This window comes from Microvirga arvi, assembly GCF_016892765.1.
In the GTDB taxonomy this organism is placed as follows: Bacteria; Pseudomonadota; Alphaproteobacteria; order Rhizobiales; family Beijerinckiaceae; genus Microvirga; species Microvirga arvi.
In genome coordinates, this window is record NZ_JAFEMD010000040.1 from 1 (window position 1) to 45720 (window position 45720).

General features: G+C 57.4%; 48 protein-coding genes. 31 read left to right on the plus strand and 17 right to left on the minus strand.

The annotated features are described in order from the left end of the window. Positions 1-46 precede the first annotated feature (46 nt). The 3 genes from ILT44_RS21035 to ILT44_RS21045 all read right to left on the minus strand — a co-directional run bounded on the left by ILT44_RS21035 (position 47) and on the right by ILT44_RS21045 (position 2604). Positions 47-340 carry a nucleotide-binding protein gene (locus ILT44_RS21035; RefSeq protein WP_204241578.1) on the minus strand — a complete coding sequence of 98 codons (294 nt, stop codon included), beginning with the start codon at positions 338-340 and terminating at the stop codon, positions 47-49. Positions 341-739: 399 nt separating this feature from the next. After that, positions 740-961 carry a hypothetical protein gene (locus tag ILT44_RS21040; protein ID WP_204241579.1) on the minus strand — a complete coding sequence of 74 codons (222 nt, stop codon included), beginning with the start codon at positions 959-961 and terminating at the stop codon, positions 740-742. Beyond that, positions 952-2604, minus strand: a complete 1653-nt coding sequence (locus ILT44_RS21045; RefSeq protein ID WP_204241580.1) for a patatin-like phospholipase family protein — start codon at positions 2602-2604, stop codon at positions 952-954. The genes ILT44_RS21040 and ILT44_RS21045 overlap by 10 nt, the downstream gene beginning before the upstream one ends. A gap of 235 nt (positions 2605-2839) precedes the next feature. On the opposite strand from ILT44_RS21045, the gene ILT44_RS21050 reads away from it, so the two are divergent. Continuing rightward, positions 2840-4030 (plus strand): flagellar biosynthesis protein FlhF, encoded by a 1191-nt coding sequence (locus ILT44_RS21050; protein ID WP_204241581.1) that lies wholly within the window; start codon positions 2840-2842, stop codon positions 4028-4030. A 304-nt stretch (positions 4031-4334) separates the two neighbouring features. Here the strand turns inward: ILT44_RS21050 and ILT44_RS21055 are convergent, their stop codons facing one another. Continuing rightward, positions 4335-4937: a hypothetical protein gene (locus ILT44_RS21055; RefSeq protein ID WP_204241582.1), complete on the minus strand. Its 603-nt coding sequence runs from the start codon at positions 4935-4937 to the stop codon at positions 4335-4337. A gap of 316 nt (positions 4938-5253) precedes the next feature. Here ILT44_RS21055 and ILT44_RS21060 point away from each other — a divergent pair, with 316 nt between their 5' ends. Together ILT44_RS21060 and ILT44_RS21065 are read left to right on the plus strand one after the other, a co-directional pair. Next, entirely contained in the window at positions 5254-5646 is a 393-nt protein-coding gene (locus tag ILT44_RS21060; protein ID WP_204241583.1) for a hypothetical protein, read from the plus strand. Positions 5647-5769: 123 nt separating this feature from the next. Continuing rightward, complete coding sequence (locus ILT44_RS21065) at positions 5770-6255, plus strand: hypothetical protein (protein ID WP_204241584.1); 486 nt, start codon at positions 5770-5772, stop codon at positions 6253-6255. 79 nt (positions 6256-6334) lie between these two features. Here ILT44_RS21065 and ILT44_RS21070 read toward each other — a convergent pair whose 3' ends face one another. The 4 genes from ILT44_RS21070 to ILT44_RS21085 form a co-directional block, all read right to left on the minus strand. Beyond that, complete coding sequence (locus ILT44_RS21070) at positions 6335-6688, minus strand: DUF6915 family protein (RefSeq protein ID WP_204241585.1); 354 nt, start codon at positions 6686-6688, stop codon at positions 6335-6337. 2 nt (positions 6689-6690) lie between these two features. Continuing rightward, the gene (locus tag ILT44_RS21075) at positions 6691-7146 is read right to left on the minus strand and encodes a DUF6878 family protein (RefSeq protein WP_204241586.1); all 456 of its coding nucleotides are present in this window, start codon (positions 7144-7146) and stop codon (positions 6691-6693) included. Between the two features lie 402 nt (positions 7147-7548). Then, positions 7549-8127, minus strand: a complete 579-nt coding sequence (locus ILT44_RS21080; protein ID WP_204241587.1) for a hypothetical protein — start codon at positions 8125-8127, stop codon at positions 7549-7551. A gap of 174 nt (positions 8128-8301) precedes the next feature. Beyond that, positions 8302-8709 carry a hypothetical protein gene (locus ILT44_RS21085; protein ID WP_204241588.1) on the minus strand — a complete coding sequence of 136 codons (408 nt, stop codon included), beginning with the start codon at positions 8707-8709 and terminating at the stop codon, positions 8302-8304. A gap of 1262 nt (positions 8710-9971) precedes the next feature. On the opposite strand from ILT44_RS21085, the gene ILT44_RS21090 reads away from it, so the two are divergent. From ILT44_RS21090 to ILT44_RS21105, 4 genes are all read left to right on the plus strand, one after another. Beyond that, positions 9972-10457 (plus strand): hypothetical protein, encoded by a 486-nt coding sequence (locus ILT44_RS21090; protein WP_204241589.1) that lies wholly within the window; start codon positions 9972-9974, stop codon positions 10455-10457. A gap of 125 nt (positions 10458-10582) precedes the next feature. Beyond that, a complete protein-coding gene (locus ILT44_RS21095) occupies positions 10583-11161 on the plus strand; it encodes a hypothetical protein (RefSeq protein ID WP_204241590.1) in 579 nt (192 codons plus the stop codon). A 1633-nt stretch (positions 11162-12794) separates the two neighbouring features. Further along, positions 12795-13265, plus strand: a complete 471-nt coding sequence (locus ILT44_RS21100; protein ID WP_204241591.1) for a hypothetical protein — start codon at positions 12795-12797, stop codon at positions 13263-13265. A gap of 66 nt (positions 13266-13331) precedes the next feature. Then, entirely contained in the window at positions 13332-13802 is a 471-nt protein-coding gene (locus ILT44_RS21105; protein WP_204241592.1) for a hypothetical protein, read from the plus strand. 149 nt (positions 13803-13951) lie between these two features. Here ILT44_RS21105 and repC (ILT44_RS21110) read toward each other — a convergent pair whose 3' ends face one another. After that, positions 13952-15106, minus strand: a complete 1155-nt coding sequence (gene repC / locus ILT44_RS21110; RefSeq protein ID WP_204241593.1) for a plasmid replication protein RepC — start codon at positions 15104-15106, stop codon at positions 13952-13954. Positions 15107-15363: 257 nt separating this feature from the next. Between repC (ILT44_RS21110) and ILT44_RS21115 the strand changes: the two genes are divergently transcribed. The 5 genes from ILT44_RS21115 (at position 15364) to ILT44_RS21135 (ending at position 18127) form a co-directional block, all read left to right on the plus strand. Beyond that, on the plus strand, positions 15364-15519 hold the full coding sequence (locus tag ILT44_RS21115) for a hypothetical protein (RefSeq protein WP_204241594.1): 156 nt from the start codon (positions 15364-15366) through the stop codon (positions 15517-15519). Between the two features lie 1000 nt (positions 15520-16519). Continuing rightward, entirely contained in the window at positions 16520-16867 is a 348-nt protein-coding gene (locus ILT44_RS21120; RefSeq protein ID WP_204241595.1) for a hypothetical protein, read from the plus strand. A 273-nt stretch (positions 16868-17140) separates the two neighbouring features. Further along, on the plus strand, positions 17141-17416 hold the full coding sequence (locus tag ILT44_RS21125) for a hypothetical protein (protein ID WP_204241596.1): 276 nt from the start codon (positions 17141-17143) through the stop codon (positions 17414-17416). A gap of 184 nt (positions 17417-17600) precedes the next feature. Continuing rightward, positions 17601-17807 (plus strand): hypothetical protein, encoded by a 207-nt coding sequence (locus ILT44_RS21130; protein ID WP_204241597.1) that lies wholly within the window; start codon positions 17601-17603, stop codon positions 17805-17807. Positions 17808-17929: 122 nt separating this feature from the next. Beyond that, complete coding sequence (locus ILT44_RS21135) at positions 17930-18127, plus strand: KGG domain-containing protein (RefSeq protein ID WP_204241623.1); 198 nt, start codon at positions 17930-17932, stop codon at positions 18125-18127. Between the two features lie 119 nt (positions 18128-18246). On the opposite strand, the gene ILT44_RS21140 is transcribed toward ILT44_RS21135, so the two are convergent. Continuing rightward, on the minus strand, positions 18247-18498 hold the full coding sequence (locus ILT44_RS21140; RefSeq protein WP_239468422.1) for a WGR domain-containing protein: 252 nt from the start codon (positions 18496-18498) through the stop codon (positions 18247-18249). Positions 18499-18653: 155 nt separating this feature from the next. Then, positions 18654-19808 (minus strand): plasmid replication protein RepC, encoded by a 1155-nt coding sequence (repC, locus tag ILT44_RS21145; RefSeq protein WP_204241599.1) that lies wholly within the window; start codon positions 19806-19808, stop codon positions 18654-18656. A gap of 1149 nt (positions 19809-20957) precedes the next feature. Between repC (ILT44_RS21145) and ILT44_RS21150 the strand changes: the two genes are divergently transcribed. The 5 genes from ILT44_RS21150 to ILT44_RS21170 all read left to right on the plus strand — a co-directional run bounded on the left by ILT44_RS21150 (position 20958) and on the right by ILT44_RS21170 (position 22750). After that, positions 20958-21167, plus strand: a complete 210-nt coding sequence (locus tag ILT44_RS21150; RefSeq protein WP_190848008.1) for a cold-shock protein — start codon at positions 20958-20960, stop codon at positions 21165-21167. A gap of 139 nt (positions 21168-21306) precedes the next feature. Beyond that, positions 21307-21543, plus strand: coding sequence for a hypothetical protein (locus ILT44_RS21155; RefSeq protein ID WP_204241600.1), 237 nt, complete (start codon positions 21307-21309; stop codon positions 21541-21543). Positions 21544-21590: 47 nt separating this feature from the next. Then, positions 21591-21776: a hypothetical protein gene (locus tag ILT44_RS21160; RefSeq protein WP_204241601.1), complete on the plus strand. Its 186-nt coding sequence runs from the start codon at positions 21591-21593 to the stop codon at positions 21774-21776. 99 nt (positions 21777-21875) lie between these two features. Continuing rightward, complete coding sequence (locus ILT44_RS21165; protein WP_036349065.1) at positions 21876-22079, plus strand: hypothetical protein; 204 nt, start codon at positions 21876-21878, stop codon at positions 22077-22079. A 365-nt stretch (positions 22080-22444) separates the two neighbouring features. After that, positions 22445-22750 (plus strand): hypothetical protein, encoded by a 306-nt coding sequence (locus ILT44_RS21170; protein ID WP_204241602.1) that lies wholly within the window; start codon positions 22445-22447, stop codon positions 22748-22750. 136 nt (positions 22751-22886) lie between these two features. Here the strand turns inward: ILT44_RS21170 and ILT44_RS21175 are convergent, their stop codons facing one another. Continuing rightward, a complete protein-coding gene (locus ILT44_RS21175; protein WP_204241603.1) occupies positions 22887-23498 on the minus strand; it encodes a hypothetical protein in 612 nt (203 codons plus the stop codon). A 579-nt stretch (positions 23499-24077) separates the two neighbouring features. Between ILT44_RS21175 and ILT44_RS21180 the strand changes: the two genes are divergently transcribed. The 5 genes from ILT44_RS21180 (at position 24078) to ILT44_RS21200 (ending at position 28832) form a co-directional block, all read left to right on the plus strand. Next, positions 24078-25121 carry an SIS domain-containing protein gene (locus tag ILT44_RS21180; protein ID WP_204241604.1) on the plus strand — a complete coding sequence of 348 codons (1044 nt, stop codon included), beginning with the start codon at positions 24078-24080 and terminating at the stop codon, positions 25119-25121. Between the two features lies 1 nt (position 25122). After that, complete coding sequence (locus tag ILT44_RS21185; protein ID WP_204241605.1) at positions 25123-25953, plus strand: PfkB family carbohydrate kinase; 831 nt, start codon at positions 25123-25125, stop codon at positions 25951-25953. 128 nt (positions 25954-26081) lie between these two features. Further along, positions 26082-27161, plus strand: coding sequence for an ABC transporter ATP-binding protein (locus ILT44_RS21190; protein ID WP_204241606.1), 1080 nt, complete (start codon positions 26082-26084; stop codon positions 27159-27161). Then, positions 27158-28024 (plus strand): ABC transporter permease, encoded by an 867-nt coding sequence (locus ILT44_RS21195; protein ID WP_204241607.1) that lies wholly within the window; start codon positions 27158-27160, stop codon positions 28022-28024. Before ILT44_RS21190 ends, ILT44_RS21195 begins: the two co-directional genes overlap by 4 nt. 4 nt (positions 28025-28028) lie before the next feature. Continuing rightward, positions 28029-28832 (plus strand): ABC transporter permease, encoded by an 804-nt coding sequence (locus ILT44_RS21200; protein ID WP_204241608.1) that lies wholly within the window; start codon positions 28029-28031, stop codon positions 28830-28832. 48 nt (positions 28833-28880) lie between these two features. Here the strand turns inward: ILT44_RS21200 and ILT44_RS21205 are convergent, their stop codons facing one another. Beyond that, entirely contained in the window at positions 28881-29717 is an 837-nt protein-coding gene (locus ILT44_RS21205) for a sugar phosphate isomerase/epimerase family protein (protein ID WP_204241609.1), read from the minus strand. 284 nt (positions 29718-30001) lie between these two features. Between ILT44_RS21205 and ILT44_RS21210 the strand changes: the two genes are divergently transcribed. From ILT44_RS21210 to ILT44_RS21220, 3 genes are all read left to right on the plus strand, one after another. Further along, positions 30002-31033, plus strand: coding sequence for an ABC transporter substrate-binding protein (locus ILT44_RS21210; RefSeq protein ID WP_204241610.1), 1032 nt, complete (start codon positions 30002-30004; stop codon positions 31031-31033). Between the two features lie 80 nt (positions 31034-31113). Next, positions 31114-32439 (plus strand): NAD(P)/FAD-dependent oxidoreductase, encoded by a 1326-nt coding sequence (locus tag ILT44_RS21215; RefSeq protein WP_204241611.1) that lies wholly within the window; start codon positions 31114-31116, stop codon positions 32437-32439. A gap of 125 nt (positions 32440-32564) precedes the next feature. After that, positions 32565-33656, plus strand: a complete 1092-nt coding sequence (locus ILT44_RS21220; protein WP_204241612.1) for a LacI family DNA-binding transcriptional regulator — start codon at positions 32565-32567, stop codon at positions 33654-33656. Between the two features lie 350 nt (positions 33657-34006). Here the strand turns inward: ILT44_RS21220 and ILT44_RS21225 are convergent, their stop codons facing one another. The 4 genes from ILT44_RS21225 to ILT44_RS21240 all read right to left on the minus strand — a co-directional run bounded on the left by ILT44_RS21225 (position 34007) and on the right by ILT44_RS21240 (position 39173). Further along, on the minus strand, positions 34007-35497 hold the full coding sequence (locus ILT44_RS21225; protein WP_204241613.1) for an NAD-dependent succinate-semialdehyde dehydrogenase: 1491 nt from the start codon (positions 35495-35497) through the stop codon (positions 34007-34009). Positions 35498-35618: 121 nt separating this feature from the next. Beyond that, complete coding sequence (gabT, locus tag ILT44_RS21230; RefSeq protein ID WP_204241614.1) at positions 35619-36896, minus strand: 4-aminobutyrate--2-oxoglutarate transaminase; 1278 nt, start codon at positions 36894-36896, stop codon at positions 35619-35621. Positions 36897-36954: 58 nt separating this feature from the next. Beyond that, the gene (locus ILT44_RS21235) at positions 36955-37881 is read right to left on the minus strand and encodes a LysR substrate-binding domain-containing protein (protein ID WP_204241615.1); all 927 of its coding nucleotides are present in this window, start codon (positions 37879-37881) and stop codon (positions 36955-36957) included. A gap of 254 nt (positions 37882-38135) precedes the next feature. Beyond that, positions 38136-39173, minus strand: coding sequence for a LacI family DNA-binding transcriptional regulator (locus tag ILT44_RS21240; protein WP_204241616.1), 1038 nt, complete (start codon positions 39171-39173; stop codon positions 38136-38138). A 277-nt stretch (positions 39174-39450) separates the two neighbouring features. Here ILT44_RS21240 and ILT44_RS21245 point away from each other — a divergent pair, with 277 nt between their 5' ends. The 6 genes from ILT44_RS21245 (at position 39451) to gloA (ending at position 45350) form a co-directional block, all read left to right on the plus strand. Continuing rightward, positions 39451-40791 (plus strand): NAD(P)/FAD-dependent oxidoreductase, encoded by a 1341-nt coding sequence (locus ILT44_RS21245; RefSeq protein ID WP_239468423.1) that lies wholly within the window; start codon positions 39451-39453, stop codon positions 40789-40791. Between the two features lie 50 nt (positions 40792-40841). Beyond that, on the plus strand, positions 40842-41969 hold the full coding sequence (locus ILT44_RS21250) for an ABC transporter ATP-binding protein (RefSeq protein WP_204241618.1): 1128 nt from the start codon (positions 40842-40844) through the stop codon (positions 41967-41969). A gap of 94 nt (positions 41970-42063) precedes the next feature. Next, positions 42064-43116, plus strand: a complete 1053-nt coding sequence (locus ILT44_RS21255; protein ID WP_204241619.1) for an ABC transporter substrate-binding protein — start codon at positions 42064-42066, stop codon at positions 43114-43116. 29 nt (positions 43117-43145) lie between these two features. Continuing rightward, positions 43146-43976, plus strand: coding sequence for an ABC transporter permease (locus ILT44_RS21260; protein WP_204241620.1), 831 nt, complete (start codon positions 43146-43148; stop codon positions 43974-43976). Next, the gene (locus ILT44_RS21265) at positions 43973-44887 is read left to right on the plus strand and encodes an ABC transporter permease (RefSeq protein WP_204241621.1); all 915 of its coding nucleotides are present in this window, start codon (positions 43973-43975) and stop codon (positions 44885-44887) included. The genes ILT44_RS21260 and ILT44_RS21265 overlap by 4 nt, the downstream gene beginning before the upstream one ends. A 25-nt stretch (positions 44888-44912) precedes the next feature. Beyond that, entirely contained in the window at positions 44913-45350 is a 438-nt protein-coding gene (gloA, locus tag ILT44_RS21270; protein WP_307826611.1) for a lactoylglutathione lyase, read from the plus strand. Positions 45351-45720: the final 370 nt, after the last annotated feature.

Sequence of the window (45720 nt, forward strand, 5' to 3'; positions counted from 1 at the left end):
GACATCTATTCCTCCTTTGCCAAGGAGGGGTCAGGTCTTCGTTTCGTCAGGGGGGCAGTTTCTCAGTTCGGCCGACAGCGTTCGGCGGCGTGTCGATCAGAACCCATTCAGCCCCGGCGCGCCGCGCCTTCGCCAGAGTGGCCGCGAGATGCTTGGTGCCAACATGAAGTCCAAGGTCCCGTGAGCCCCGAACCCGGTGCCACAGGGTCAGGGATCCCTGCGGATCCGCGTCAATCAGGAGTGTCGGCCGCGCATTTTCGGCCATATAGCTCCCCAGATGCGCGGCAAGGGTGCTCTTTCCGGAACCTCCCTTGCGGGACGCGAAAACCACGACATTCATGCCATTTCCCCCAAGTATCGATCAGGCACTGCATCGTCGCGCAGGTATGGTTAACGGAGCCTTATCGCTCGGCGGACAACAAAACGCCCTCACCGAGGGGTCGTTGCAGACCTCCGGCTGAGGGCGGTTGGAGCCCCAGCCAAGGAAATCGGGTGGATCCTCAGCCAGGGCTGATGCGGTTCAAGGAGGCTGAAACCACACGAGCGGACCTTGGCCGTTCAACCGTGGCAATTTTATGGGCCGCGCTCCGACGATATCCTCGTCGTAACTTTGGATGCGCGCTGAGCTGATATTGTGCCAGATAAGTTTGTGCTGCCATCCTGCAGAGCGACAGCAGACTGCTTGTCAAAAGAATGCTTCTTCAAAACGTTACATTATATAGATATCTGATGGGACCCCTTACCGCTTCAGAGCACTCGCCTTCAGCTTCGGATCCGTAATCCGGGAAAGATTGCGGTCATGCTCCTCGACAATCCGCTGCGCCTTGGCCGTGAGCGTCCGGCTGCTTGCAGCCGCTTTCGCCCGCACCCGTTCAACGAAGCTCGGGTCAAGCGTGTTGCGCTGGCTTGTGGCGCCTGCGGATCTGGCGGCGGATGCGCCACGAAGGATTTTCACGCCCATGAATAACCAAGCCTTGCTAGCCGCTTAAGCGGCTCTTCAAATATGGTGTTAATTCCCTCAGAGAGCAAGTTGATGACGCTCTCCAGGTCCGGGGCCTCCGCAGCCACCTGCTCCTCCCCCTCCACGACAACGACAAAGGCAGGCTCATCCTGCCCGGCCGTGAGCACCGGAACGCACAGCGACCATGCGAGTTCCGGCCAGATCAGGCGTCGGCGCTGCCGGTTCGCCGGACCTGGAAGGATTTCCGTCCCCTCCGCATCGTAAAGCAACCCGGCCACCTGGACGATTTCTGTAAAGGTGGGCTCCCGTCCCAACCAGGTTCGGCCGGCAAGCGAACCTTCCATCGGCAACAGCATCGCCTCATCGGTATGCTCCTCATAGCCGATCCCGTGCCGGAGCCTGAGGGAGCGATACAACCCGGCTTCTTTGATGGCGAGGGCGATCCGGATACGTCCCGTCAAAGTACCCGAGGCGAAAATGCTTTCCTGCTCCTCCAGCACGGCACGGGTGAGCACATACACATCCCGGGCGGCCTCCCGCAGAACACCTGGCCCCTCCAGAAGCCGCTGCACAATGCGGGCTCGGGCGTAATCGGTAGCTTCTGCGACCGCCTTGAGCGCGGCATCCGCGCCGATATCGAAGTCCAACACCTTCAGTTGGGTTTCCATCGGCACCACTTCGAGCCGGCCGACCGCCCGCTTGTTCAGAACGGAGGAGCCGAAGATGGCGGTTTTCACGGCAGCTCCAAGCCATCCGGTCGGAGAAACCGGAGCGTTCGAGGTTGTGTCGATGATCTCGACGGCAATCGTCAGGGCGTCGGGGTCGAGAGCGCGCTCCTCGTCGAAGGGCCAAGCCGGTAGATTGGACACGAGGCCACCGTCCAGAAAGACCGACGACCCGAACTCAAATGGGCGGAAAATCACAGGGAGGCAAATTGAGGCCGCCACAGCATCGGCAACCAGGGTATCCGGCGTTTGTTCGGGTGAGAACAGCCTGAGCTGACGTGCATTCAGGTCCGTTGCGACAATCTTCAAGGTCGGCCGGCCATCAACGCCGAAATCGGAGAAGAGAACATCCCGACTCGGTTCAGTGGGAAAGAGTCGCTCCTGCAACAGCTTCCGCAAGGCGTCCCGAAAGATATGAACACTCGACAGACCGCTGAGCAGCCAGAGGCCTCCAATCACAACGACCGAAATCCAGACTGCCACTGTGAGCGCTGCAGCCCATCGGCCGTAATCATGGGCGACACACAAAGAGCCAAACAGGGCGAGAAGCAGCAAGCCAACTGATGCAATCCGGCGGCGACCGGAGAAGGCTATTGCAGCAGAACGTAGAGTAGCAATCCGCGCCCATCCTCCCCGGCCGAAAATGTCGGTTGCTGTTCGGAACTTTGGGCCAAGTAACGGGAGCAGTGTTGTACCACGGAGGGGATCTGCCATGTCATCGGCATGCAGTCCGGTCGCTCTCAAGGCTGCAACGATAGCACCTGCGGAGGTTCCTGCGAGCCCAGTGATATTCGCCCCATACTCCTCAAGCGCCTTCAGAGCGCCGATGTGGACAAGCCCTTTTGCGCCTCCCCCTTCGAAGGCGACGAACACGCGATCAACTGTCCTGTCTTCGGCAGGCTCGTCCTCCTCGATCATCGATCTATCGCCTCAGCCTCGGGACAGGGCGCCTCAATAGGTTTGAACGGCCTGTAGCTAGCAGGAGGCGGTAAAGACATCCCTTCGAACAAACAGGCATAGGCTTGGAAATTCTCCGGCAAGGGATTATGTGCTCTCGCATTCTCTCAATTGCTTTCCGATCAAAGGTTGCCTCCAGGGCGCAAGATCCGTTCTCAGTCGGAAAGCTGGTTACAATTAGCATAGGACAAGATACATGCCCGGCATCGCACGTCAGTTCGAGCCGCAGATCACCCGTACCGGTGGCGCCCCCTCCAAGTACCGTTTCACGGCCCGATGCTCCACGTGTCCCAAGTCAGACATCTACGAAGCCAGCAAGCCTGCCGGTGATGAGTTCGTTAAAGGCTACTTCAAGGACCGCGGCTGGCTTCTCGGACGCGACCGAGCCTATGATCTGTGTCCGGCTTGCCTGGCAAAACCCCGGGAGGCTCAGCGGCCTCGGCCGTCCAACGACGCAAGGCCCCAGGGGTCGCCAGCGGCTGCCAGCCTTCCCAGCCGCCAAAGCGCCCCAGCGGACAAGCGGCCCCGAGATACAGCCGATATCCTGGCCCGCCACCTGGGCAAGCCTGAGGCGCTCGCCGCGGAGGTCTTCCGCCCCAAGCCGGTGCAGACCCCTCGCCCCTCTGCTCCGGAGGCGTCCACGCAGACCGGGTCAGCCCCCGCCCTGTCACGCGAGGTGGAACAGGCCCTGACGGGCATGGCCGCAGAGTTAAAAGGCCTGCGCTCGACCATGGAAGGCATGGCAGAGCAGGTGAGCAAGCTGGTGGCTCTAGGCGGTCAGCAGATCGAAGCGATTGCACGTCTAGCCCCCCTGATGGTTCAATCAGCAGAGGGGATCTCTGGCGGCCTTCGGGATGTTGTCAGCGCAATCCGAACGATCCCAACCGCATCTCTGCCTGTGGGGGAGACGGCTCGCGTTGAAGAACTGCTCACGCGAGAGACTGCCTCTGTCGAACAGCAGGACGTGGAAATCAGCTCCGAACCAGAGCCTCTGGTGGCGTTCCGGGCGAAAGAGTCGGTGAGGCACAAGAGACGCTCAAAGCAGACTAAGGACGGTAGCGGTAAGGCTATCTCTGCGCCCGTCGTGGTGCGGTCCATTCCGGACGCCAAGCGTTCGGACCGGTTCTACACCTCCATTCGCGTGCCGCGTGAAGTGTGGGACCAGGCGGGGTTTGGACCAGAAGACCGCCTTCTCCTCGAGTGGAGCGGTAAGACCCTGAGCATCAAGCGTGCGGCTGAGGGAGGTGTGAAGCCCAAATCGATTGGTGAAGCCGCTGTCGTTCTCCAGTCGTGGAAGCTCGGTAACTTGAACTTCGACAAGCCAAAAGTCACAGGAGCTGACGCCTCCCTACGCCTGACGGCAGGATCTGGTACCAACAGGGATTGATCTCTCGGGAATACACGTGGAGCACCCTCCTCCCAACAGGCGCGGTACCCTAGAAGATTTGGGTGTACGCTCCCGAGAAGGTTCACCCGCAGTATCGCGAGCCCCTCTACCACGCTGTCCTAAGCACGATCCGGTATCCCTCACCAGGCGAGCCATGTCACAGTACCAGCAATGATTGTGAGCAAGCCATCCGGCTGGGTCATACCCAGCCGGAGAGCGATTGATCGTTCAAGTCGAGGTATGTGCCATCTCTTCACCGAGGATGCCTTGCTCCGACTGTGCTCAAGATCTCCGGCTGTTATTCTTACTGCCACGTCATTTTGATCGAGAAAATGTCGGCTTGATTAGGTTCCGTATGAAACACGATCGAAGTATGGTTCCACCGCTTATGTAACGTGCGCGGCGTGGTCAGCAGGTCATCGAACGCCAGGATCTCGTCTTCCGTGGCGTGATTGTTCGAGAACACCCAGTGATAGCGCTTGTCCGTGATGAGGACAGCATCACCGTACATCGGGATCTTGGGGTCAAACCATGCCCGCTTTGTGCAAGGCTGCTGGAGAAGACTTGTCGCTAGGCTGTTGACGGGATAGTGCGCGCTGAGAACATCGCGGACTTCGTTCCAATCACGATAGTTCGTCGTTGCGAGGATTTCAGCCCGACCACCATTGTAGCCCACGAGCCCATGCGCACGGCGGGCATTCTGGCGAAAGTTGCTCAAGCTCGCCTCATTGTGAATGAAGTCGTAGACGCCGCCGATGTCATAGCCGAACGGCTCGACGGCACCCGATGTGGCTCGAATGATGTTTCTCAGGCCGATCATTTCCCGGTGCAGGATGCCTCCGTCCTGCAGAGACTTCAGTGTCGGCCGGCTCGCCGGATTAGGATTTAGTCTGCTTTTTGCTGCCATTACGTAAAAATTATTTTTTCTAAAGTTGAATGCTAAAATTTGCTAGATCATGACGCTTGATTAAAGCTATACAAAATAGAATAACTCTTCATGTCGTGCGCCTGACGATGGACACATCATAACTCAACACACTCTGCATATGCAAATTAAAGCACACACAGCGATCCCCCAGCACGACGCTTACACTAGCTGTTTGTTTTTCTTGCATATAGCGCCGCGCCTTGGTAACCTCTCTTCACCTGAAGGAACATATACTTCAAGTAGCTTACTTTTAACCTGATTCTATTTGTGAGGTTGTTTTTTATGGAGATTTGCAATGGCTGATTGGTGTGGCTTTTCCCGCTCGAATTATTTTAAAGTCAAAGACAAGGAAGCCTTTCTGGCGTGGCTGTCTGACATTGGTGACGTTAGCGTCCTGCATGAGGACGACCATGGCTCGATCGCAATCACCGGCGAGAATTTCGGCGGCTGGCCGACCTGCCGTGGCGAAGACTGCGAGCCGTTCGACTTTGCCGAAGAGCTCTCCGGCTTTCTGCTGGATGGGGAGATGGCGGTGCTCATTGAGGCGGGCGCTGAGAAGCTGCGCTATATCTCCGGAGCTGCCGTTGCCATCGACAGTCGCGGCAAGCGAACCGAACTGGTTTTGTCGGATATCTACGCCCAGGCTGAAGCTGTGCTGGGGCGCCGTCCGCCGGATGCGACGTACTGACGGGTCATCCAGGTCCATCAGCCTTTCCTCGGCAGTGGTCGCCGCAAGTTCTGCAAACATGCAGGCAGCCACTGCACCCCTGCCTCCCCTGCCGGGAGACTTGCTAAAATTGTTTTAGACCGAATGAAACTCTATCGCCCTTCTTCCCCGCGAACCGCCGTAACCTCTGTGCTGTGCATCGATCCTGATGGGCAGGAATACCGCCACTTCCTGACGTTCCGCGAGTTCCGCATGCTCTCGAAAGCTAAAATCATCTGGAATGGTGCGCCTACAACTCTATCCTTCCGTCAGTGCCACGAAGGAGTTCCGATCAACCCCGCGGCAACAGCATTGGCGCAGACGGCGGGTGCAGGTGACGAGCTCGGGTTATCGAATGCCCTCCCGCTGAGGGGGCCGGTCTTTGTTGGCGGAGATACATGCTGGTTTAAGAACTTTGACGCGAACGGGACCGACAATGATGTGCAAACGATCATTGACACGGTATCTCTGCAGGGGGAGGTCAGGGTCAGCTTTTTGGGTTGGGACCTGACGCGCAAATTCACGCCTGTGTCTTGTGTCTCGTGCCAGTCGACGGCGGACTATCTTCTATTGAAGATCATGCTGGCCTGAGCCAGCTTACCGCTCCTTCAGCTCCCCACAACTCATCCCTGCCTTCGCGATCTCCGCTGGTCGGCGCTCGCGGTTCTCGTCATTGTTCATCCCCTCCTGCGGGCTCGAGCTTCGGCACGCGACCCATCCAGGGCTCAGGCTTGATCGCCCTGACCCAGTCCAGGAACGAGGGAATCCATCCGAAATCCTCTGTCACATGTTGCTCTGCCACCCAGCGCGTGGGAACCTCGCGGCCTAAGCTATTGGTGATCGATGCTCCAAAGATCTGCACGCAGAGGGCAATACCTTCAGCATGGTGACGCAGCGCCCGGTGCCGGAAATCGCATGTGATCTTTTTGCTTTCATCAAACCACTGGTGCACAGCCAGATAATCCTTGTGGGTGCCACCCCACTTGCGGGCACTCGACACCGCATGGTGAAACGCGTCAGCCATGGTCAGAGCTCATGGTGAACGGTTTCGGTGTCAAGGAAGCGCCGGTGCTGATCACAGCGGATCGTATTCGCCGCAGGAATGATCACGATCTGACCGTAGCTGCCAAGGTTATCCTGCCATAGACCATCAACCTGGCTGAGCAACTCATAGCTCCACTCATCGAGAATCTCAGCCACCGTTGCGGGACGGCTCGATGAATGTGAGATATAAACGCCGGCACCTCTGTCCCAAATGCTGGTTCCAGCCGGGATGATCTCACCAGGGATGCTGGATGGGAAATCCAGTGTGCCAATGCTGCCGTCAAGCATCTTGCAGCAAATGCTTTGGACCTGCCCCTCATCATCGGATCCATCAAATTCGATGATCGCCTCGGCAACACCGTGCTGGCGCAGTTCGTCCATCACGGCAAGACGGAATTGATCAGAGTTTCTGTTCTGACGTCGAGCTCCAGGCAGCATAACGGGCATCCATTCATGTAACGACTGCGATAAACATCAGCCCGAGCTCATCGAGCGATGAAACCAGGCCTGTTACTCTCCATCGTCTGGTGGCAATGGGTCTTGTCGCCTGGAACTGCCCTAATGCGGTGCGCAGCCCAGGAGAGCATGAGCCCAGCGCCCCTCGACGCCCGTGTAGGTACTCACGATCGCATCCCGGATCCAATTCCATTTCGGAATCAATCCGCTCCCGATTGATTCAGATGCGTGATGGGTTGTTGCTCCGTATTCCGGGTGTCGGTTCCTCGGCACACAGGCGCCCCTCGCACGTTCCTGGCTCCTTTACGCAAAGGAAGCGTGAAGCCATTGCGCGCCACCACGTCGGGCGGGGCAGCTCATCGCCCTCCCCGCCTCATTCGATGCTCACCTTTTGTGCCACATCTTGGGTCGAGCTGCGCCGTAGTAAGGCCGGAGCCCCTTTTCAGGCTTCGGGCGCAGACCCCCTTGCAGCAGCTTCTCATAAGGCTGAAGCAATCCCGTCAGGGTTCCGGGCGCAATGGCCGAATGGGCCGGATCATCAGGGAGAATGATCGAGATATGATCAGCCTGATTTCGCACGCGGACGTAGGAATTGCCGTGTTCGGCGTCCATATCGTCAATCATCTGGTCCGCCTCCTGCCACGAGTTGACCTCCAGGGACCGCACACTGATCGGGCTGAGCCCATCGGTTTCGATCAGATAATACGGCGAGCCAAGGTGTTGCATCAGCGCGTAGCTCCGACAGGGGATCGTTCGGAGGTTCATTTCCGCGGCGGCATCGACAACGAGGTACTGCAAGTATCCCGTGATCAGCTCGTCGTGCGAGATTCCCTTTCTCGCGACGCCCTCGGCAATCTGGTCTGCGACCAACTGCGTGACCTTTTGAAAGGTCTGCTGCCCGACCCCTTTCCAGGAGTCCTGGATCGCCCATCGGGTAAACTTGTTCTGGTCACGGAAGTGCACGGCACAATATCCAACATTCTTCATAAAGTATTACTCACAAATTATTGTTGCAGCCCTGGGGCCGCATATTTGAAATTATTTCGCGGACCACATGATGAGGAGGATGCCTCCTCAGTCGTATTTCGTCCTGTTCAAATTGCAATGAAGCCTTCAGCCTGAAGGCTGTTGATAGACCTATATTGCCGCGACGTGATCGCTGTTGTCATTATTATTCGACACGCGAGCTGCGGTCTCATGCGCTACAACGCCCGGCCTCAACGGACACCATTTCACGCCTTGCTCAATTGGCCGAGTTGGCCTGTGCGGTGGCTGGCGCACCCGGAGTTGCGGCACCGACAGGGCGGTTCGAATGAAGTCGGCTTCGGAGGTGAACTCCAAGCCGCCGTGTTTGACCCGCTGCTCGATTGGTACCTCGCTCCAGACCGGCAGCAGCGGATGTGGTGAAAAGAATTTTATGTATGGGCACTGATCGGGTTCAGGCGAGCAGGCATGGCTGGCACCATGGCGGTAAAGCGTGCGATGCGACACGTTCGATGAACCCTTGGGTAACCCATTGAGGAGCAGGACGAACGCGGAGGTCATCGAAGGCCGCCAACATACATGTCGGAGGATCATTCGGCATGGCCTTAGTCATAGGTTTCACTTCCGATGAAGCCGATTGAAAGGCCACGGCAATGGCAAGAGAGCCTTCAGGCTCACATCGCAAATTCATTTTATGTGGTTTGCTGCTCAATGCCCCAAGGCCACATGGCCATGACGAACAGCATCGATTGTTGCTTTACCGCCTATGTCGTTAGTACTGAGCGGTAACGCTTCGCGTTCCCACTGCTTCTGGCTGGATCACTTCACTGGCGTTTCGCTCTTCCAGCCATCAGCCAGATCCTTCGGATCAATTCCTGTAGGGATCATGAAATCCATGTCATCCTAGATCTAATCTACCTTACTCCCCTCACCTTCGCTTCAAAACTAAAACGAAAGTGAGGGAAGAAAATCTAGTCATCCTGAGTCCGTGACTACCCAACAAGCCGCATAGCCGGTTCTACCCGGCGCAGGAGGTTGCCCGATCCCTGCACTCACAGCCCTATCTCGACAAGCCTCACCTACAGTTGGGACGTTACGGGTGGCGGCTGAGTGTGCCCTATCGCTTTTTGCACTCGCCGTTCGATGCGTCCCCGGTAGACCCTTTTATGTCCAACGGTTAACAATTTTTGAGAAATTGTAGCTTCACACGACGACTGTTAGGGTATCGCCGTGTGGCGGACAGGGGTCGAATTGCTCAAGACACACCTGTCCTCTATTCAATGCCTTCTTGCAAAGCGATCCTCTCGATCCTCTGCCAAGCAGCCGTTGCCTCCCTACCACCTGGGGTGGGGCGTCCGTCTTGGTCGGCGGCTCTGCCTTACGTTTCCCGGTCTACGGCGTCCATTGCGGATGGCCTTGTAATTGTCCCGGATGACGGTTCGGGGTGGAGCGGACCCCTGTAAGAAATCTCCTGAGCCTTATGTGATCCTATTTATACACCACGGGCTGTTTGTCGTCGATAAAAACGATCGCAGACACCTCTAAAATAATTTTTTGCAAACCAGGCCTGCCATCTCCTGGCGTGGTTCTCGGCAAGACCTGCTGCATTGAGGTCACCGTCAACGACCGGTCACCCGGCCGGTATCAGAGCATCAACGGCTCGCCGCTGCCGCTCACCTATTCTTTGTACCAAAAGACGCTCTGGAAAGCGAGCGAAGAAGTTAATTGACATGCGGGCGAGATCTTTGAGATCCTACGCACGCCCGCTAGTTAAGCGGGCTCCTTTTTCGATTTGAAATCCATACTTAATTTTTTGAGTTTAAATGAGCATCATTACTGAAAGGCCCCTGTTTTACTGGAGCCGAATGAAACCCGATGGCACGATGCAGGTGTGTGCATCCACCCAGCCGGCGGTCGCCCGATCGTACAATGCTGTCGAGACCAACCTCGATGACAAGCGGCGTCAAATGCATTTTCTCGATCGAGGCATGCACGACGATGGTGATGTCGCGTTCAACGAGCGCGCCACCCAACTCCTGCACCAGCCTGACACGATCAGGCTAAAAGGCGGCAGGCGCGTGAAAGTGTATGGCTCCGCCTATATCCTTCGCGGAGTGGCAATGACGCCCTGCATCCGCACCCGGGCACCTTCTGATGAAATTGCAACGGTAGTCGACCATTACCTCAAAGGTCGAAACCATGTGTTGCAGGCGGGTTGGGACGACAGGCAGCCCATTCATGACCTCTTCGTTGCAGATAGTGCCGTCAGCGATGCGGACACCATGGCCGTTGCAATGGCTCTGGTCTAGCACGTTCTATTCGATCACGCCTGGCATGGGGCAATATTCTCGCTGCACCATGCCAGGCCTTTTTACCATCTTGCGATTAATGCAAGCAAAACCATTTTACTTCCTCAATTTCCTAATTTCCCATAATGGCACCTAAATCTCGTTTGAATCCCAACAAAGAATCGCGCTTAGCGCTCAAACAATTGCAGGATAAAAAAATCCTTATTCGGCAGAAGGTCGGCCTTCGTCACGCCATCAAATCCGATGGCTCCGTTGAGTTTCTCGGCTATGACGTCGGGTATTATCATATGGCGAACTTTCACCCTGGGGTGGCGCGGGCTCACACGGTTGTGCAGTACAACAATGCACGCGCCGAGCTGACCGCAACGCTCGGAACCCCGGGGTATGAAGGACATATCCTCGACATCAGTAAACATTTCCCTCAAAACCCGCTCGCTACCCAGTTGCTGGCAGCAGCCCGCAGCAAGGCTGGATTCCCGAGCTCTTCTGCTCCGACTGTCTATGGCGACGCGATCCTCGTAACGGACAATCGCATGCACTGGATGTTGCATCCGTACAGAGCGTCGCTCGAGGATATCGAGCGCTGCCACGATATGTTGACTACACCGCGGGATCTGATCAGCAGTCGCACCTCTGCTTGCGTTTTCTTTCATGAGGAGCCTAACCAAAGCGACATCCTGACCCTCAACATGCACTGGTGCTAAGGCTTCGTCATCGTGTTTGCCGATCAGCAAAAATCATTTTTTGCGGATACACCGTCTGCAAGGACGATGAGGATCGCCCGCGCGTTCTCTGGCGCCAGCCATAAATCAGCATAGGTACGCCAGTCAGGTTTCGTTGTGATCGCGATGCCGCACCGATTCATATACTCCGCGAGATCGGTGCCTGGCTCTGGACGCTCGTGACAGATTTCCAAGTGCCTGCCCTCCCCTCGGGCAACTTTGCACCGGAGCAACAGATTTTGGAGGTGTCACCGAGCCTGCGGGAGTTCGGCCTGAGGCCTCCAAAACTGTTTTGTGTGCCAACCATCATGATCCTGTAATTGCTCCAGGATCATGATGGCCGCCGCCTTAGGGCTGCAGTCCTGTTGTAGCAAATACCATCGCTCTTGGCTCGGCTCAAACCTCCAAAATAATTTTACGAATAGTTTTGCCCGCCGAACGTGTCGGCCCAGCGAGCAGGCTAACTTCCGTTTGCGTCTGTAGAGCGAGCGCGAGAGGCATGAAGCCGCAACAGGAGGAGGACCTGGCGACTGGTGGACTGTTACTGATGTATCCAGAATGATCTTGCCTGGTCCATCAAGGGATGTGGAACAGCTGCCTGCACGCTGTACCAATAGATGCGATGGCCAGGTATCGTGCCTCTCAGCACCGCGCAAAATTATTTTATTGAGCACGTAACTGCCGCGCTGCGGACAGGGGCTCCAAGAATGGCGCGAAACAGGAACCCAATCCTTCCCCCTGCTGATGCTTTCCGACCGCAATCCGGGATAGGATCACCGAGGAGGAGCGAAGGCGCATCATGGACTCAGCCTGGGATAAATAACTCAGAAACGTACATGAGGTTAACCTATGCGCTACTTTGAATTTGCTCGTCCTTCCGCTCGGAAAGCGGCCACACAAACATCTATTGTCAAGCTTAAGGTTCGTGCTGCGGATTGGCCAGCGCTGCGCCACATACTCTCATGGCAGAAGGCTGTCGGGATCATCGGAATTGAGGAGAATGGCTTTGACCAGACAGCAAGCGTTGAGGTCCTTTGCCGCTCCGCAGCCGCGGCTCGTACCCTCCATGAGGCATGGCTTGCCTACGGGACATCTGCCGACCCGCGGCAGACCCCTTCGACCGATCCAGCACCGACCAACATCCGGCGCGTCTGAAACGCTGAGTGCTGTACCAAGGCTCACAATCCATTGCTTGGCAGGTCTTGCGGGAATGGAGGGGCCGGTTTCCGGATCAAGCGATGCGCTGCCCACATGTTTGAGCATTGGGCGCATCCCGAAAGTGCATTCCACTGTCAGGCCCAATGCTCTGCGTACCTGATAGCCCTGTGGGCGGTCGAGAATACGGGATGGAACCGCCCGTGCGTCGCGCACTGCCCCGGCACCATACTGAATAATATTGCATTTACCTCGTGATCCCTGCATTATAGCGGGGTTGGCGGTTCTCGAGGCTTCGACACATACCAGTGGTTCAAGTCTGACACTAGGGGGGTTCGAGCGCCTGCCACGCGGGCCAAATAGTGAATTTTCGAGTGCGCCGTAGGCATTCGGCGCAGCAGAACGCAACCTTTTATAATCCTAATCTCATCCCCTGGATGAAGGGCTAACAACTATAACAATGATTATCCAGAACGATCTTTATTTTATCGCCGCAACAGACGGCAATGGTGAGAACCTCGACCTCCTGGTCAGGGCGACCACTGCGGCACAAGCCGTCGACTTTCTGCTCGACTACTATAACGTAAAAAGAGCCAGCATTGATAGAAATCTGAAGGTTTTCTTGGTTCCTTCGACCCAAAGGGCGGCTGGCCCGCTTCCCTGGCATTCCTCCGTCCAGCAAGTTGAGCCTAAAGAAATAGACCAGCCGATCTCGCAGCAGATGCATTGCGTTTGTCTGCTCGATCAAGAGCATGACACCGTGTTGGCCGCTCTGCGCGTCTATCAGTACTACCTCAACTACCAACTTTGCGGAGATGCTGCATTCGACATCGGTGTTGGGCTGATCGCATCGGCCCACGCGCAGGCGCTGACATCGGATGAAATCGATGAGTTATGCGAGCGCATCAACAGCTCGCCCAAACGGCATTAACACCTCTCTTCCAGACCTTTTCACAAACATTTCGACAGGATCATCGATATGACCCACACAACTTCTTTGAACGCTCCGGCCAATGCACCCCTTCCGATCGGCTGGAACTACGCCTCGACCAGCTACTTCCCGGTTCAGGATCCGGATGCATTTCGCGCGTTCCTGGCGACGCAGAATGTCTACTTTAATTGCCGGGACGACGAATTCATGTTGCTTGCGCATGAGACGGATTACTGGCCCGGCGCCATCAACGATGACTTCCTGTTTCTGGGGCTCGATGATGATGCCTCGGACGATGGCGATGGCCTCCCGTACGCTGAGCGACGAGACCTGTTTTGGCGCGAGGTGCGGTCGCATCTGATGCCTGACACTCACCTGATCATCATGGACGTTGGCTTCTTTGGCTATGCTCCCTTCCTTTTCGGTCGACAAATGAGTCATGGCGCACGGGCTACGCTTATGCACCAGGATGGTCGGATGATCTCGCTTGAGCTTGAGGACCTGATTGAGAGCACGCTGCTCGCGCAGGGGTGGTGACGGTTCGCGCGGCAAGAGCGGGCCATCCATGTGTATATGTCGAGCCGCCAAGGACCGCGGATCGACAAGCCGCTATCTATCCGCCGATCAAGCGAGGAGGATTGCTCATCCCCATCAGGTATGCCTTCTATGCAATGACTCAAGATAGCTCATGACATTCTACGCCTCCGCATAGCCAAGAGCTCGACACTCAGGTCGATCTTGCCGGCTTTGACCATGCGGGTCAGCGCGCGGAAGTAGCCGCCCGGGTTCTTGATCCGGCTCTCGCCGCCGTTCCTGGCGGCATCGTCCTCGTAGAGCTGCAGGACGTAGATCACCGCAATGGCCGCCCTGACGGGGCCCACCTCCTCGACGGCTTCGGCCCAGGCGCTCTCATGGGCCCCGAGCGAGGCCCTGAGGTAGCGGCCGGCTGAGACGATGTCAGCGAGGTCCCGCACCGGCTGGCCGTAGTCGCCGATGGCCGGGCAAGCCTCAAGGATCAATTCCGGTGATAGGTGCTCCGGCGGTTGTTCGGTTGAACGAACCGCCTCAGCTTTCTTCGGAAAGCCCTTGTTACAAGGCTCACTAGGAGATCCGTTGTTGTTATTAGTGTGACGGAACCTAGTTCCTCCATTGCCCGCATCTAAAAAGACTTGTTCGGCACGACTTCTCAACAGAGACCAAGCGTCGATGAGGCCTGCGGGAAGAGAGGCTTTCGATCGCGCTGGAGTCCTGGCTTTGAGGGCTTTCAGATCCTCTTCCAGAGCAGTCCGATCGATCTCCGGATAATGCTCGGCAAGGGCATTGATTGCTTCTTCGGCGGCCCGGCGGCAGATGGTGACCTCATCGAAGGCTTGCTTCTGGATCTGCCGCAATTGCTTCTGCTCAATCAACAGCTTCGTCCATTCACCCCGCCGGGCATAGACCGGCGTCAGATCGAAGCCGAAGGCATCAATGATCTCACCAGCAAGGTCCCTGACGGCATAGCGCTTTCCATTTGGGGAATCCTTGGGAATGATGAGCCCCAGATCGATCAGCCGGCGGATGGACTTCCTGATGGCACGATCTGTCAGCGCTGTCCGGCCGACGAGATAGTCGTTAGACGGCCAGACCAGGAGGCGCTCCCATTCCTGCTCACCCCAGCAGGCCACGAGTTCCGACAGGACTACCCGGGGAGTGGTCGGGAGATCCAAGGCTTTCACGGCGTCTCGGGCAGCCGCAGATAGTTCTTTACGCGTCACTGTGCGCCCGGTTTCGAGCGCGAGTTCTCTCGCGACCAGAGCGGCATGTCTCAGCCGCCGGCCTCCTGACGATGCAAGCTGCATCGTACCCTCCATGTTGAGGGCAAAGCGGGAGCATTCACCGAAACCGATGCTCTTGACACTCAGCTTGTCGGGATGGCATAAGGAGATCGACAAATTCTTCCTTATGGCCACCCCTCGGTGGTTATCCAAAGGCCCTCGAAGTTTGCAGCTTCGTGGGCCTTTTGCTTTGCCTGGGTTACATCACAGACTTCAGCTCCTTACGAAAGGGCTGCCGCATCTGTAGATGCGGCAGCGCCTTGGGGCGTTTGGAAGCACCAATGATCAGCATCACCGCTGACGAGATTATCGACCGGCGGTTGAGCCTGCACCTCCATTTTTTCGAGATCATCCAAGCCATCAAACTCCTTTGTTCGTATAACTATCGCCTCGAGATGGTCCAGGCGTGGCAAATTTCAAGCTACATCCAGCACTGACTCGCACACCCATCTTATCTTGTGCCTGATCATTATTCTAGATCAACAACGCGATAGCTATCTATGTTGACGAATTCTAGTTAGAGGGAGAACGAATATTGGTTTACACTGAGGCTGTTTTTTCGTTCTACCAGATATTCCGACGCTAAGATGTTAGTGCTGGCAGGCACAGCGTGCGCGGCGGCTTTATCGGGGACTTGCTGTCACGCGTTGCCCATCTCCAAGGACGGCGTCATCAACTTGATGGGCTGAAGTAGGTCCACCTGCCCTTGGCATTCAGGTCGAAATCCAGTCGACAGACCTGTGACGTTCGCCCAGGTCATACAGGCCGGGCTCGAGCCTTTCGATGACTAACGGCGTTAGTGTTGCCAGGACGGCGGGAGAGGTTTGCAGCCTGATTAATGGCAGGTCTACGACTGCGAGGATCGGCAGCGGGCTATGGGCGCTGGGGTGCGAGCCTTCGGTACCCAGCGCTTTCTCCTCCTGACCCGCGTTCATAGGAAGAGGAATGCCATTGTTGCCTATGGAATGCGCCGCAAGACTTAGAGGCGCTCCTTGCTGCCGCGGTCCCCTCATTGGATAGGGCTCCCGAAGATTGCCCGTGGCGAGCGTCGAGCGCATTCCCAACAGCTTCTTTGACACGCAATATGACGATGATGCTCTCGAGGGGCTGGAGGTGATTGACGGACTGAGCGAGATGGAGGTGGCGTGATGGGTCGGCAGTTTTATTGCTGCGCTCTCTCATATCAGCTCATGAGAGAGAACTCGCAAGAAGGCATTCTCAATCGCGAAGCTGATATTCGGAGCATTACATCCCCTCTCGCCGAGAGGGAGCAGGAGGTCGAGCTCATGGAAGACTGCTCCCCCGCTGCAATGTGTGCAGGGTATCGCGCTTTATTGGCCGCTCCAGCATCACGACCGTTGGCCTGTAGATCAAAGGCAGCATGTGACGGGACATTTTCAGGTAATCCAGAATACATTCGAGCACAGAGAAGCCATCATGCCCAAACTCATCAGGACGGTTGACGAGGTCATGGCCCGAGAGAAGCGGGACATGCTGTTCGTCCAGTTCAGACATTCGCTCCTGAAGAGATTGCCACCCAATTCATCACGACAACAACATCTCGCATGGTTTGATGCGAAGGGTCTGCACTACGAACTGGTTGCTCCCCGCGGCTGGCTGGAGGGAGATCCTGGCCTGTTTGCCGTTTACTTCGGCGGACTGGCTGACCCACGGGTCGCAGACTATTCAGCCGTGTTTGAAACCGCTGATGGCAAGAGCTTGGCTCCGGAGGAGTATCAAATGGTGATCATCACCTACAAGTCATGGCTGGACAGCCAATCGTGAGGGAGAGACAGCCGCTTTTCGTTGAGTCATTTGCCACACTATGAATCCCTCTGGCCAGTGATCCAAATGTGCTGGGCTGCATCGGCAAGGTGTTACGCATACCAGCCTGCGTTGCGCCAGCAAAGCTTTCCTATCGACTGTTGTCGAAATATGACACCGGCGGGGTTTTGCTGATCCGGGTCTGGTGTTGACGCTCGGTTCATGTGTATTGCGCATCTTTGATCGACCAGAAGGTAACGTGAATACAGGAACTCGCGAGGAGAGTACTGCGTCATGAGCGACACACCCGCAAACCAGCGCCGGCCAGTGACCAAGCTCCATCCGGTCACCGTCCCGCCGGTTGATGAGAACACCGCATCGATGATCGACCTGCTGCAGGAGCATCTGCGGCTGGCCCGTGAAGGCAAGCTGCGCTCGCTCGCGGTCGTGTCGGTGTCGGCCGATGGATCAGCCATTGGCACCCAGTGGTCATGTGAGCCGACTGATATGGCCTCGCTGATCGGCAAACTCACCGTTCTCACCCACGATCTCATGGCCGCTCGCAAGTAAGTATTTGGCCCGTCGCCACATGGATAATCCCCTCCAGGAGAGACGAGCGTTTTCACAACCTAGGAAGCCAAGGCGCGGGGCCTTTAAGGTCGGCTGCAACAGCCTGGGCAACGTCCCTCCGCGACGAGAACTGCACAGGACCGCTAAGGGCTCGGTCGCCAACAATGAGGATACCTAGTCTTTGGTGTTCGATACAGATACCAAGCGCCTCTACGTTGAGCACGAGTGGCAGCACGTGGACGTGCGCCGGGGCGGAGCCTCGGACAATGGGACAGAGCAAATCGAGATATCTGAGTATCTGCTCCAGGGCGGGCAGACCGCCGGGCACCGGGAGTTGTGGCGCCTCATCAGGGTTCTGTTTGATGAGCCGAATGCCACACAGAAGGAGTAGCGCGATCCTAGCCTGCGCGCCTGCCCGGCAGCGGCACATCTAGATAAGTTTGCGGAGCACCCGAACTTCTACCGGAGCCGGCCGTTCTTGGCCTAAGGGCGAGGGTTTTTCGGAGAACGATCATGAGCGCGGATGAGAGTCCGGCAAAGCGCGGCTTTGCTTCAATGAGTGAGGAAAGGCGTCGCGAGATCGCGAGCAAAGGTGGCAAGAGCGTTCCGGCTGAAAAGCGGAATTTCGCTCAGAACGCTGCATCTGCCTCCGAAGCTGGTCGTAAGGGGGGCCAGAATTCCCCCGGCCGCAGGAAGAATCGTCAAGGGTAGGACCATAGCCAAGCTGGTGGGCAATCTACCGATACGCAGCATCAAAGAAGCTGAAGCCGTTGAAGAGTTGCTCAAGATCCTGCGCTGGGACCAATCCGGGTTTCCCTCTGCTTTCGTTACTACGCGCCTCTGAGCAAGTAGCCGCGGCGACGCTTTCGCTGGAGCCAGGTCTCAAGAGCTTCCACCGCACGAGACTGGTTTTCGTAGAGCTCAATCCTTCTCTGTCCTGGCTGGCCGATGCGGCCCCACTCGCGGATTAGGGTCGCATCACCGAACAGGCTAGGTTCGATCGATAGGACATAGTAGCGAGCCATGTTGCAGCTTGGATCACACCTGTGAAGAACCAGATATTGGATCGTGTCTTGAGCCATGCGCCAGTGTCGCGCAGGCACCTGGACGAGGTCCAATCAAAGTCCTGAATCCTTTGCGCACCAACGATTCACATCCGTGATGCACCCTGCTGCTGTCGCGCTCTGCCCTCCAGTACGTTGACCAGTCGTGATCTCGTCGCGCACGGTTCCTCTCCCTATGCCATTCTTCGCCTCCGCATGGCGAGGAGTTCGACGGCGAGATCGATTTTGCCGGCTTTGACCATGCGGGTGAGTGCGCGGAAGTAGCCTCCCGGGTTCTTGATCCGGCTCTCGCCGCCGTTCCTGGCGGCATCGTCCTCGTAGAGCTGCAGGACGTAGATCACCGCAATGGCCGCCCTGACGGGGCCCACCTCCTCGACGGCTTCGGCCCAGGCGCTCTCATGGGCCCCGAGCGAGGCCCTGAGGTAGCGGCCGGCTGAGACGATGTCAGCGAGGTCCCGCACCGGCTGGCCGTAGTCGCCGATGGCCGGGCAAGCCTCAAGGATCAATTCCGGTGATAGGTGCTCCGGCGGTTGTTCGGTTGAACGAACCGCCTCAGCTTTCTTCGGAAAGCCCTTGTTACAAGGCTCACTAGGAGATCCGTTGTTGTTATTAGTGTGACGGCAGTCTTTGCCGCCATTGCCCGCTTTTATGAAAGCTTCTTCGCACGTCCTCCTCAGGGCTATCCACTCATCGAGAATAGCGTGCGGCATGGCCTTCGTGCTGCGCACAGGTGTGCGGGCTTTGAGACCTTTGACCTGCTCCTCCAGATCAGAACGATCAAGGTCGGGATGATGCTCGGCCAAAGCACTCAGGGCTTCTTCGGCGGCACGCCTGGCGATCGTGATCTCGTCGAAGGCGCGTTTGCGGGCTTCTCGGGCTTGCTTCATCTCGATAAGGCGCTCAGCCCACTCACCTCGCCTGGCGTAAACAGGGGTTAGGTCGAAGCCGAAAGCGTCAACGAGTTCTCCGGCCAAATCTTTGACCGCATAGCGCTTTCCGTTTGGCGACTCCTTCGGGACGATGAGCTGATACTCGATCAGGACCTTGAACGCATACCGGATGGAGCGCTCGGAAAGGCCGGTACGGCTCATGAGGTAATCGTTCGACGGCCAGACGAGCAGCCGCTCCCATTCCTGCTCTCCCCAGCACGCCACGAGCTCGGACAGCACCGACCGGGGTCCATTCCGCAATTCCAGGGCTTTGGCAGCCTCTCGAGCCGCCGCAGACAGTTCTTTTCGCGTTACTGTGCGCCCGGCTTCGAGCGCGAGTTCTCTCGCGACCAGAGCGGCATGTCTCAGCCGCCGGCCTCCTGACGATGCAAGCTGCATCGTACCCTCCATGTTGAGGGCAAAGCGGGAGCGTTCACCGAAACCGATGCTCTTGACACTCAGCTTGTCGGGATGGCATAAGGATGGTCGCCAAACCTATTACCTTATGGCCACCCCTCGGTGGTTCTCCAAAGGCCCTCGAAGTTTCCAGCTTCGTGGGCCTTTTGCTTTGCCTGGGTTACGTCACCGTGTTTGGCTCCTTCCGAACAAAGGTGGCTTCGAGGGCATGGGCGATGGCGACTTGGCGTGAAGGGTAGCGGCCGCTAGCGACAGCCTCGTCAATGGCAGTCCCAACCAGGTGAGAGACCCAAACATTCATTTCGCGGTCCCCCCTTTCCCGACGGGTCTGACGGAGACGTTGGGCTCGCTTGCGACTTACTGCATCAGCCATTTCGATCGTCCATGATACTCGTAGCGATACGAGTGTTGACCGATTCTGATGCGGCTGTGGAGTCGGAGCGCAAGAATCCATTCACAATAATTGGATTCTCCGTTGGAAAACTCCTTTAGGTAGAATCAATTAGCGCAAAAAGCCGAATCAATTCGCAAGTAAAACACTGGTTCCGCTAGACTCGGCGTTACGCACTTGATTCTACCTCCTGAGTTATGGGGCTTTCTCCTCGAGGCACATCTCGACTTTCTTCTCTACAGGACTCGATGTTGTGTCTTGAACACTGAGTGCTGGCAGAAATCCTACCGTTAGTATTTGCGGTAGACTCAAGAGAGCCGATTTTTGGCGGAGGTACCGAGCGGTACCCGTCCGACCTATGACCACAGGAACCTTATCGGACTTCGATGGGGATTGAAGGGCCATCCCCAGACAGGGTGGAGAGGAACTCTACCTGCAGTGACCCAGCCGGGTAGATCGACTTCACGCGAGCAGTGACATCTCAATTTGGGTGCCACGAATTTCGTCGAATTACTATTTTGACAAGAAGTCTGTAATCGGTGCTGTCGTAGGGTCCTTGCACAGGAGGCTTCCACGCGGCGATCGGCGCCAGAGCAGTCGAAGCTGCAGCGGCCTCACGCTGAGCGCACGATGCAGAATTTGCGTCACGATCCAGCAGTCCCCCCAAGCACTTGACCTTGTGGCCAGACACGGCAGGATTGCTTGGCGGCAGCGCACCTGACGGACTTAAGGAACATGCAATGGCGACTGGCACTGTGAAGTGGTACAACGAGACGAAGGGCTATGGCTTCATTCAGCCCGATAATGGCGGCAAGGACGTGTTCGTTCATGCCACAGCCCTAGAGCGGGCCGGCATGCGGGGCTTGGCTGAAGGCCAGAAGGTCTCCTACGAGGTGGAAGCTGACCGCCGTACCGGCAAGGAGTCGGCGACCAACCTGCAGAAAGCGTAATGAGCGGATAGTCTGGCGAACTTAGCGCTGGCTCTTCAAGCCGCTCCTGACAGGGCGGCTTACCGCCTTAGTAGTGAGACCGACAGCCCATGCAGTTTCCTGAGCCGTGCACGAAGCGGAGGCACGCTTGGATATAACCGTGACCCCAGCAGATGACGGAAGAGCATGGACCCTGACGGACCTGCTCGGCCGTTCGATGGGCCGGATTACGGAAGCCCCTGCCAATCAGTTCACAATCTACCCAGAGGGCCATGCTCGGGAGACCATGGCCGGCATCGAGCATGGCCCCTTCGTATCCCTTGATGCCGCCTTGGCGGCCATCGAGAAGCACACTCGAGGCGTCTGCCGGCACCATCCGGGCGAGGATCAACCATGATCGGAAGGAGCCCAAAGCTCGCCCTGCTCCGTGGCTGAGGACAAACCATGCGGATCCGTGTCGGCTGCGAGATGACCTACGAGTTCGGGCAGGTCACGCCCATGATCGCGATCCTCAATGTGCACTCGTCGAGAGTGTCCGACCTGGAGCGGCCAGACAACCTCATTACAACCCATGCGCCTGGGCCAGTTCGGGCGAGCCATGAGGCCCGTGTTGCTAGATGGAGCAGGTAAGAGCCCGTTCGAGCTATTGCCCAGCCGGCAGGGCCTGACGAGGACTGGCCTGAATGGAACGGTGCTGGTACGCTGCTGCTGCAGAATGTGAGATCCAGCATGACCCCCGAAGTCGAGCTGATCCGAGCCTTGGCGGAAGATCTGGCGCTTGAGATCTTGGCCTCGTACACGCCAGAGGATTTTCAGCAGGCCGACTTCACCAGTTTGGGCAAAGCGGCTGTCTATCTGACACAACACGACGAGGGACCTGGTCCTGCGCTTGAGGAACTCATCAAGAAAGTGCAGCACGCCCAGGGGACATAAGCCGCAGTCACATCAGGGAGCATGAGAAATCGTGGGGCATCCTGCAGCGTGTTCGAGTGAATGCCATTCGGTCACGTAGTAGATCAGGCACAGGATCGGCCTTTCGACACCAGTCCACTCACCGCTACCCCACACTCCTTGTGCTCCCCATCTGGCAGAAGACGGGCAAGACGATAGGATTCACCTCATCCGAGAGAGCGGATTTCGTTGAACGCTTATCTTGGCAAGAAGTCGGCGATCCATGCCAAGGCACGATTGCCTGGCCAGGAGGCTTCCAACTGCTCCATCGTTCACCGCCTGAATTTGGTTTGCTGTTTTTCCGGCGGAGAGCCGACGGAGGAAACGCTTGCCTGCGAACACTTGCTTTGGAGGAAATAGGTGTCGATCAGAGCTACAATCCTTCGGCCCAGCGCCTGATCCTCTTCAAGGCTGTCTGTGCCGAGGATCTCGAGCCGGATCTCGAAATCAGGATCACAAATGAGAATGGCTGGATCCTGCTCGTCGCCATCTCCCTGGCTCTCCAGGAACCAACCCTCGTCTGGCTTCGGGTCTTCCGGGTCGAGACCCGCATTCAGGCTCTCGACAAGATACCTCGCCAGACGATCGTTGATCCGCGTGCCGTCGTCTTCGCCAAAGATGATCCGGGGTTCGCCCTCGGGGATCCCGGATGACGTGCTGTCGGTCTCGTCCGGGGCGGGCGATGAAGAGGGTCCAGTATGACGATGGGCTCATGGGCTACGTTTTGTCCAACGATCAGGACGGACAGCTTAGGCTGGCCCGATGACCAATAGCACTCCTGCTTTCGGATCAGTATCGCCGTCCGAGCATCCACTCTCCCATCTCATCAAGAGCATCGAAGGCGCGGTTGGTCAGGCGGCGCGGACCGGCCAGCAACCCCTCCTCCCGCTCCACACCATCGGGCTGTGGACGGGGCGGCATCGCCTCACGGTATGCGCCGAACGCATCAGCCGGCTCGTCGACAGCCCAGTCCCGCCGTGCAGCGGCAGGCGGCATGTTCGCCGGAGGCACCGGGCGCAGGTCATGCCTGGCCTCGGCTGAGCGGCGGTTCTCAGGCGGCAGGATATCCTCGACGCGGTTCAGGGGCACGGACTGCGACTGGGCCAGCGCAACCCGGTAGCCGAGATCCTGGGCCACCCCCGGCAGGTTGTGGACCGCCGCCCTGCCCGCCTGCATGCCATGGCAGATGCTGAAGTACAGGGCATGGAAGTTGGCGTTCTGACGGATGGTCTCCCGGCTCTCCTTGGTCGAGAACGGCGCGAGATAAAACGCCATGGTGCGCCCGTTTTTCTCGGCCACGATCGCGGGCTTGGTCCGCGAGCAGTAAACGTACCCGTCCTCCTCGCTGAGCTCTCGGCGTCCCACTGAACTCGCATGGAAGGTCTTGACCCGGGTCTGCATGAGCGTGCCCTCCCCTCCCTTGATGAAAGGAGAGGCCGCTAGGATGGCCAACTCATCGCACCCATCAGGGCGGCAGAGCCCTCGGATGATGTCTGACCGATCATGGTTTTGGGCCAGGGCTGGGGTGGAGAGTACGAGAGCGAAGGCAACAAGAGGTCGGAGCATCGGGAGCCTTGGGCGGAGGGATGGTGACGAAGTGTCACCGCCGAGGTCGCGCACGAATGTGACCATTTCAGGCCAAGCTGCGGGGCGGCTCCCTTGCTGCGCCATTTTTGGTTATGGCGGCAGCGCTAAGTCATAGACGGTATGGCAGCCGGTGAGCGTGAGCTCACCAGTTTAGGTATGTGAGAACCGAGTTTGTGACAGAACCGCTGAAAGTCCGATAAGCCAAAGTAAGCAGATGGCCAGAGATAGAGCGTCAGCCGGAACTCCCACACGAGTATAGATCGCGTAACTATATCGCTTAAAATTTAAGGGTTTGATCTATTGACAGCGATGAACCAATTATGAGAGCGTTCTCACGTGAGAGCGCTCTCTTAGCTCTTGTTTGACTCCAAACGGATAAGTGGAGGTGTTATTATGTCTTATGCTACCGCAGCAACAGGGCTGACGCTGCGTCCCGTCGAAGCGGACTTCGTGCCAACGTTACAAGGTGTGATTGATCGCGTCGAAATGATCCGAGCAATTGCAAGCGAGGCTGTTGAAGCGGGATTGACAGAAGTCATTTTCGTCGGCTGCGGAGGTTCTTTTTCATCCTCAATCCACGCTGCTTCCCTGCTTGAAGCTCGCTCGCAGAGATTCAACGTACGAAACATCAATGCTGCCGAATTTTCGGTCTCTCCGCCTGCCCGGCTTGGGCCAAAGGCTCTTGTCATCGCCTCATCCCATTCGGGTGGCACACCCGAGACGGTTGCAGCGGCCAAGTGTGCTCGTGAAGCTGGGGCCCGTGTTGTGGCGGTCAGTCGCGATGATGATAATCCACTTGCCCACACCGGCCATTTTTCGCTCAGCTACCACAGCGAGCGCACCGTAACGTCTTCGAAGCAAATTCTTCTCGCCCAACTGGCGCAGGCCCTTCTTGAAGCTTCCGGCGAACCGGGAAGCTACGAGGACGCCCGAAAGGCCTACCAGGCGCTTCCACATGCACTGCGTGCTGTACTCACGGCCGCAGATCCTGAACTGGAGTCGATCGCACGCGGGCTACAGGGTGATCGCCCCATTTATGTCGTTGCTGCCGGCCCCAACTTTGGCGCCGCATTTACGCTCTCTCTCTGTTACTTCATGGAAATGCAGTGGCTGAACGCGAGCAATATCGGTGCTGGCGACTACCTGCACGGCCCATTCGAGATGCTGACTGAAAATGCATCCCTTGTGGTGTTCCAAGGGGAGGATTCAACCCGTCCTCTGACGGAGCGTGTGATCCGATTTGCAAAGAGCTACGGGAAGCACGTGTTCGTGCTCGATTCAAAGACCTTCGAACTTCCGGGCGTGCCCGACTCTTTGCGCGGTGAGGTCTCGGGGATTCTGCTCGGCGTTCTATGCTCTCGCCTTGCTGAGCATATGGAGGCCACAACGGGTCACTCGCTCGATGAGCGCCGATACATGTACAAGGTCGAGTATTAAGATGGCAGTACGAATCTGTGGGGTCGGTGACAATGTCGTCGACCGGTATCTCGAACTCGGCGTCATGTTCCCAGGAGGGAATGCCCTCAACGTGGCAGTGTTTGCAAAGCGCGCAGGAGCCGATGCGGCCTATCTCGGGATCATTGGCAGTGACATTCCAGGGGAACTCGTCAGAGCTGCGCTCCAGGCTGAGGGTATTGAGACAGCTCGAGTACGGATCAACCAGAGCTTCAACGCCTTCTCTCAGATTGGGATTGATCCTGACGGCAACCGGTACTTCATCGGTTCTACTCCACCTCCATACCGCTTGGTACTCGATCAGCAAGACTTAGATTACTTGGCTCAGTTCACTCTCGTTCACACGGGCGACTACAGCCAGATTGAGGAGCAACTGGAGCTTCTTTCATGTAGGGTTCCGATCTCATTCGATTTCGGTTCGAAGCCGGATGAGTATGCTGAGGGGTTGCTGCCCTTTGTTCGGATTGCAACGTTCTCAGGTTCGGAACTCTCTGATAAGCAGGTTCTGGATCGGATTACGTGGGCGCAAGCCAAGGGTCCAGATACTGTTATTGTGACACGCGGTGCTCTCGGATCGACGGTGGCTCGTGGCTCGGAAATCCATCATGAGCCGGCTCATCCCACTGAGGTAAAAGATAGCCTCGGGGCAGGTGATTCATTCATTGCAACGCTGATCGTCAAGCTGAACGAGGGCAATCCTCTTGGCGAGGCCACAAGAGCCGCGGCAACTACTGCAGCTGAGGTCTGTACTCGGCTAGGGGCGTTTGGTTACGATGCACCGATGTCGCCTCTTCCATTACCGGCTTCCGCGTAAGAGGACGTTATCGGATCTGTCCGGCGGTGCTCCGCGGATTTTATCGACAGGAATGGTCTTGAGGATCGATCAGGCGGAACCGGCCGGGGATCCTCAAGACCTCGGATCAGAGGGCCGGAGGCAAGGACATGGCATCTTCAATTGAAATTACCGAGTTGAGCAAACGGTATAGCTTGCAGCCGGTGCTCGACAATATTTCTGCATCCATCAAGCCAGGCGAGTTTCTTACACTGTTGGGGCCATCTGGCTCTGGGAAGACAACGCTGTTGATGAGTATTGCTGGGTTTGTGCGCCCAAGCGCCGGTAGCATCCGGGTGGACGAGCGCGAAATTGTCGCCTTGGCCCCGCACAAACGGAACATCGGCATGGTTTTCCAAAACTACGCTCTCTTCCCAAACATGTCGGTGGGCGAGAATGTTGCATACCCGCTCAAGATCAGAAGAGTGAGCCGCGCCGAGCGCGAGGAACGAGCTCGCCGTGCGTTGGGTGCGGTTCAGATGGATTCGTTTGCAGAGAGACGCATCGATCAACTCTCAGGTGGGCAGCGCCAGCGTGTGGCCGTAGCCCGAGCTATCGTGTTCGAGCCAAATATTATCCTGATGGACGAGCCACTCTCCGCCCTCGACAAGAGGCTGCGCGAGGAGATGCAGGTCGAACTCAAAGCGCTTCATGAGCGGCTGGGGCGAACCATCATTTATGTCACGCACGACCAAAAGGAAGCTCTCACGATGTCCGATCGTGTGGCTGTGCTGAAAGCAGGACGCATCCGTCAGATCGCCGCACCTCGCGACATCTACGAGCGCCCGCTCGACAGGTTCGTGGCAGACTTCATTGGAGACTCGACTTTCATCCCTGTTCAGGAGTCAGCAGGTGTTCTGGATCTGGCTGTTTCGGACGCGTTTCGATCAGATCATATCAGGCGACGGGAAAAGCCCCTTCTTCTCCTGAGGCCGGAAAAGATCGAGATCGCCTCTGGTGCGGAGCGTCAGCACGGCTTCATCTACTTCACGGGTGTCGCCGAGCAAGTCCTGTTCCAAGGCGATCTCGTCATCGTTTATTCGCGGCTCGCCGATGGAACTCGCCTGAGGCTCCAACGGGGAACGCGACAGAATACCATGAAGGATCTCCCTAATGTCGGCGATACGTTCCGCATGGCGTTGAACGAAGCAGATGCATGGGTCGTTGACGAAGTGGAGGGCAGCGCATGAGATACGCCCTCAATCACGCAGTTCTAGCAGCAACTCAGCGACGTGAGCAGCGAAGCTCATTATACGCCATGATGCCGGGGCTGCTTCTGGTCGCCCTTGTTATCGGCCCCTCGCTGTGGCTTGCATTTCTATCCTTCTACGCAAACGGGCAACCTTCGCTCGAGCACTACCAGCGAATTCTAGACAACCCAAGCTATACCTCAATTATGCTGAACACGCTTCACCTCAGCGTGGTCGTCACAGTGATTGTTGTGCTGCTCGGATATCCTACTACCTATGCAATAACGCTTCTCCCAAAGCGCGGCTCCGCTGTTGCTCTTGCTTGTGTTGCAATTCCCTTCTGGACCTCGCTACTTGTGCGCACTTATGCCTGGATGGTCATACTCCAACGCAACGGCGTCTTGAATGGATGGATGCTTGACCTTGGTCTGATAGAGCGCCCCGTCAGAATGGCGAACAGCTTCCTCGGGACAACAATTGGCATGGTTCATATCATGCTACCATTCTTCATCTTCCCTCTTTATGCGATTCTGCGTTCGATTGACCCCAATCTTGTCCGAGCCGCGTACAGCTTGGGTGCCAGCCCGTCGAGAGCATTTATCGATGTCTTTCTCCCACTCTCAAGGCAGGGTGTGATGGCCGGTGGGTTGCTGACGTTCGTCCTATGTCTCGGATTCTATGTTACGCCTCAGTTGCTGGGTGGAGGTAATGTGACGACGATCTCCATGAAAATTGAGCAGAACATCACGGCCTATTCGGATTGGGGGGCGGCCAGCGCCTTGGCAGTCGTCTTGATTGTGGTCGTTGGACTTATTCTTCTTGTAAGTCGCTGGTTGACCACCCGCGGCGCTGCGTGGAGATAAACGGATGGACACGATCAGCGTCTATGTTTCGCCATGGAGAAGAGCTTGGCTCTTTGTGATCCTAGGGCTCGTCTTGTCCTTTCTGGTCGCTCCAGTGCTCATTGTCATCCCAATGAGTTTCTCGGCATCGAATTACCTTCAGTTCCCACCCGAGGAGTGGTCGTGGCGCTGGTATCAATCGTTCTTTAGCTCGGTGGAGTGGCTGGCCGCTACCCGCAATTCCATCTTGGCAGCTTGCCTGACAACCGTCGTTGCAACGCCGGTAGGCGTGCTTGCAGCTGTTGCATTGTCACGTGCCCGCGGCTTTACATCCCAAATGGCACAAGCGGTATTCCTGCTCCCGCAAGTTGTTCCGGTCATCATCATTGGAATTGGTGTATTCTTCCTTTACATACGCCTAGGTCTCGTCAACACCATGGCGGGTATCGTCTTGGCTCATGCGGCCCTCGCAATCCCCTTTGTGGTCATTACCACACTCTCCGGCCTCAAGAACTTCGACATTAATCAAAGCAATGCGGCCCAGAGTCTTGGGGCCCATCCGATTCGAGCCTTCTTTGATGTCACCCTCCCGCAGATTCGCCTATCGATCATTGCAGGGGCGCTCTTCTCGTTCATCACCTCGTTGGATGAGGTCGTGATCTCATTGTTTATCGCAGGTGGAGATAACACTCTGCTGACTCGCAGGATGTTCCTGTCGCTACGTGACCAACTCGATCCAACGATTGCTGCGATCTCCTCGATCTTGATTGCGCTCAGCATCATTGGTGTAGTTCTGTTCCTGATTTTCAGTAAACACCGAGACAGCTGATCAATGAGGCTGGACGGTCAAAACCGTCCAGCCGAAGGAATGATCATCTCAGATACGCAGAGCTGCTCGAATTCTTTCTGCCGATTGGCGGACGGGTTCGATCGGATCGAGTCGGTAGCGGCCGGTGCCAAACTCGAGCGAAAGATATCCATCGTAGCTAGCTTGGGCGAGCTCCGTCAGATATTCCGCCATAGGCAATTGACCATCTCCCCAGGCGAGGTGACCCGCTGGTGCTCCGTCAATAAAGTGTGCATGCACCATGTCTACGCCAAAGAGCCTCGCGTAATCAGTGATGCTATCTCCTGCCACCGCCATCGCGACAGTATCTAAGGCCACTTTCAGATTTGGCGCGCCAACTTCATCGATCATCGCACGGATATCCCGCGCGCTCAGCACAAGGTTTGACTCCCGAGGCTGAAGGGCTTCAAGAACTCCCGTTATACCATATGTCGCCCCGTATTCCATGATCTTGGCTAATGACTCAGCTGAGCGTTTCCAAGCAGGATCGCGAGGACGATCCTCATAGCCAGATCCTGAGGTCAGGAACAGTAAGGGGCATTCCAGCTCAGAACAGATTTCCACCGACCGACGGAAGAAGTTGCTGCTGTTAGTGCGCAGCCAATCCTCCTCTGCTGCAATATTAATGGGGTAGAGGATCTGCTCCGGGGTAAAGCAAACCATCTTTAGGCCACGTTCTGAGATCTTTTGCTTGATTGCGCGAAGCTCCGCGTTGCTGACCTCGCTGACATGCAGATGAGGTGCCACCCCCCAGATCTCTATAGCCTGAAGATCGAGCGAGACCATATCGTTCAGGAAGCGGTCAAAGGTGAAGCGGTAGTAGCTGAAGTTTGACCCGCAGATTTTGTTTGGATTGAGCCGTTTCATGGATCTCTCGTGTTGATAGCGCCCAGTTGCGCCCGCCAAAAGTACGCAGTCATCGCATACTGGCGTCGCTTGCCCATCAGCCCTTGACAAAGCTGTTCGCTGATGAGAGCGTTCTCATACTATGAGAGCGCTCTCGTAGTCGACAAGTGGAATCTCCGATTTGTCGATGATCATTTCCACTGCATCAAATAGGCGGTCAGCGGACTGCTTCTCTGGAAGGGTAGATGCAAGTTGGAGAGACACGCACTAGGCGAGGCAACTTACAAATAGCAGAGGAGAACCAGATGAGAAAAAGCGTTATCAGTGCAGTGATGTTGGCCAGTTTCGCCACGATCAGTACAGCTTCTGCGCAGCAGCTCACAGTTGCGACTGGAGGCGGGATTATCGCTGATGCTCAGCGTAAAGCCTTCTTTGAACCAACTGCGAAGGCGCTTGGGATCGCATTTAAGGAAGAAACCATCCAGAATCTCCGCGATATCCGACTTCAGGTCCAAAGCAATGCCGTGACCTGGGATCTCGCACAGCTCGGTCTCGATGAGTGCCAGCAGGCAGGCAAAGAGGGCCTGCTCGAGAAGATCGACCGCAATGTCGTTGACACATCGGGCATCAGCTCTCCAACGGATATGGATTATTGCATCCCACTTTACTACTACACCACTGTTCTCGCATGGAGCACGAAGACCGGTCAGCCTGGCGGGAACAAGATGCAATCTTGGGCCGACTTCTTCGACACGAAGAAGTTCCCGGGTGCGCGCTCCGTATTCAAATATCCGCGTGGTAACCTTGAGATGGCCCTCCTTGCTGACGGAGTTGCCCCTGATAAGCTTTATCCCCTTGATGTCGACCGGGCCTTTAAGAAACTAGAGCAACTCAAACCGTCGATTGAGGCGTGGTGGGACTCCGGGGCACAATCCGCCCAGCTCCTTAAGGACGGTGAGGTTGACTATATCCAGATTTGGAATGGGCGCGTGTCCAGTGTGATCCGCGATGGTGGCCAAGCGGCTTTCACTTACAACCAAGGGATCCTCACTGGTGATGCCATGGTTATTCCAAAAGGGGCCCGTAACAAAGATATGGCCATGAAAGCCTTAGCCATGTTCTTCTCTCCCCGGCAACAGGCACAGTTTCCGTTGTCGGTTGATTACGGGCCGGCGAACAGCAAGGCATTTGAGGTTGGGGTCTTGAGCCCAGAGCAGATCGCCCGCGTTAATACTTCACCTGAGAATATCAAAACTCAGGTCAAACTCGACGAGAAGTGGTGGGCCGAGAACACCGCAAAGGTGTTGGAACGCTGGGATAACTTCATGCAACGCTGACAGTCGATGCAGGGTAGGCACCTGCCCTACCCTGCATCAATCCATTCCATAATTTAGCAATTGGGCAACGAAGTGGCATCATGGGTCCAGCAGTCGACACGGTATCGTCGGACACGAAACTTCCAGAGCGTACAACGGTAGTCGTCATAGGCGGAGGAATCGTAGGCGCCAGTACGGCGCTCTTTCTCGCCCGCAAGGGGGTGCCGGTTGTCCTGTGCGAAAAGGGCCATATCGCGGGAGAACAATCCAGTCGAAACTGGGGATGGATTATCAACTGTGGTCGTGACGATCGCGAAATCCCGATTAGCCTCCTGTCCGGGCGATTGTGGCGAGAAATGTCTGAGCTAGTTGAAGCGGAGATTGGCTATCGCGCAACAGGGATCGCGCGCCTCTATGACACGGATGAGCCAATCTCGCGCGCTCAGGCTTGGTGTAAGCGCGCGCAGCCCATGGGATCGGATGCCCGTGTTCTGAATAGCGCGGAGATCAACAGTCTCTTCCCCGGTGCGAGCCATCCATTCAGAGGTGCACTGTACTCGCCGACAGATGCAGTGGCCGAACCCCAAAAGGCTACGTCCGCTATCGCGAATGCAGCTCGGAGATTCGGGGCAATAGTCTTGACGAACTGCGCGGTTCGGAGCCTTGATCTGACAGGGGGAAGGATTAGCGGGGTCATTACGGAACGTGGCCGTATTCAATGTGATACTGTTGTCCTCGCAGCTGGAGCTTGGAGCCGCCTTTTCTGCGATGCTTTGGGTGTCAAACTTGCACAGCTAACGGTACAAGCCTCTGTCATGCGCACCGGACCTGTTGCAGGTGCTCCATTGCCCGCCGGTGTGACCGACCGCTTCTCCTTTCGTCGGCGGCTGGATGGCGGCTATACAATAGGCGACCCATTTCACACGATTGCTCCCATCACACCGGCCAGCTTCCGGCTCCTGCCTGACTTTGCCGAAATGCTCAGGATGTCGTGGAGGCGGTTGACGCCAAGCCTAAGCCGCTTTGGAACGGAATGGCGGCATGCGAAACGACGCTCCGCAAACGAGCCGTCAGCTTACGAGGAAGTACGTGTCAATGATCCTGATCCGTCAAAATCATTTCTGAGGAAGGCACATGCGCAGCTCGTTGAGCGGTTTCCGGCTTTCAAATCGGCCCAGATCCTTCAACAGTGGGCCGGCTTGTTGGACGTAACTGCCGACTCAGTCCCTGTGATCTCGACCGTCGACAAGATTCCAGGCCTTCTTATTGGAACGGGCTTCTCCGGGCATGGATTTACACTCGGACCTGGCGCAGGGCATGTGTTGGCAGATCTTGCCGTAGGGGAGAATCCTGCTGTTGATATTACTCCATTCCGCGTGTCCCGTTTCTGGGATGGCTCTCGTCCTAGACCGGAGGTTGGATTCTAAGTTCCACTTCGGGCGGCCCAAGGCATATTGAACGCGTCGAAGCGTTCTTGAAACCTCTACTGAAATAATGTAGCTGAACGTGGTTCGCTTGAGACGGTCGAGTAAAGTTAGGATTTAGGCTTATCATGAATTCAGATCGTCGCCGGATCACAATCGCTGATGTTGCTCGGCAAGCTGCCGTATCACCAGCTACCGCGGGTCGTGCACTTGGAGACTATGGCTACGTTCGAGAGGAAATCAGGACGCGCGTCCAAGAGGCAGCCAAATTACTTGGATACCGTCCCAATGGACTTGCACGTAGTATGGCGACCGGACGCACCAACACGATCGGAGTGGTGGGTGCAGACATCGGAAATCCATTCTTCGCGAGCGCTATGAGGGGGATTGGCGATGTGGCTCGCGCGGAGGGTTTCGGAACAATCCTCACAAATAGCGATGAGGATGTTGTCATCGAACGCGAAGCTGTGAAGCTCCTGCTTGAGAAGCAGGTAGATGGTATCATCGTCTCGCCTGCCGACGTCGGCGACAGCCAGCACCTCCATGAGGCTATTGAAAGTGGAACACCGGTAATTCTCTTTGACAGGGTCATAGGTGAACTTGCCGCTGATGCCGTTCTTACAGACAGTGTGACTGCAACCAAGAATGCTGTGTCTCACCTCTTGGCACTAGGCCATCGGCGTATTGCCATTGTCGCCGAGCTGCGGGCTTCCATGGATAGCTCTTGGCCCATTTGGCTCTCGCAGAGGGATGCTCTCGATCCCGAGAGGCTGAACCCAAGCGGCTCTCGCCTCTTAGGATACATTCAAGCCCATGAGGCGGCTGACGTGCCAATTGATCCAGATCTTATCAGAGCTACAGGTGCTTATTCTCGCGTGAGCGCTTGTGAGCAGACCAGGGCGCTCCTTGCACTCCCGAATGCTCCGTCAGCGATTTTTACAGCCGACAATGTGATGACAGTCGGAGCACTTGACGCCATTCAGCAGAGTGGACTGCGGATTCCACAAGACATTTCGTTCGTTGCCTACGATGACATGGATTGGATGACCTTCGTCACTCCGGCAATCAGCGCAGTAGCTCAACCGGTCTATGAAATGGGTCAGGTTGCTGCGCAGATGTTGCTTGAGCGGATGGAAAAGCCGAATGCGTCGATCAAACGCAAGGTACTTAAAACAAAGTTCGTCAGACGACAATCCTGCGCTCGTCTCGGTCGGAAGTAAATCCGCCAACTATGGTCAGCGTTCTGCACGCCGGAGAAAGCCCAGCGTGCTATTAGGGAGACTACTGGCGTTGTGCACCGATGAGTATCTCCCAGCAGGATTAACAGACGAGTCAAGACGATTGTAGTTGGTAAGCAAGATGTCTGGCCCGCATTGCAAATTCGGTAATAATCTACCCGAGCAGCCAGTGATCCTCATCATTCTATACCTGACAGATCGGAGGTTTGCGGAAGAGACACATGTATGATGGTCAGCCCATTCGTCTCGATCTTAGTCTGGTTTGTAGAAGCCTTAATCGGCACATAAGAGTGTTCTGACTAAGACCCATCAGAATCCTCTTTGTAGGATGCTCACATACCAGCGAGGCAGACGTATTTGAGCTCGAGGAAGCCCTCGATGCCGTACTTGGAGCCCTCGCGGCCCAGGCCCGACTGCTTCACGCCGCCAAAGGGTGCCATCTCGTTGGCGAGCGCTGGCGTGTTCACGCCCACCATGCCGCTCTCCAAGGCCTCCGCCACCCGCCAGACACGGGCCATGTCGCGGGCATAGAAGTAGGACGCCAGCCCGAACTCCGAGTCGTTGGCCATCCCGATCACCTCCGCCTCGTCCTTGAAGGTGATGATCGGCGCCAGCGGCGCGAACGTCTCCTCCTTTGTCACCTTCATGGCTTGTGTGACCCCCGTCACCACAGTGGGCTCGAAGAACGTGCCGCCCAAGCTGGAGCGGTTCCCGCCCACCAGCAGCCGTCCGCCCTTCGCCAGCGCGTCGGCCACATGCTCCTCCATCTTGGTCACCGCCCTCTCATCGATCAGCGGCCCCATGGCCACCCCTTCCTCGGTGCCGCGCCCGAGCTTCAGCCCCCCAGCCTTCTCGGCCAGCTTTTCGGCAAAGGCCTCGGCCACACTCTCCTGGACGTAGATGCGGTTGGCGCACACGCAGGTCTGGCCCGCATTGCGGAACTTGGACAGCATGGCGCCCTCCACCGCCGCATCGAGATCCGCATCGTCGAACACGATGAAGGGCGCATTGCCGCCCAACTCCAGCGACAGGCGCTTGATGCTGTCCCCTGCCTCGCGCATCAGCCAGCGGCCCACATTGGTGGAGCCGGTGAACGTGATCTTGGCCACCTTCGGGTTGCGGCAGAACTCCTCGCCGATGGGCTTGGCATCATTGGTGGTGATGACCGAAAAGGCGCCCTTCGGCACCCCTGCCCGCTCGGCCAGAACGGCGAGCGCCAGCGCCGAGAGCGGCGTTTGAGCCGCGGGCTTGAGCACCATGGTGCAGCCGGCGGCAAGGGCCGGTCCTACTTTGCGGGTGATCATGCCATTGGGAAAGTTCCAAGGGGTGATCGCCGCACACACGCCCACCGGCTGTTTGAGCACCACGATGCGCTGGGACGGGCTGGCACCGGGAATGACGTCGCCGTCGATGCGCTTGGCTTCCTCGGCGAACCACTCGATGTAGGCGGCATTCGAGATCACCTCGCCCTTGGCCTCGGAAAGTGGCTTGCCCTGCTCGGTGGTGAGGATGAGAGCGAGATCGTCGACGTTCTCGATGATCAGGTCGTACCAGCGCCGCAGGATCGCGCTGCGCTCCTTGGCCGTGCGTTTGGCCCAGTCCTTCTGCACCGCGTGAGCCTTGTCGATGGCCTGCTTTGCGGCCTCGGGGCCGAGATCCGGCACCTCCAGAATGACGGCGCCGTCGAAGGGATCGGTGACCGGGACTATCCTGCCGTCGGGAGCATCGATCCACTCGCCCGCCACATAGGCTTGCCCCACCAGCAGGGACGGATCCTTCAGATCGAGAACGCGCCGATCCACAGGTTTCGCATGTGCAGTCATGAGGAGGCTCCATGATATGAGGTAATGGACTGAATTGCATGCGACAGGTTCGGCTGAAAAAGATCACTCAGTGTGAACTGAGCGATCAAGTTGGGAGCAAAGCCGCGCGGTGAGCAACACTCTAGGCCGCGAGGGCCTGCTCCAGGATCTCCAGTCCCTCATCGACAATGGCGTCTTCTGCGGTCAGAGGTACCAAAATCCGGATTGTGTTGGCGTTAGTTCCGCACGACAAGAGGATCAGGCCACTCTCATAGGCGCGCTGCACCACCCGCTTGGTCGCTGCAGCATCGGGCTCTCCACTGACGCTGTCCTTCACTATATCGAACGCGACCATGGCACCCGGGCCCCGCACATCAGCGATCGGCAACAGATCATTCCGTCCCTGAACCCGCTCCAGCCGCGTGCGCAGGCGCTGACCGATGACCTCAGCACGATCGAGCAGCCTTTCCTCTTCGAATACATCGAGGACCGCCAAGGCAGCGGCACAGGCGAGCGGATTACCCGCATAGGTGCCGCCAAGACCGCCTGGGTCGGCCGCGTCCATGATGGGCGCCTTGCCGATGACACCGGACAGCGGAAAGCCCCCGGCGAGGCTCTTGGCCACGCAGATTAGATCCGGCCCCACATCATAGTGCTCCATAGCGAACATCTTACCCGTGCGCCCAAAACCCGTCTGCACCTCATCGGCAATAAGCACAATGCCATGCTCATCACACACGCGCCGCAGGGCGCGCATGAGGACGGACGGAACTTGGTGGAAACCCCCTTCTCCTTGCACCGGCTCAATAATGATGGCGGCGATCCGCGACGGATCAGCATCCGCCTTGAAGATGAAGTCCAGATACTTCAACGCGTCCTCAGGAGAGACACCATTCTGGACAGTCGGGAATGGTACGTGCCAGACCTCTGGCATCGCCGGTCCAAGCCCCTTCTTGTAAGGCACGACCTTTCCAGTAAGGGCTGAGGCCATGATGGTGCGACCGTGGAAGCCGCCAGTGAAGGCGATGACGCCTGTGCGGCCGGTGGCGGCTCGGGCAATCTTGACAGCGTTCTCGGTGGCTTCAGCACCTGTGGTGAAGAACACAGACTTGAGCGGGCCGGGAATGGGCGCCATGGCGTTCAGACGCTCGGCTAGAGCGATGTAGGGCTCGTACATCACTACCTGGAAGCAGGTGTGAGTGAAGCGTATCATTTGCTCCTGAACCGCGGCGATGATCTTAGGATGACAATGGCCTGTATTGACCACCGCAATGCCGCCGGCAAAGTCGACATAGCGCTTACCTTCGACGTCCCACAATTCAGCATTGCGAGCGCGGGAGGCTGAGAGAGGCGTCGTGTGGCCAACTCCGCGGACGACGGCGACCTGACGGCGGGACAAGAGATCAGCGTTTGTAGTCATGGACCTATCACGTGTGTTGATCGTTACCAACCTAGGTACGAAGGGCAAAAGGGCACAATCAGCTATTTGGTTGGACTGATGCAGCAGATGCATCAATTGTAGGCTCGTCCCGCAACAGTACCTTCAGCCATACTCGCAGCGCGACAATCGCTGGATCGCGCCAATGCCCTTGTCTAGTGATTAGATAATATCCGCCCAATCGAACGTTCGAGGAAACAACCTCGACCAATCGGCCTGCCGCCAAGTCATCCTCGACCAATAACCTATTGGCTAGGGCAACGCCCTGCCCCAGGCGGGCCGCCTCAATGGCTAAGTGGGCGTGCCACAGACGCGACCCACGCAGAGCTGGCACCGCGGTGATGCCAGCCTCCTTGAACCAGCGCTCCCACTGTTGAGTGGATTCTTCATGGATGAGCGGCAGCCCTAGGAGATCTGAAGGCCAAATAAGGTGGGGGTAGCGCGCCTGAAACGAGGGGCTAGCCACCGCCAAAACTCGTGGCTGCGCCAGGAGTTCAGCCCGGAGGTTTGGGCTTGCCTCGAAGCTGGTGAGATAAACGATTTCGGCATCAGCTTCTGCCCGAGCGAAGTCGGGACGTGATAGAGTGGGCTGCAGGATGATCTCAAGGGTCTTCAGTTGCCCTTGCAACTCCGGCAGGTGTGGCAGGAGGCAACGATTGGCAAGGCCCGGAATGCACCAGATATGAAGACTGTCGCGCTGGATAGGACGGATGCCGCGAATGGCCTGCCGCAGTAGATCAAAAGCTTGTGTGACCTCGGCGTGGAGCGCCTCGCCAGCCGGCGTGAGGGACAGTCCACGCCCCTGTGGCTCGACCAGTTCAACGCCAAGATCATTCTGCAAATTGTGCAGATGCCGTGACACCACTGTCGGGCTGACAGAGAGTTCTTCGCCGGCAGCCCGCACGCTGCGTGTCCGCCCAACTGCCTCAAAAGCTTTCAACGCACTCAGGGAAGGCAAGCGTGTCATGACAACCAGACTGATAGTGACAATGGTTGAGCCTTCGGCAATTGCGTGACTAGGCCTATAATAATTTGAACGAACTCATTGCACAGATACTGCATAATTCTGGCCGATCAATCAAATTGCTTGCTAGCTTGGCCTCCGTTTAGCAGGTCTTGGTTAGCCAGCGGAGACTCGAACGGAGGTGCATGAGAGCTGTCGGCAGCGTGCTGAAAGCGGAGTTCCTACCTGGTTTGTTGGACCGCATATCTTGGAACTGCCTAGGCGGAGTCGCGCATGATCAGCTTGGCCTCAAGCAGGGTCACATCCTTCTCCTGTGGTTCGTCAGATCCTTCATCCTCGCTGTTAATCCTCGCCAGCAAAAGCTCGAAGCTCTGTGTCGCCATTTTCTGATAGTCCTGCGCCACTGTCGTGAGCGGCGGGCACATATACTTGCTCAAGGGATGGTTGTCGTGGCCCGCGATCCGGAGGTCGCAGTCGGACGTGCGGCCGACCTTAAGCCCTTTCTGGTAGGCTGCCGCCATCGCCCCAAACGCGATTCGGTCGCTGGCGCACAGGATCGTCTGCGTTGGGAATGCCTTACGGTTAATCATCCGCGTCACCTGATCGTAGCCGAACTCTTCAAAGTCCCAGCTTCTGGTCTCCGTCTCGATCACAATCGGCTCAAGGCCAAGCCTGTGCATCGTAGCCAGATAGCTGTCCCGCCGCTCCTGCGCGTTGAGGTTCACTGGTGGGATGCCGAGATAGGTCGGGTGTGCTCCCGTCCGGCACAGATACTCTGTCAGGAGGGAGACGCTCTGACGGTTGTCCGACCCAACGAACGGCGTCAGCTTCTCCAAGCGCGAGTCGAAGAACAGCAGCGGGACGCGGGCCTTGAGGTCCCGGATCAGAGCCGTGTTTGACTGAAAGCCGAGCGGCGCAATGATGGCGCCTGCGATCTTGAGGGACATCAGGGTCTGGAGGGCTCGTGCCTCGAGTTGGGGATCCCCGTGCGAACTGAGAACCACCGCCCAGTAACCCTGCTCGAGGCACCTCATCTCAATCTGGCGCACTATCTCAGCGTAGAACGGATCCGAGATAAGCGGCACGATGATCCCGATGTTGCGTGGCCTCTTCCGGTTCAGGTTCACGGCGAAAATGCTAGGGCGGTATTGGTAGATCTCCAACGCCCGCTCAATGCGCTCCCGGGTCGACTTTCTGACCGCGTGTGGATTGTCAAAATACTTGGACAAGGTCGGACGAGAGATCCCACTCGCCTGCGCGAGTTCCTCCATATTTTTTATTTTACGATCGCTCATCTGTCAGCATTTAACTCCCACTCGTCGAATGAGGAGGTGAGGCGGGCCGGGCTGCCCCTCCACGTTTCTGTCTAGCATCTTCATCTTGGGCAACATAATTCCCTCGCAGTATATTAGCGAGTGTCAAACCGCGGCTTACCTATGTAATCCATAAATATTACGCGCGTAAAGTTTTCTATTGACACTCGACAAGGTGGGCCTCATCGTAAAGGCATCAAGGTGGGCCTGGGAGGCGGGATCTAGCTGGAGCTGGCGCCGAGATAGTCTCACGAAACGGATGGAGACGGCTGTGGGACCTGTTGTTGACCCCGTTCATTCGGACGACCGATTGCCGGAGCGGACGAGCGTTGTTGTTGTGGGTGGCGGCATCGTGGGGTCCAGTACGGCGCTTTACCTCGCCGAAAAGGGTGTTTCCGTTGTGCTGTGCGAGAAGGGGCACATCGCCGGAGAACAGTCGAGCCGCAACTGGGGCTGGGTGACAGCCCGGGGTCGTGACATGCGCGAACTGCCGCTGTGTCTCGAAAGCGCGCGTCTTTGGAAGGGAATGAATGAGTTCCTTGGCACGGAAACAGGTTATCGGCGCCTCGGCTCTCTTCGGCTGTACGACACTGAGGAAAACCTCGCGATCGGAGAGGAGTGGCTGATGGAAGCCCAGCTTCTTCAGATCCAGGCCAAGTTCCTGCAACGAGGAGAAATCGAAGAACTCGCCCCTGGCGCCAGCAGACAGTTCAAGGGCGCTCTCTACGCCCCGGACGACGGCCGCGCCGAACCGCAGAAGGCTGCCCCAGCTATTGTAGAAGGCGCCAGGAGGCGCGGTGCCAAGATCTTCACACAATGCGCCGTCCGCGGTGTCGATATCCAAGCCGGAAAGGTTGCCGGCGTCGTCACGGAACGCGGCCGCATCGCCTGCGATGCCATCGTGCTCGCGGGCGGCGGATGGTCGACCGTCTTTTGCAGCAACCTGGACATCCGCCTGCCACAGATGCTCGTCCAAGCCTCGGCAATGCGCACGGAGCCGATGGACGGCCCAGTGGGCCCCACCATCTACGCTGACAAGTTCTCACTTCGAAAGCGCTTGGATGGCGGCTACAACATCGGCGACCCTTTTCACACCAAGACCGAGATCACGCCGGACAGCTTCCGCTATGCGTACGACTACCTGCCGATGCTGCAAAAGTCATGGAAACGGCTGCGGCCGAAGTTCGGCAGTCGGGCGCTGCGCGAGTGGCGTCGCCCGAGGCACTGGTCGCTCGATCAGGTCTCTCCCTTCGAGAAGCTGCGCGTGCTCGATCCTCCAGCCACCGATCTGTTCCTGAACCGCGCCCAGCGCAGCCTCGTTGAGACCTTTCCAGCGTTTGCCCAAGCAAGGATCGCCCAACGATGGGCGGGGCTGATCGACATCACGCCCGACGCGGTGCCGGTGATCTCCAAGGTCGATGCCCTGCCGGGCCTGTTCCTGAACACCGGCTTCTCGGGCCACGGCTTCGGCCTCGGCCCAGGTGCGGGCAAGCTGATGGCAGATATCGTCGCAGACGACGCCCCGATCGTGGATCCCACACCGTTTCGTTACTCGCGCTTCATCGACGGGTCCCGCCCGAAGCCCAAAGCGGGCTTCTAAACACCAGCCGAGGACCTCTCAACCACCGTTCCCCCCCAGGCGAGATGTGTATGTCCTACCTGTCCCTCATCGATGTCGAAAAAACCTATGCCTCCTCGGCGCCTGCGGTCCGCCACGTCTCTCTCGAAATCGAACGCGGCGAGTTCGTGACCTTCCTTGGCCCGAGTGGCTCGGGCAAGACGACTACGCTGTCGATGGTCGCAGGGTTCATCCTGCCCAGCAGTGGCCGCATCGAAGTAGGCGGTCAGGACATCACTCACGTTCCCCCGCACCAGCGCAATATCGGCATGGTCTTCCAGGACTATTCTCTATTCCCTCACATGACAGTCGAGGAGAACATCGCCTTTCCCCTGCGTATGCGCGGCATGTCCAAGAGAGATATCACGTCTCGCGCCGGCGAGGCCTTGGAGATTGTGGGCTTGAGCGGCTTCGGGCACCGTCTTCCAGTGCAGCTCAGCGGTGGTCAGCAGCAGCGCGTGGCTATTGCCCGCGCGATCGTCTACCGGCCGGCGATCCTCCTCATGGACGAACCTCTCGGAGCCCTTGATCGGCTCCTGCGCGACCGCCTTCAGCTCGAGATCAAACAGATCCAGCGTGAGATGGGCATCACTACCCTCTACGTCACCCATGATCAGGGCGAAGCTCTAACGATGTCCGACCGAATCTGCGTGTTCAACGAGGGCGAAGTCGTGCAGGTTGGCACTCCATCGAGCATATATGAGAAGCCGAGTAACGTCTTCGTCGCGGGCTTCGTGGGCGAGTCTAACTTCCTCGAGTGCCGTGTCCTGACCCGGAAGAGCGGCTCACCCGGCAACACCTATGTGCTCGCGTTTCCAGACTCCGCGCCGGTGACAGTACAGAGCGAGTGCATCCTGCCGGTCCATAGCGAGGCGATTGCGGTTGTCAGGCCCGAGCACATTCGGGTCGAGCCCACATTCATCCAGCCGCAGCCGGCAGAAGCCGCCATTCAGGCCACAATCCGGGACATCATCTATCGCGGAGAAAGCAGCAGTCTCCAAGCCGTTCTCCGGAGTGGGCAGACCGTTACCGTCCGTATCCCATCCCGCAGCGTAGTCTTGAGCCCCAATCAGGAGGTTCACCTTGTTTGGGAAACCCGCGACACGGTGTTGCTCCCCAATGACAAACGCCCAGAAGCCGTGATCGAAGCGGCCGAATGAACGACGATTAGGACGGCCTCGCGACAGCCAACCGACCTTCGTGGAGCGCAGTGGCAAGCGCTCACCTATCGCATAACCTACAGAGGAGTGGAGGATGAAGTTGTTCACCAAGCAAGTCAAAGGCTCGATCACACTCTCGGCGCTCATCGCCGGGGCTGCAGGGGCACTGCTGCTGCCGGCCACCTCAGCCGCCGCGCAGGAAACCGTGGTCGTTGCGGATGCTGGGGGCGCGCAGGCTGAGGCGCTCGCGGCAGCGCTTTATGAGCCCTTTGAGAAGGAGTCGGGGATCAAGGTGATCGCCGACCACACGACTGCCATCGGCAAGGCGCAGGCTATGAGCCGCTCCGGCAATGTCGTCTGGGATGTCTTCATCACCGGCGACACGGACGTGGCCCTGGCGACGCAGAATGATATCCTGATGCCGATCGACTGGAATGTGGTGCCTAAGGAAGGCCTATCTCCAGAAGTGGCCCAGACCTACGCGGCTCCTTCCAGCCGGTACGCGCTGGTGATGACTTACAACACCAACCTCATCAAGGATCCCCCGAAGAGCTGGGCCGAGTGGTGGGACACCACAAAGTACAATTGCCCCCGTGTTATGCGCAACGTTCCTATCGACAACCTCGAGGCAGCCGTCCTGTCGTCAGGTGTGCCAGTCGACAAGGTCTATCCTGTTGATCTGAAGCTCGCCTACGAGCAGCTCGATAAGATTCAGCCCAAGGTCGTCACCTTCTGGGACAGTGGCGCGCAGTCAGTCCAACTCATCGCGGACGGCTCCGCCTGTCTGGGCACGGCTTGGACGAGCCGCGTGACGGCAGCCGAAAAAGCCGGACAGCCTGTCGCCCGCGTCTGGAATCAGGCGATTGTGCACCAGGATTACTTCACGGTTATGAAGGGTGCGAAGAACCCGAAGGCTGCCATGCAGCTGATCGCGTTCGCGATGCGCCCGGAGGTTCAGGCCAAAATCGCGAGCCGGCTCGGAACTCTACCAGCCAATCCGAAGGCACAGGACCTCATTGAGCCCGCTTCTCTCAAGTACCAGCCGAAGCCGGAAGATCTAAGCAAGACCATGCTGTCCAACATCGGCTGGTGGTCCACCAACATGGCAGACGCGTACAAGAAGTACAGCGGCTGGCTGACGAAGTAAGCTGACGACACTGAACCTGGGAGGGCGGAATGTTGCGGAAAAGCAGCTGGCTGATTGCACCATGTCTTGCGTACATGCTGGTCATGTATGTCACGCCGGCACTGATTATGCTTTATTCCCCCTTCCAGATCAGTGTCGAATCGGGGTTCACCGCACTTGGCGAAGCTCTGGTGGAGCCGAGCTACCAGCGCGTGATGATGACGACGTTCAGAACGGCGCTTGTCGTCACAGTGCTCGCGGTTCTTCTTGGATACCCAACGGCATATTACCTCTCCCGCCTGCCCTCGGAGAAGGTCGGCAAGTACATGCTGCTGATCATGTTCCCGCTTTGGACGAGTCTGCTCGTCCGTACCTATGCTTGGATCGCATTGCTTCAGGATTCAGGCGTCATCAATTCGACCTTGATGAGCGCAAACTTGATCAGCAATCCCATTCGCCTCCTCTACAACAGCGGCAGCGTCGCCATTGGAATGGTCCAGATTCTGCTGCCCTATGCGATCATTACGATGTACTCGGTTATGGTTGGTATCAAGCCGCGTCTGTCCCAGACAGCGCAGGTTCTCGGCGCCAGCCCGACACGCGCCTTCTGGCACATATTCCTTCCCTTGAGCTTGCCCGGACTGTCGGCTGCCTGCCTCCTGCTGTTCATCATGGGACTAGGCTTCTTCGTCACCCCGGCTCTTCTGGGTGGCCGGCGTGACATGATGGTTGGCACCCTCATCCAGCAGCAGGTCGTACTCTTGGGTGACTGGGACTCGGCCTCCCTCCTGTCGATCATGCTACTCGCAGCCACGATCATTCTTCTCTTCGTGTACAGCCGCTTCGCCCGCCTCGAAAACCTTGTCCCGGCATCAAAATGAACATAGCATCCAACACTCCTCGGGTAGCGCCCTGGACAGCCTGGTTCGCCCACGGCGTCATCGCCTTCATGGTCGTTCCCACGCTTCTGGTGGTCCCAATCTCGTTCAACGGGGACCAATATCTCAGTTTCCCGCCGCGGGACTTCTCGCTACGCTGGTACGAGGATTTCTGGTCGAATGATCAGTGGCTGCATTCGGCCTGGATCAGCCTCGTAACTGCCCTGGCGGTGATGGCGATCGCCACAGTGCTGGGCACGCTTGCCGCGATTGCGTTGCACCGGATGACGGGCGTGGGCAAGAAGGTTCTTCTTGCTTTGATGATGTCACCCCTGATGGTGCCAACCGTCGTTCTCGCCTTAGCGCTGTACTTCTTCTTCGCTCGCCTGCAGATGGTAGGCACATGGAGCGCCGTCGTTCTCGGCCAAGTGATCCTGGCTGTCCCGTTCGCCGTCCTGAATGTGCATGCCAGCCTGCAGGGCTATCCGGCAACGCTGGAGCGAGCGGCGAGTTCGCTCGGAGCAGGACCGGTGACGACCTTCCTTCGTATAACCATGCCAATCATCCGTCCTGGCATCCTGTCGGGCGCCCTATTCGCCTTCATGGTTTCGTTTGACGAGTTCATCATCGCGCTCTTTCTGGCAGGTCCCGGCGAAACCACCCTGCCGGTGCGAATGTGGCAGACGATGCAGCTCTACATCAGTCCGACGATTGCCGCGGTCTCTTCGATGATCACCGGCGTTACTGTGGCCGTGTTCATTGCCAGCCACGCTCTGCGCCGTCGTGCCACTCGACGCCGGTTCGCAGAGCGCCAGCCCAGCGCAAGCAAGGCGACAAAGGGCAAGGGTCGTACACTGGTTCGAAATTCTGGCGGCTGGCCGGGAAGCGGAAAACTCATGTCAAAGGAGGTTTGAGATGACTGAGGCGAAGCAGCGATATATGCATACGATGATTCGCGTGAAGGATCTGCCCAAGAGTATCGAGTTCTACACCAAGGCTCTCGGCATGACTGTGCTGCGCCGGATCGAGGTGCCGGAAGGCGAGTACACGCTCGTGTTTGTTGGCTATGGCGACGAGGAATCCGAAGCGACTATTGAGCTGACTTACAACTGGGGCAAGGACAACTATGAGATCGGCACCGGGTTTGGACATCTAGCGATTGGCGTCGATAACGTTGCGGACACCTGCGACCACGTGCGCCTACTTGGCGGCAAGGTCACTCGCGAAGCTGGCCCTGTGAAGTTCGGCAAAACCACGATTGCGTTCATCGAGGATCCGGACGGTTACAAGGTGGAGCTGATCCAGCTCAAGGATGCCATCGACGAGATGCGCGAAGCCAAGGCAAGAGCTGCAACCGTCACTGGTGCTCCGGCGTAAGACCAGGCCTTATGCTGTCAGCACTGGCCCATTAGCCGCTAATGTGTAGTGGCTGAAGCGATGCGGACAGCGGAGCAGTCGCGCTTTCCTCGTATTGCGGACTGCTCCGAACACCGCGTTTATTCTCGCACAAAAGGCCGGCCCGGCAGAATAACGAATCGAAGATTGCCCCTCTCACACGTGGCCGATCTCTTCTCGAAGATCACGGCGGATTTTGGCATAGCATTCGCATGAACCCTGTTCGAGGACAGCTCGGTCGGCGGTTCTGTCATGGGTTCCTGGGCGCAGGCATAGGCACTGTTGCATTAACTTCAACAAGCCATAATGCGCGTATCGGTGCGGCTCCCTCATGCGACAAGCCCGAAGAGTT

Excerpts from the sequence above, each read along its gene's own strand:
- ILT44_RS21035 (WP_204241578.1), bottom strand. The coding sequence starts at position 340 with ATGAATGTCGTGGTTTTCGCGTCCCGCAAGGGAGGTTCCGGAAAGAGC.
- ILT44_RS21040 (WP_204241579.1), bottom strand. The coding sequence starts at position 961 with ATGGGCGTGAAAATCCTTCGTGGCGCATCCGCCGCCAGATCCGCAGGC.
- ILT44_RS21045 (WP_204241580.1), bottom strand. The coding sequence starts at position 2,604 with ATGATCGAGGAGGACGAGCCTGCCGAAGACAGGACAGTTGATCGCGTG.
- ILT44_RS21050 (WP_204241581.1), top strand. The coding sequence starts at position 2,840 with ATGCCCGGCATCGCACGTCAGTTCGAGCCGCAGATCACCCGTACCGGT.
- ILT44_RS21055 (WP_204241582.1), bottom strand. The coding sequence starts at position 4,937 with ATGGCAGCAAAAAGCAGACTAAATCCTAATCCGGCGAGCCGGCCGACA.
- ILT44_RS21060 (WP_204241583.1), top strand. The coding sequence starts at position 5,254 with ATGGCTGATTGGTGTGGCTTTTCCCGCTCGAATTATTTTAAAGTCAAA.
- ILT44_RS21065 (WP_204241584.1), top strand. The coding sequence starts at position 5,770 with ATGAAACTCTATCGCCCTTCTTCCCCGCGAACCGCCGTAACCTCTGTG.
- ILT44_RS21070 (WP_204241585.1), bottom strand. The coding sequence starts at position 6,688 with ATGGCTGACGCGTTTCACCATGCGGTGTCGAGTGCCCGCAAGTGGGGT.
- ILT44_RS21075 (WP_204241586.1), bottom strand. The coding sequence starts at position 7,146 with ATGCTGCCTGGAGCTCGACGTCAGAACAGAAACTCTGATCAATTCCGT.
- ILT44_RS21085 (WP_204241588.1), bottom strand. The coding sequence starts at position 8,709 with ATGACCTCCGCGTTCGTCCTGCTCCTCAATGGGTTACCCAAGGGTTCA.
- ILT44_RS21090 (WP_204241589.1), top strand. The coding sequence starts at position 9,972 with ATGAGCATCATTACTGAAAGGCCCCTGTTTTACTGGAGCCGAATGAAA.
- ILT44_RS21095 (WP_204241590.1), top strand. The coding sequence starts at position 10,583 with ATGGCACCTAAATCTCGTTTGAATCCCAACAAAGAATCGCGCTTAGCG.
- ILT44_RS21100 (WP_204241591.1), top strand. The coding sequence starts at position 12,795 with ATGATTATCCAGAACGATCTTTATTTTATCGCCGCAACAGACGGCAAT.
- repC (WP_204241593.1), bottom strand. The coding sequence starts at position 15,106 with ATGCAGCTTGCATCGTCAGGAGGCCGGCGGCTGAGACATGCCGCTCTG.
- ILT44_RS21115 (WP_204241594.1), top strand. The coding sequence starts at position 15,364 with ATGATCAGCATCACCGCTGACGAGATTATCGACCGGCGGTTGAGCCTG.
- ILT44_RS21120 (WP_204241595.1), top strand. The coding sequence starts at position 16,520 with ATGCCCAAACTCATCAGGACGGTTGACGAGGTCATGGCCCGAGAGAAG.
- ILT44_RS21125 (WP_204241596.1), top strand. The coding sequence starts at position 17,141 with ATGAGCGACACACCCGCAAACCAGCGCCGGCCAGTGACCAAGCTCCAT.
- ILT44_RS21135 (WP_204241623.1), top strand. The coding sequence starts at position 17,930 with ATGAGCGCGGATGAGAGTCCGGCAAAGCGCGGCTTTGCTTCAATGAGT.
- ILT44_RS21140 (WP_239468422.1), bottom strand. The coding sequence starts at position 18,498 with ATGGCTCAAGACACGATCCAATATCTGGTTCTTCACAGGTGTGATCCA.
- repC (WP_204241599.1), bottom strand. The coding sequence starts at position 19,808 with ATGCAGCTTGCATCGTCAGGAGGCCGGCGGCTGAGACATGCCGCTCTG.
- ILT44_RS21150 (WP_190848008.1), top strand. The coding sequence starts at position 20,958 with ATGGCGACTGGCACTGTGAAGTGGTACAACGAGACGAAGGGCTATGGC.
- ILT44_RS21160 (WP_204241601.1), top strand. The coding sequence starts at position 21,591 with ATGCGGATCCGTGTCGGCTGCGAGATGACCTACGAGTTCGGGCAGGTC.
- ILT44_RS21165 (WP_036349065.1), top strand. The coding sequence starts at position 21,876 with ATGACCCCCGAAGTCGAGCTGATCCGAGCCTTGGCGGAAGATCTGGCG.
- ILT44_RS21175 (WP_204241603.1), bottom strand. The coding sequence starts at position 23,498 with ATGCAGACCCGGGTCAAGACCTTCCATGCGAGTTCAGTGGGACGCCGA.
- ILT44_RS21180 (WP_204241604.1), top strand. The coding sequence starts at position 24,078 with ATGTCTTATGCTACCGCAGCAACAGGGCTGACGCTGCGTCCCGTCGAA.
- ILT44_RS21185 (WP_204241605.1), top strand. The coding sequence starts at position 25,123 with ATGGCAGTACGAATCTGTGGGGTCGGTGACAATGTCGTCGACCGGTAT.
- ILT44_RS21190 (WP_204241606.1), top strand. The coding sequence starts at position 26,082 with ATGGCATCTTCAATTGAAATTACCGAGTTGAGCAAACGGTATAGCTTG.
- ILT44_RS21195 (WP_204241607.1), top strand. The coding sequence starts at position 27,158 with ATGAGATACGCCCTCAATCACGCAGTTCTAGCAGCAACTCAGCGACGT.
- ILT44_RS21200 (WP_204241608.1), top strand. The coding sequence starts at position 28,029 with ATGGACACGATCAGCGTCTATGTTTCGCCATGGAGAAGAGCTTGGCTC.
- ILT44_RS21205 (WP_204241609.1), bottom strand. The coding sequence starts at position 29,717 with ATGAAACGGCTCAATCCAAACAAAATCTGCGGGTCAAACTTCAGCTAC.
- ILT44_RS21210 (WP_204241610.1), top strand. The coding sequence starts at position 30,002 with ATGAGAAAAAGCGTTATCAGTGCAGTGATGTTGGCCAGTTTCGCCACG.
- ILT44_RS21215 (WP_204241611.1), top strand. The coding sequence starts at position 31,114 with ATGGGTCCAGCAGTCGACACGGTATCGTCGGACACGAAACTTCCAGAG.
- ILT44_RS21220 (WP_204241612.1), top strand. The coding sequence starts at position 32,565 with ATGAATTCAGATCGTCGCCGGATCACAATCGCTGATGTTGCTCGGCAA.
- ILT44_RS21225 (WP_204241613.1), bottom strand. The coding sequence starts at position 35,497 with ATGACTGCACATGCGAAACCTGTGGATCGGCGCGTTCTCGATCTGAAG.
- gabT (WP_204241614.1), bottom strand. The coding sequence starts at position 36,896 with ATGACTACAAACGCTGATCTCTTGTCCCGCCGTCAGGTCGCCGTCGTC.
- ILT44_RS21235 (WP_204241615.1), bottom strand. The coding sequence starts at position 37,881 with ATGACACGCTTGCCTTCCCTGAGTGCGTTGAAAGCTTTTGAGGCAGTT.
- ILT44_RS21240 (WP_204241616.1), bottom strand. The coding sequence starts at position 39,173 with ATGAGCGATCGTAAAATAAAAAATATGGAGGAACTCGCGCAGGCGAGT.
- ILT44_RS21245 (WP_239468423.1), top strand. The coding sequence starts at position 39,451 with ATGGAGACGGCTGTGGGACCTGTTGTTGACCCCGTTCATTCGGACGAC.
- ILT44_RS21250 (WP_204241618.1), top strand. The coding sequence starts at position 40,842 with ATGTCCTACCTGTCCCTCATCGATGTCGAAAAAACCTATGCCTCCTCG.
- ILT44_RS21255 (WP_204241619.1), top strand. The coding sequence starts at position 42,064 with ATGAAGTTGTTCACCAAGCAAGTCAAAGGCTCGATCACACTCTCGGCG.
- ILT44_RS21260 (WP_204241620.1), top strand. The coding sequence starts at position 43,146 with ATGTTGCGGAAAAGCAGCTGGCTGATTGCACCATGTCTTGCGTACATG.
- ILT44_RS21265 (WP_204241621.1), top strand. The coding sequence starts at position 43,973 with ATGAACATAGCATCCAACACTCCTCGGGTAGCGCCCTGGACAGCCTGG.
- gloA (WP_307826611.1), top strand. The coding sequence starts at position 44,913 with ATGCATACGATGATTCGCGTGAAGGATCTGCCCAAGAGTATCGAGTTC.